Raw genomic sequence first — 55,396 nt, forward strand, 5'->3', positions numbered from 1 at the left:
CGGATTTAGCAAACGGTCAGGCCTGACACCCAAAAACCAGCCATTTGACCCCGCCGCCAGTCATGATAGAGCAGCCCCAAGTTTCGGAGCCGATAGATGAACCTCTTTACAGATATTCGCGAGCTGGTGCTCGCTTCGATCAATGCGATGCAAGCCGAGGGTGCGCTGCCTACGGACCTCAACCTCGCCCCGGTGACGGTTGAGCCACCTCGCGATGCGGCCCATGGTGACATGGCGACCAATGCCGCGATGGTGTTGGCCAAACCCGCCAAACAAAAGCCGCGCGACATTGCCGAGGCTTTGGCCGCGAAACTGGTCGAGGATGACCGGATCGCCAGCGCCGATGTGGCCGGACCGGGCTTTTTGAACCTGCGTCTTGCGACGTCGATCTGGCAGGGGGTTCCAAAGGCAATCTTGACCTCGGGCACGGATTTTGGCCGCTCATCCATGGGCCACGGTAAAAAGGTCAACGTCGAATACGTCTCGGCCAACCCGACCGGTCCGATGCATGTGGGCCACGCCCGCGGCGCGATTGTTGGCGATGCCATGGCGTCTTTGTTGGATTTTGCCGGCTACGATGTGACCCGCGAATACTACATCAACGATGGTGGAGCGCAGGTCGATGTTTTGGCGCGCTCGGTTTACCTCCGCTACCTTGAGGCCCACGGCCAAGAGGTTGAATTCGTGGACGGAACCTATCCGGGCGATTATCTCGTTCCGGTTGGTCAGGCGCTCAAAGACAAGGTTGGTGATGCCTATTTGAACCAACCCGAAGATGTCTGGCTGGCGGATGTGCGCGTCTATGCGACCGATGCGATGATGGAGTTGATCCGCGCCGATCTCAAAGCCTTGGGCGTCGAGATGGATCATTTCTTTTCTGAAAAAGCGCTTTATGGCACCGGCAAGATTGAAGCTGCCATCGATAGTTTGCGCGACAAGGATCTGATCTATCGCGGTGTATTGGAGCCGCCAAAGGGCAAAAAGCCCGAAGACTGGGAACCGCGCGAACAGACATTGTTCAAATCGACTGAACATGGCGACGATGTTGACCGTCCGATCCAGAAATCGGATGGGGCTTGGACCTATTTCGCACCTGATATCGCCTATCACTACGACAAGGTTGAGCGTGGTTTTGACCTGCTGATCGACATCTTTGGGGCCGATCACGGTGGCTATGTCAAACGGATGAAGGCGGCTGTTTCGGCGCTGTCCGGCGGCACGGTTCCGCTCGATATCAAGCTGATCCAATTGGTGAAGCTTTTCAAAAATGGTGAACCGTTCAAAATGTCGAAGCGGGCAGGGACCTTTATCACCCTGCGTGATCTGGTCGATATGGTCGGGGCCGATGTGGCGCGATTCCATATGTTGACCCGCAAATCGGATGCGGCGCTGGATTTTGATTTCGATAAAGTGGTCGAGCAAAGCAGCGAAAACCCAGTGTTTTACGTGCAGTACGCCCATTCGCGTATTTGTTCGGTGCTGCGCAACGCCGCCGAACAAGGCGTTGCAACCGATGACGCGACATTGGCCGCGGTCGATCAAACCAACCTGCATCCGGCTGAAATCGCCTTGATCGCTAAGCTGGCGGATTGGCCGCGTCAGGTCGAAATTGCTGCGCGTGTTCATGAGCCGCACCGCATCGCGACGTACCTCCAAGAACTCGCCTCGGATTTGCATGGGCACTACAACCGCGGCAACAAAGAAACCGAACTGCGCTTTTTGCAGGATGACTCCAATGTCACACTGACCAAAATTGCGCTGGCGCGGGCCGTGGCAGTTGTTATTTCCGCTGGTCTTGGTATCTTGGGCGTAACCCCGGCAACAGAAATGCGCTAAAAGACGCACTCGTCGGGTCACACAGGCCGCGTGTTTTGAACCGCAAAATACGCAAAACAACACGACAGCAGACCACCGGGGCGGCGATGTATCGCCTTGGGAAGACGAGGCAAAATGGCAGATTACACCTATGATGGGGCCGGTTATGCGGCCCCTGCTTCTGGCAAAGTTGCAAACCTAGCGACATGGATGGGCGCAGCAGCGTCAATCGCGCTGATCGTTGGGGTTGGCGTTTGGGGCTACCGCGTGATGGCACGCGATGTCAGCGGCGTGCCAATCGTGCAAGCCATGGCCGGCCCAATGCGCGTCGCCCCAGAAGACCCGGGCGGAACCCTGGCGGATCATCAAGGCCTTGCTGTCAACAATGTCGCCGGGCAGGGGGCCGCCGAAGGGCCTGCGGACCGTCTGGTTTTGGCACCTGTCGCCGCGGGTCTCGCGTCCGAAGATGTTGCGGCTGGTGCGCTGATTGCTGACCCCGATCCGGCACCCATGCCGATGGAGGCGTCTCTTGCGCGCGAAGCAGAGCTGATGGAAATCGAACCGGCGCAGGCTTTGGTTCAACCCGCCGAGGAATTGGACCCTATTCAGGCGTTGGCCAATCAATTGGCGGCTGAGGTCGCCCCGCTGAGTGCCTTGGCACCCGGCGAAACAGCGCCCGTTGTGACCGCCGTAGCGGAACCAGCACCCTCTACAATCGAACAAGAACTGGCTTCTGCCGTCAAAAAAGATATCCCGCCGGGCTTGGCGCGTTCACTACGTCCGCGTTTGCGTCCCGCCGGTTTGAAAACTACCGCTTTGACAGGAGCGGCCACAGCGACAGAAACCGATGCGGCCCCGGCGGCGGCGTCTTCTACCAACGGCACCACACGTGAGCTCGAAGCGGCGGCATTGCCCGCAGGCACGCGCCTCGTGCAGGTTGGGATTTTCAATTCACCCGATGGGGCCCGCAAGGAATGGTCGCGTCTTGATGGACGTTTTGGCGATTATTTGGCGGGCAAAGATCGCGTGATCGAAAAGGCTAAACGGGGCGGTCGCGAATTCTACCGCCTGCGCGTGCATGGCTTTGCTGATCTGTCGGATTCCCGTCGGTTCTGCGCCGCCTTTATGGCCCAAAACGTGGATTGTATTCCGGTTGTGACCAAATGAATCGTTTTGGCGCAGCCATATTTGGTTGCGAAGGTTTAGCCCTTTCGGTCGAGGAAAAGCGTTTTTTTGCAGAAGCTTCTCCTTTGGGCTTCATCCTGTTTGCGCGCAACATCGACACGTCGGATCAAGTTCGGGCCCTGACGTCTGACCTTCGGGACAGCGTCGGATGGAATGCGCCGGTTTTCATCGATCAAGAAGGCGGTCGTGTACAACGTCTTCGCGCGCCATTGGCAACCGAATGGCTTGCGCCGCTGGACGATGTTGCGAGGTTTGGCGCGCGTGCCGCACAGGCTATGCGCCTACGTTATCACATCATTGGTCGCGAACTGTGCGCCCATGGTATCAACGGCAATTGCGCTCCGATGCTCGACGTCGCTCGGGTGGGTACCCACAAGTTTTTGCGCAATCGGTGCTATGGCTCTGATCTGAAAACCGTCATTGAGATTGGGCGAGCGGTGACCCAAGGGCACCAAGACGCGGGCGTTTTCCCGGTGATGAAACACATCCCCGGTCACGGGTTGGCGCAGCTTGATAGCCATCTTGATTTGCCTCGAATTGACCTCGATCGTGCAGAATTGGACGCTGTTGATTTTGCGGCGTTCGCGCCCTTTGCCGATCTTCCCTTTGGTATGACGGCGCATTTGGTGTTCGAAAAGATCGATCCACAACCCGCCACAGTCTCAGAGAAAATGATCAATCTGATCCGCCGCGATATGGGGTTTGACGGCTTTTTGATGACCGATGATATTTCGATGGAGGCCCTGTCGGGCACCGTTGCCGAGCGCAGCGCCGCGTCGATTGCGGCGGGTTGCGACGCGGTTCTACATTGTAATGGCAAGCTCGCTGAGATGGTTGCAATTATGGATCGGGTTGGACAGATGACCGACACAGCCCAAACGCGCGCCGAGGCGGCACTTGCGACACGTCAAGACCCCGTAGATGTTGACATCGCGGCGCTGCACGCTGAGTTTGAGGCGTTGATCCCTTAACGCCACGCATCGCCGGGTTCCAGAACGCAGATGACAGAAACCGACTCGCCAGAGCTTCCGCTCACCGTTGATGACCGCCTCGCCGCCGAGGCGTTTGTCATTGATGTTGATGGCTATGAGGGGCCGTTGGACATGTTGCTGTCGATGGCGCGTACCCAAAAGGTTGACCTTCGCAAGATTTCCATTCTCGATCTGTCGCGGCAATACTTGGCTTTTGTCGAAGAGGCCAAGACCCTGAGGCTTGAACTGGCGGCGGACTATTTGGTGATGGCGGCTTGGTTGGCCTTCTTGAAATCACGCTTGCTTTTGCCACCTGATCCGACCGAAGAGGGACCGTCGGGCGAGGATTTAGCCGCGCATCTGGCTTTTCAATTGGAACGATTGCAGGCGATGCGCGATTGCGCCGCCAAGCTGATGGCGCGTGATCAAAAGGGCCGCGATTTTTTTGTACGCGGTATTCCCGAACACATGGAACGGGTGCGCAAGGTCAAATACACCGCGACACTCATCGACCTGATGCAGGGCTATGCCCGAATCCGAACCAAAGACGAATTCCGCCCCTTTGTCATGGATCGCGAGAAAGTGTTTACCATGGAAATGGCATTGGACCGGATGCGCGGCATGATCGGGTTTTCCGGACAGTGGACGGATATTATCTCATACCTTCCTGAGGGTTGGGACGACGACCCGGTTAAATGGCGCTCTGCCACCGCCGCGACTTTTGCCGCCTCGCTTGAGTTGGTGAAGGAAGGGAAGGCCGAGATTCAGCAATCGGAAACCTTTGCCCCCATTCAACTACGCCGCAGGGAGATCCCGCGTGAGTGATACCGTGCACGAGCCCAAGACGGACAGCCTTTTTGACGCCCCGCCGATGGGTGAACAAGAGCGCATGGTCGAAGCCATTCTTTTCGCCAGCGCCGATCCTGTGTCGGTCAAAGAGCTGAATGACCGGATGCCTCATGGCTGTGACGCGGCAGAGGCGCTTGTTCATCTGCGCAAACGCTATGAGGGCAGGGGCGTGCATGTGGTCAAGGTCGGAGATGCCTGGGCAATACGTACTGCTGCTGATCTTGGTTTCTTGATGCAGCGCGAAACGGTTGAGACCCGCAAACTCAGCCGCGCCGCTATCGAGACCTTGGCGATTATTTCCTATCATCAACCGGTGACCCGCGCCGAGATCGAAGAAATTCGCGGTGTTGGGGTGTCACGTGGCACAATCGATCAACTGTTGGAAATGGAATGGATTCGGTTTGGTCGTCGCCGTATGACGCCGGGGCGTCCGGTGACCTTTGTCGTGACACAAGAGTTCCTTGATCACTTTGGCCTTGAAAGTGCGCGTGACCTTCCCGGTTTGGCGGAACTGCGCGCCGCTGGCCTTTTGGAAAGCCGCCCGCTTTCCTCCGGTATGCCACAAATGGGTGACGGCGATATTGATGCCGAAGAAGAAACCGACGAAGGCCAGAGCGAGCTGTTTGAGGATTAAATCTAACGGCCAATCTTGGTGCAGGTCTTGAGAAACCTCTACAAATTCGCGCTATATATGGTATATAGAGGAAAAGAGTGGAGGGTATCCGAGCATGAATGCCAACCAAGTTTTAAATATGGTAACGCGCATGTTTGTGCGAAAAGCTGTCAAAACGGGCGTGGATGCCGGTTTCAAACAGGTTGAGAAACTGCGCAAGCCTGAGCCTATGCTAGAGGCACAGCAACCCGAGCAAAACGCCATGTCTCAGGTCGAGTCCGAAGACGGTCAAAGCCGCGAGGAAATTCGCAAAGCGCGTCGGGAACGACAGGCGATCCGCGAAAAACGTCGGGCTCGCCGGGAGCGCAAAGAGCAAAAGCAGTCTCAGGCGTAGGATTATGCCTTGAAATGTTTGGAGAGTTTTAGGCCTTGGCCCTGATAGTTCGAGGCAATGCCCGCGCCATAAAGTGTCTCTGGAACCTCTGACATCCGTTCATAGACCAAGCGTCCAACGGTTTGCCCATGTTCGAGAACGAAGGGAGCTTCGTGGCAACGTACTTCGAGTACGCCACGCGCACCGGTTCCGCCGGCCGCAGCATGCCCAAATCCGGGATCAAAGAAGCCAGCGTAGTGCACGCGGAATTCCCCGACCATTGCTAAATAGGGGGCCATTTCAGCCGCGTATCCGGGGGGGATGTGGACGGCTTCGCGGCTTACTAGAATGTAAAAGGCACCGGGATCAAGGACGAGCTGGCGACCATCGGTGCGCAATTCATCCCAAAAATCCTTGGGGTCATATTCGCCGATACGATCAAGGTCGATGACGCCTGTATGTGGTTTGGCGCGATAGCCAACAAGGTTGCCAGAGCCGGGTTCTAGATCGACGGAAAACCCCAAACCTTCGCCAATTACCGCCGGACCACCGGCAACTAGAACGTCGCTATTGTGTAAGTCGCGCAATTCCTGATCGCTTAGGATCGATTGGCCCTGGCGGAACCGAATTTGGTTAAGCCGCATGCCGGGCCGAACAAGAACGGAGAAAGAGCGTGGGCAAATCTCGGCGTATAGCGGGCCGGTGTACCCTGCCGGGATACGATCAAACTCAACGCCGCCGTCGGTGATTACCCGGGTCAAAAGGTCCAACCGGCCGGTAGAGCTTTTGGCATTAGCGATGGCTTGAATGTCGCTGGATAGTGCTAAGTGTTCCATCAATGGAACCACATAGACACAGCCCTTTTCCAGAACCGCCCCATCAGACAGGTCGATCCGGTGCATTTCAAATTCTGTAAGCCGATCAGCGACCTTGCGATTCTCACCGGTCAGGAAAGAGGCGCGGACGCGATAGGCAACGGTTCCCAACCGCAAATCAAGGCTGGCGGGTTGTACCTGTCCTTCGATGAAATCGACGTCCGCAGAGAGCGCCCCGCTCGTGATCAGAGTTTCAATCTGCTGGCTGGCCAGAACACCGGTCATATCGCGCCTCCCGTTGACTTGGCGAGTTGAATAGCAAGCTCAGGTCGAAAGCAACAGGTCTGATTAACGCATTTAGCGCTGCAATCACTGTGTTTAGCTGATCGTGGCTTTGCTTCCGGATTGGGAGATTTCAAGCAGGTTGGTCTTGGCCATTGCGTCGCCGACGCAAAACCGCAACGTCGCCTCACCCTCGTTGTCGTGATAGCGCAACTGGATGTGGTGGTTGCCGGGGGCAAGATCGACTTGCTTGGTGAGGTGACCGCTTGTCATGGCGTCATGGTTGTCTAGCAAGAGCGTTCCATTCACCAAAACACGCGCCAAGTCATGGGCCTGCAAGGTGAAATCGTAGGTTCCCCCACGTGGGCTTTGCAAAAGTCGGTCATATTGCGCCGTCATATCTTGATTGTTTGCGCTCATGTCTGGATTGTCACTTGGGTTTGGCTTGAACTGATACTCGGATGTCATACTAGGCCTCGCGCGTCGACGTTATCAAAAAGGCTGAAGACCAAAGTTATCCATAGACGCGCCGCGATCGCAGCACGATCAGCCCCAAAGCTCAGATCATCTGAGCACCCCTTGTTGCAAATCATAGGAAATGACAGGTTAACGTCAACAAATAGCGAGCTAACACACTGTTTCCAAACAGGCGAAATGGTTAATTTCGACGTCGTTTAGGAGGATTGTGCCTTGGTAAGCAGCGAGGCGAGCTCAATCTCTTCTTCTGCAAGCAATTTGCGGAAGGCATCCAGCGTCACTGGTTTGAAGATGCTGCGACCCACAGACAGAGACCGGGCTGATGCAATCATTTTTGCTGCCAAAAGCGTCACGTCGCTGCCACCAGTGATAAACCGAATGCGCAACGGGCGGTTGATATCAACAATGTCGTCAATAACCTCAATACCGTTCATTTCGGGCATGTTAATGTCGACCAGAGCAAAAGCCGCGCCATCTTCAGAGCGGAGTTTCTCAAGAAGTTTTAGGCCGTTGGTGCAAATTGTAACCGTCCACCCTTCACGAGTGGCCACAGTCGCAAGGTAATCTGCGAATTCTTCATTGTCGTCCGCAATATAGAGATGGCCCATATAGTGCATCGGCAATTTAACTTGCCGCCTTTTGCTTTCAATTCCATCGCATTAGAACCGACGATACAGTGTTTTTCACCGCAATCAAGAATGCGATGCAAAACCATTCAAAGTTGAGTGTTTTTTGTTCACTGAACGCCCTATGGACAGCCAGTTTATGAAAACAAATTACTTTTCAAAGAACCTCGGCCCGAACTAGCCGCGATTGGGGGTTTATATTGGTAGCTAAATGGTCGGGCTAGCAGGACTCGAACCTGCGACCTTCCGTCCCCCAGACGGACGCGCTACCAGGCTGCGCCATAGCCCGACTTGTCGGAGTGTCATACTGGATTTCTAAGCGGGGGCAACCCCTTGTTTGAGAAAAACCTGTGGATGACCAATGTTAGTTTGAGTGACGCTTATTCTGCAGGTCACGCAATGCATCGTAGTGTGGACGCAAGGCGGCCGCCTGTACTTGGGACAGCGATTCGACTTGAGCGATTAGCGACAAGAGGGCAGGGCGAGGGGTAGTATCGACTTTTGGCTCCGGGGCGTTTTGATCCTCGGTCGGCGTTTCTGCGTCCTCTGCCTTCAAATCGTCCAAGCTTGTCGAAACAGGCTCTTCTTTTTCAACCGGTTTAGACGGAGCAAGCTCTTCTGCAAGCGGGGCATCCCTATTCGGTTCATCGCTCTGAGCTATAGGCGCGTCATGTTCCACTTCTTCGCCTTCCGAGGCGTCGATTTGGTCAAGCTCTTGCTTTTCGTCAACCGGTGTATTGTCTTCCATCACGCTTGGGATGGCGTCATTTTCCGGCGTATCCGTCCGCGATTCGACGTCTTTTTCTGTGGTCGTGGTCAATTCGACCGAAGAATCAGCGTATTCCTCCGCACGGACAGGTTGTTCATCCGGCACAATACCCTCGCCCATCTGCGCCGGTTCAGGTTTAGCAGTCGGGGTCAAATCCTCGTCTTCTAGGTGATCCGGCGTTTTGTTGGTCTCTGGAGTATCAGGCGTTTCTGATGTGACATCCACGTCAGCATCACCGCCCTCCGAGTCGGCACCTGCATCTTTTTGCTCGGGTTCGTCGATGTCTGACACATCGTCGGCAACTGGCTCATCAGATGTCTCAGGCTCTGCAAACATATCGGCAGTTTGCGCGGGCTCGGCTGTTTCTGTAGAGGCTTCTGTGCCGGGGAAGGCCACAACGGAATCGGGTACTTCGACCTCGACATAGGGCGCATCCTCGATGATTTCGGATGAAGGCATGGCCTCATCCTCATCGACTACAATGGCGTTCAATGACGACACATGGCGCACGCCATGTTCGCGAAGCACCTTTTGCACACCCTTGATGGTCATCCCATCTTCATGCAGCAACTGTTTGATTCCACCCAGCAATTCCATATCGGCGGGGCGGTAATAGCGCCGCCCGCCAGCCCGTTTTACGGGTTTAATCTGGGTGAATTTACTTTCCCAAAAGCGCAATACATGCGCGGGCGTTTCCAACCATTCCGCAACTTCGGAAATGGTGCGAAACGCATCCCGGGACTTCGCCATAAGTCAGGCCTCAGTTCTTGTTACCAGCTGCCACGCGGTCTTTCATCAAATGAGAGGGACGGAACGTCAAAACACGGCGTGGCTGGATCGGCACTTCTTCCCCGGTCTTTGGGTTGCGACCAACGCGGGCCGCTTTGTCGCGCACCGAAAAGGTTCCGAAGGATGAGATTTTCACCTGTTCACCTTCGACAAGCGAATCCGACATGTGTTGAAGCACAGCTTCGACAAGGTCGGCGCTTTCATTGCGTGACAGACCAACTTCGCGAAAGACAGCTTCGCTAAGATCCATACGTGTCAGGGTCGTTTCGCCCATGTTCATCCCTCCCGGTTTTCACAGGAGATTAGGCGAGGCATAAAAGCCAAGTCAATATCAATAGGTTGAAAGCAGTGCTTTATCAGGCACGTAAAGCGTCACCAGCGTAAAACAACGGCCCCCCAGGCCAATCCGCCGCCAATCGCTTCGGTCACGATGAGGTCACCGGGCTTGATCTGACCGCGTTCCTTGCCAACCGAGAGCGCCAAGGGAATCGATGCCGCCGAGGTATTGCCGTGGTCTTGAACCGTTACAACAACCTTGTCCCGGCTAAGGCCAAGCTTTTTGGCGGTGCCGTTGATGATGCGAATATTGGCCTGATGGGGGACAATCCAATCGATCTCATCCGCCGTCATGCCGATCTTGTCCATTGCGGCATTGGCCGTCGAAGCCAGCTTTTCCACCGCGTGGCGGAAGACTTCTTTGCCCTGCATGCGCAAATGACCGGTGCTATGGGTGCTGACACCGCCGTCGACATACAGAATGTCTTTGTAACGCCCGTCAGAGTTCAGGTCGGTCGACAGGATGCCGCGATCGGCATTGGACCCTTGGCCGTCTTGTGCCTCAAGCACCAGCGCACCGGCCCCATCGCCAAATAGCACGCAGGTGCCGCGATCGGTCCAATCCATCAAGCGTGAAAAGGTTTCCGCGCCAATGACCAAGACCCGTTTGGCCTGACCCGAGACGATCAAGGCGTTGGCATTGGCCAAAGCATAGGCAAACCCGGCGCAAACGGCTTGGACGTCAAAAGCAAAGCCGCGTGTCATACCAAGGCTGGTCTGAATCATCGTTGCCGCCGACGGAAAGGTTAAATCAGCGGTGGATGTGGCAAGAATGATGGCGTCGATGTCATTGGCCGCCAACCCGGCGTCGTCCAACGCCGCCTGTGCGGCGCGGGTGCCAAGATCGGATGTGGTTTGACCTTCGGCGGCGAAATGGCGACGTTCAATGCCGGATCGGCTTTTGATCCATTCGTCCGTTGTGTCGAGGGTTTTCTCAAACTCCGCATTTTCTACAATGCGGTCCGGCAGGTAATGCCCAACCCCGATCACGGTGGCGCGAATTGTCATGTCTTGCTCTTGTCCTCTGCGTCGCGGTCGTCTGCCGCTGCGTCATTTTGAGCGAGCTCGGCAGCAGACGCAACCCGTGCCGCCAACCTGTCACCAAATCCGGCTTGTGCCAGCTCAAAGGCCAGTTTTACAGCCGCGGAAATCCCTGTCGCATCGGCAGAGCCATGGGATTTCACAACAGTGCCATTCAGGCCCAAAAACACCCCACCATTCACCCGGCGCGGATCGATCTTTTTCTGGAACCGCTTCAAAGCGGGCAGGGCGATCAGCCCGGCAAGACGGGATAAGGGGGAAAGCGAAAATGAATTCTTGAGGTTGTCCCCAATGAGCTTGGCGGTGCCTTCGCCGGTTTTCAGCGCAATATTGCCGGTGAACCCATCGGTGACGATCACATCACAGCGATCGCCGGGAATATCCCCGCCTTCGACATAGCCGACAAATTCGAACTGAGCGCGATCGGCATTTGCTGCGATCAGGTCAAAGGCTTCTTTGAGCTCGGGAAACCCTTTGTTTTCTTCGGTGCCGACATTCAAAAGCCCAACACGTGGGCGTTCGAGATCAAGCCCGTTGCGCGCATAGGACGTGCCCATAAGGGCGTATTGTAAAAGATCTTGTGCATCGGCGCGGATATCAGCCCCGACGTCCAACATCACGTTGAACCCAGATGGGTTGCGCGATGGCCAGAGAATCGCAATGGCCGGACGATTGATGCCGGGCAACTTGCGCAGTCGGATCATCGACAGCGCCATCAACGCACCGGTGTTGCCGCAACTTACAGCGACGGTGGCCTCTTTCTGTTTGACGGCCTCAAGGGCGGACCACATCGAGGTGCCTTTGCCATTGCGCATAACTTGGCTTGGCTTGTCGGTCATTTTCACGACGCCTTCGGCATCACGAATGACACAGCGACCATCAAGATCACGCTTTTTCTTGACCAGTTTTTGGAGCTCTTGCTCAGGCCCATGCAGGATGAAATCCAGCGTTGGGTTCTTTTGCGCAGATTGCGCAATGCCGGCGACAACTGCCGCCGGCCCACGGTCACCGCCCATGGCGTCAACCGAAATAACGATCCGGTCCGAGCCAGCCCCGTTTTGCAAAACGCTATGATCCTTCAGAGAGGTCATACAGGGTGGCCTGACAGGTTGTTTATGCTGCGTCTTCGTCCAGTTCGACTTCGTCGGCCTGGGCAATCACTTCGCGCTCAGCGTAGTGGCCGCAAGATGGGCAAACGTGGTGTGGGCGCTTAAGCTCACCACAGTTGTCGCATTCGTTAGGGTTTGCAGCAACCAGCGCATCATGCGCACGGCGGTTGTTGCGACGCGATTTGGATACTTTGTTCTGCTGGACAGCCATGTCTCAACCTTCTTTACCGTAAGAGGGGAGGCTGTGGCCTGCCCTGATTATCCCGATGTGTTCGGCCTCATAGCGCTAAGCGTAGGGCAGACACAAGCGTTGTGTTCTCATGAAGGCGCGAAAATACGCAGAACGCCTAAAAGAGCAAGCTGATTCTCAGCTTTCGCCGTCATCTTTCTGTAATTTATCCCGCAGGGAGGCCAAACCAGCAAAGGGGCGCATGTCTTCGTCGCGTATTGGGGCGACTCCTCGGCCAGAAAATTGCGCGTCTGTGACCTCGGCACCCTCTTTGCGAGGGTAGGCTGGCATCGCCAGCGACAAGGCCTCGGTCAGAATCGCGTCGAAATCGATGGTTTCACCCAGTTCCTCTATGTCGTCTTCGTCGGTCATCTCGGTTTCGGTACCGGCGTCAGGTATCTCCATTTTATCTAGCGGAACAAAACGGCGCGTCACCTCTGTGTCGATTCGCGTTGTCACAGGCTCCAGCGTCACAATGCAGGATTGGACAACCGTGGCCCCAAGGTCGGCCTTAAGTTGCCAAGCATTGCGACCATGTGGCGTAATTTCGCCAACAAAGCGGACTTTACGTAGGGACACGGCATTCAATTCCTCGGCCAAAGCGCTGCGGGCGTCGGCATTTGGCTCCAACAAAAACGGGGTGGCTCCGGTTTGACGAAGGTCAGAAACGGGGATTTGTGGGGCTGTCGGGTGCTTTGGCGGCATCTGGTCGGGTTTTCCTGTGCTTGAATGACGGGCATTCCTTATGTAAGCGGAATAGGAGGCGTAGCAGGCCAAAGCAAGGGGGCGGAATGCACGGGACGAAGAGAACAGCGAAACTCGCGATCGCAGGGTTGGTGCTTTTGGCGCTGGCGTCATGCACCTCGCGGTATCGGTCCCATGGCTATATGCCACCCGAAGAAGACCTGCAGCAAATCGTGCCGGGTATCGACACGCGTGCGTCAGTTGAGGATGTCATTGGTGTGCCAACCGCATCGGGCGTGTTGCGCGATAGCGGCTATTACTACATCGAATCCGAAGTGCGCCACTTTGCTTGGAAACGGCCTGAGGTGGTCACTCGCGAAGTTCTTGCCATCACATTTGATGAGGCCGGGGTGGTTGATAACCTCGTGACCTATGGACTCGAAGACGGGAAAGTTGTCCCGCTTAATCGTCGTGTGACGCAATCTGGTGACGGTGATATCGGCTTTATCCGCAAGCTATTCGGCAATATCGGTGGTCTAAGCACCGACCAGTTGTTTGGTGGCTGATTGAGCACAAGCCAATTTGAACGGTGGAGGAGTGCTATTGTGCAGTCATCCCGCCGTGATTGGTTTGCGAGCGATTGAAAGCTAAAAAGAGGCTGAACGGCAGATGATCAATTTGATCAAAGGGCGGTATTCAGCGCGCCAAGCAACAACGGATACGGACATCGATCGTGTTCAGCGGTTGCGCGGGCTGGCCTTTGACCGGTCTGGTGGTATCGATTCAGATCGCTTTGATGCGCTATGTGACCACGTTTTGATCGAAGATCGCACAACCAACGCTTTGGTCTGTTGCTTTCGGTTTTTGCAGTTTCCGGATGGCCGAGAAATTGGTCAGAGCTATTCTTCTCAGTTTTATGAGCTGGCCCAGTTGCATGAGTTTGAGGGCCGTATTGTTGAGATGGGGCGGTTTTGTGTCCATCCCGATTTTTCCGGCGACCCAGATATATTGCGCGTCGCTTGGGGGGCCATGACCGTCTATGTCGATGCCAACAAGGTTGAGCTTTTGTTCGGCTGTGTGTCTTTTGCCGGAACAAACCCTGTGGTGTATCAAGACGCGTTTGCTGCACTGCAAGAACGGCATTTGGCCCCTAGGAAATGGGCTCCTATGGTCAAGGCCACAAATGTTATCCCCTTTGAAAAAGACGTAACAATCAAGCGAGATGCCAAGCAAGCCAATCTCCAAATGCCTCCGATGTTGCGGACCTATTTGTTGATGGGGGGATGGGTGAGCGATCATGCTGTGGTGGACCACGAGATGAACACGCTTCATGTGTTTACCGGGGTGGAAATAGCGACAATCCCGGACGCCCGAAAAAGGCTCTTGCGGGCGGTTGCCGGGTCGCGCTGAAAACGCGTACACGCGTTTTGCAAATTCCATGCATGGAATTTGGGCGCGCTAAGCCTTGACCTTGGGCGCGCCATTGCCTAGCGCTCTGGCATGGCTGTATCTCCACTTCTCCAACTTTCCGGTGTTTCCCTGACCTTTGGCGGCGAACCGGTTTTCGATGATCTTTCCCTCAATGTACAACCGGGGGATCGTGTGGCGCTTGTCGGGCGCAACGGGTCAGGAAAATCTACTCTTTTAAAGGTGATGGCGGGGCTTGTTGAACCAGATCGCGGTGACCGCGTCGTGCCGTTGGGCACCTCGGTCGGCTATATGGAGCAAGATCCGGATCTCTCAGGTTTCACCACATTGGGCGAATTTGCCTCTGCCAACCTGGACCCATCTGAGATGTACAAAGTTGAGCGCGCGGGCGAAGGGTTGAAATTTGACCCAGACCGTTTGGTTGAAACCGCGTCGGGTGGGGAACGTCGCCGGGCGGCCTTGGCCCGCTTGATGGCCGAAGAGCCCGATTTGATGCTCTTGGACGAGCCGACCAACCACTTGGACATCGAGGCGATTGGCTGGCTTGAGGATGAGTTGAAATCCACCCGTCGTGCCTTTGTTCTGATCTCGCATGATCGCCGTTTCTTGACCGAACTGACCCGCGCGACGCTTTGGATTGATCGCGGACAAGTCCGCCGTCAGGAAAAGGGGTTTGCTGCCTTTGAAATCTGGCGCGATAAGGCCTGGGATGACGAGGACATGCAGCGGCACAAGCTGGATCGAAAGATCAAGGCCGAGGCGCGGTGGGCGGTCGAAGGCATCTCTGCCCGACGCAAGCGAAATCAGGGCCGCGTGCGGGCCTTACAAGACCTGCGTAAGGAACGCTCGGGTCAGATTAGGCGGCAGGGGCAGGCGGCTATGGCGCTCTCTGCGGGCCCCAAATCTGGTAAAAAAGTCTTAGATGCCAAAGGTATAACGCATGCGTTTGGCGACAAGCAGATCGTGCGCAACCTTGATTTGACCATTCAACGCGGCGACCGCATCGCTTTTGTCGGTCCAAATGGCGTCGGTAAAACCACTTTGATCAATATTCTGATGGGAGAGCTGTCGCCTGATGGCGGGACCGTCAAACTTGGCACAAACCTGATCCCAGCGGTCTTTGATCAGGCGCGCGCGCAATTGGATGGCGACGTTTCGCTTTGGGATAGTCTAGCTGGCGACAAGGAAATCGGTGTGTCCGGCAAGGCCGATCAAGTCATGGTCCGCGGCGAACCGCGCCATGTGGTTGGTTATCTCAAGGACTTTTTGTTTGATGAACGTCAAGTCCGCGCGCCGGTTCGATCCTTGTCCGGGGGCGAAAAGGCGCGGTTGCTTTTGGCCAAACTGATGGCCCGTGAAAGCAACATTCTAGTGCTCGATGAACCGACCAATGACCTTGATGTTGAGACGTTGGATTTGTTGCAAGAACTGCTGGATGACTATGACGGTACAGTGCTTCTGATTAGCCACGACCGAGACTTTCTGGATCGAGTCGCAACAACCACCGTGGCGATGGAGGGGCGCGGGCAGGCGGTTGTTTATGCAGGCGGGTGGAGTGACTACCAGCGTCAAAAACACCCCACTCCTGAGGCCGCAAGCAAGACGGGTGACAAGCCAAAGGCCAAGAAAGACATCACTAAGCCCTCGGAACCTGTTGATAAACCACAAGGGCTGTCCTTTACCGACAAGCATCGATTGGAGGCGTTGCCTGCTGAAATGGAGCGGTTGGAAGCCGAGATCGCCAAGCTTGAAGAGTTCATGGCCGACCCGGATCTGTTCCACAAAGAGCCGCTGAAATTCAAAAAGGCCACCGAGGCTTTGGTTGAACGCCAAACTGCCTTGGCGTCGGCCGAAGAGGAATGGCTCGAGCTTGAAGAAAAGGCCGAAGCGGGGCAATAGTTCCGTTTCGACTTTAATATTGCCCAATAAGCGACTGGCAAAGAATACATAATTTCTTTGAGGATCGGCGAAAGCACAGGCAGGGGATTTTGGAGCGGGTAACGGGAGTGGCACCCGGCCCATTTTGACGCCTGTTTTCCAATAAAATCAACGACTTTACAGGCTTTGCAAAAATCAAACTTTGCAAGATGTATGCCAAAGTGTATGCCAAAATGTATGCCAAAATGTATGCCAATTTTGAGCAATATGGAGCGAGAAATGTTTAACCGAACCTACCAAGTGGACATCGTGAGCCACCAAGACGCAGCGGCGGAAATCAAGCAGTTCGTCACGCTGGCAAGGCTGGCCTTCGAAACGGAGACCCGGCATGTGAACGTAATCGACGCAACCGATCTGGCCGCAGTCGCCGCCCTGCCATTTGATGTCACCGAAATTCCCTGCGTCGTCGTCCACAAGCCCGGATCGCCAGACCTGCCCGCCGTGCGGATCGGCACTTGCCCGGAGAAAATGTTGTCAAAGTGGGTGGATCGTCTGGCGCAGATCGGAATTTTTAACCCTCAAACGACTTTTTAAAAACGAAAACTTGACTTAATACGGGCCTTTGATAAGTTGCAAACATCGAAAGACTTGTGATTTCAATACTCCCTCAGACCTAAAACCCGTCAGGCTTAACCGCCCGGCGGGTTTTTTTATGGAGCCTCGAATGGCCGAAAAATACGCCGAAGTTTCACCTAACCGAGTTCTTGCCGTGCTTGAGCTTGCAGGCGACATGACGCCGTTTATTGCCGTAGGGACCGGCAACAACAGCCACACAAAAAACGACTTCGCCAAGGGGTCGTATGAGCGCCGTCTTGACGAGATTGTGCGCCTCTCAATCCGCCCCGTTGCAATCGGCGGTGTAATCACAAGCGTTAAGCCAATTCGCGGCATCAACATCACCGGCACTTACGCCGAGGCTGCAGGCATCAAGAACGAAAAATTCGACCAGAATAAACGCCTTGAGCTTCCTCAGTCTGGAGTGATCGACGCATCGTTTGAGATTGTCCACAAGCGCCGTTTGGACATGACCGACGCCGAAGCATACCAGCTGCAAGCCTATCCTGAGCTTATCTACGGCGGCGCTCAGAGCATCATTGACGAGACAGAAGATCAAGGCGGGTCAGGGTTCTACGCGGTCCGAATGACCGACGTAAACAGCGGCTCCTACGCCGTCGAATTGCTCGTTGATGATTTCGACTAAACCCACCGCCGCCAACTTTCACCGCTGGGACCACACCGCATGAGACAAATCCTTTTCGAAACCGACGACCGACCAAGCGAGGGAACGTCACGCGCGCGCGCTGTTCTCACGGAAGCTGGCCATAAGACGGATTGGCTGAACATCGGCCATCGCCGCTTTATGCTGTTCCTCTCTGCCTGCGACACATCGGAGCGCAAGCCTGACCCCGCAAACAACAAGCGTGAGGTCGTAAAAGTCAAAAAGGTGCATGACAGCGGCTTTCAGTCTGTTTGCCATCTGGAATGGCGCGACCACGACGATACCGACGAAGAAGCGACCCGCATTTCTCGTCTGGACCCCGGCGTTGACTTGGCGACTTTCGGTGAAGAAGTGCCCGGTGGCGGCTTTATCCGCGTTGTTATGGAGACCCATAACCCCGGCGAGGAAATCTACGCTGAAATCCGCACAGAAGCGGAGGACAACAAGCGATGACTTTGAGCCGCAAGCAAAACATTCTGCCCGGTCCTATCGACTATTTCGATCAGGACGCCGCAGCAGGCGGTACAGCCGCCACACCACCATTCGATCCCCCGATCACCGTCAACCGTGACGGCCAGTGGGGGTGGGATACCGCAACCGGCGATCTGATCGAGCGCGTTGCGGTTACTCTGTCTGATGGGACGGAGACAATCACAGACTACATTAACGGAGTTCCTCTAATGACCCTCTCTTCCAACTTCTCTCCTGACACTTCTGTTGACGTTGAACGTTCGACTGCATACGCGACCAACACCACCGTAGGTGATGCGCAGTATGGCCGCGTTGTTGAGCTTGACCGCCACATGCCTTTCAAAGCTGGCGTTCTGCAGGAAAACGACATCAAGTTCTGGGACATGACTGTCACCCCACCTGTTGACCAGACCGCCATCGTCACCGTTGCGCCGTTCACTCTGGCCGAAGCCCCGATCCGCCTGCAACTGGCCGGTGAAGCTCTGGCAATCACTGGCGCAGCTGGTGTTGCTCTGGCCGCGATCCCTGCGACCGCAACCTACGCAGAGATTTACATTGAAGATGCAAACCTGCGCTGGACCAAAGACGGCTCCGCTCCTGCCGACAACAACGGCGAACAGGAAAGCACCGGCGGCACCATCCGCTTGCTGGACCGCGCCGAAATTGAGGGCTTCTTGGCTCTGACCATCGACGCAAACGGCGATCTGGACGCGGCCCTCACAGCCAACGTCACCGTCAACTATTGGAACGTTGCCCCCGACGAGGACTAAAGCCCTCGCTCTTTGAGCAATCAAAAACAAGCCGTCCCTAATTTGGGGCGGCTTTCCTTTTATGTGAGGCCACCATGTCCAAACGAACCTCTGTTGCCGCAATACACGCTGCGCTACTCGGGCCAATTGCGCCCCCGCCGCCAGCGACATTGACGGCTTCCCCGGTGTCCGCGTCCTTCACCTCTCCGACGAACCCGCAAATCGCATTTTCCAAGGCTGTGAACGCTGCGACACTTCCGGGGTTCATCCAGACGACCGGTGATTTCTCGGCCAACTTCATTCCATGCACAATTGCCGCGACGGGCGACCCGCTTGTCTTTGATGTGGTGATCAACCACGGCGATTTGTTCGCATCCCCATCCCTGCTTGAGCTGGGTCTGTTTGGTGTCACAGCCACAGACGGCACCCCGATTTCAGGCGCACTAAACATTGTCTGGAACCGCACATGAGTAAGCAGAAGAAGCGCAAGAGCCATTCAGCAGCTTTCCACCATAGCCAAGTTTTGGGGCCGCTGGGAGCGCCTGCGCCAATCCCCGCAATGGCGTTCGTCAGTTCGAGCATCCCCGATCTTGCGACTATTGCGGGAACCGACCGTCCATCGTTTGCCTTTGATAAAGCTCCAAACGTTGCAACGTTCCCAACGCCAACAGACCTTGTTTCCGGGTCTGCAGTTCCGGGTAGCTGGTCGGTTGCGGGTTCAGTCGCAACATACAACCCATCAACAGACTACGCGCCAGGCGCGGCGCTGTCCTTCCAGTTCCCTACAACCGTTTTGGCGCAGGACGGCGGCAGCTTGAGCGCCTTCGTCAACCGCAACTATTCGGTTGCTGGCGGCGGTGGTGGCGGTGGCGGCGGCTTCATCGACAGCGATGGCGACGGCGTAGAAGATCACTTGGACGCCGACCCGTTCGACCCAAGCATTCAATAAGAAACAGGGGGCCGTGGCGCGATGCTGCGGCCCTCAACCGATCAAGACCCCTCAGAAAGCCCAGCCATGAAAAAGAAGCGTTTTACCTCGGCGGCGTCCGCACATTCTAGCGTTCTAGGACCGATCAGTGCTGGTCCTTTCATCGAAAGTTTTTCGCCCGCAATGGGCTCCACCCTTACCGGCTTCGAGCAGATCGTAATCACCCTTAACGAGCCAGTGGGCAGCTTAGGGTTCAGCGTCTATGTGGATGGTTCACCTGTTGGTGTCGGCACCTCGTACACTCACCAAGGCGGCGGTATCCAAATCATTACCCTCACGCCGTTTACCGCTTGGACCCCCGGTTCGACCATTGAGTTCAACCTACTTTCAACCACGGTAAGTTTGGCGGGCGTCTTTAAGAACGCCACCGAAACGCTGAATTTCGTCGGGGGTTGAGGCAATGGGAACAAGTAGCGATAGCTTCTCAAAACCGGCGGGTGACATCATTGCCCAACTCGACGCGCATTTCGGCTCCGACAAATGGCGCACCGCTCGCGCAGATCGTGTTGGCGAGTTCATCCATCGCACCACATCTGGCCGCGACAAGGCCGCGGACCTGAGCAACGGTATCGCATGGGTCGAGGGCGGCGAAACCATTGCAGGCGGGGCCACAGCCAATCCGATTTGGGCGGCAATGTATCCCGAATTTGTCTCGGGCGCTGACATCGTGTTTCCGGCCAACGTTGACGGCATGTTCCTGCGCAACACTGGCGGCAATGCAACCACCCAAGGTGCCTATCAAGCCGACGAGTTCAAGTCCCACACCCACAACTTCCGAGGGTGGCGATGGGGCGGTTCTGGCGGCAGCAACCGCGTGATGGACGCCTTTACCGGATCAGACCCCACAAAGGCGTCGGTCGCAACCGGTGGCGCGGAAACGCGACCCAAGAACCGGGCCTATCAGCTCATGACAATTCTCGACGCATACGCGGAGTAAGGCATGTCCTCAAATGACTTCAATAAGGGCGATCTAACACTCGCCCAACAAATCGTGGCGGAACATCGCAACGTTGATCCGTTTGCGATCCGCATCAACAACACGGGCGGCTTCGGGGTTAACGCGGACGTTCCGTTGACCACGATTGAACCGGCGCTTGCTGGCCGTCGCGGCATGATCAAAAGCATGTGGGAAACCGGCGGCGGAAACGTTCGGTTCTCAATCGACGGCGTGTCTCCGGTCAACGCAACCGGGTGCCTAATCAACGGCGATGATCAGGCCGTAGAGCTACACGGCGTCAATTTTGATGATGTCGTCTTTCAGTTCAACAACACAGGCGGCGACCTGCAAATTGCGGTTGAGGCTTACAGAAACCAATGACCGAGCCTCACACCTCTCAAAGCATAATCTCCTTTTCGACGTTGAGCGGCGCTGTCATGGCGACCGCTGGCGCGTTCACTTTGCATGAGTGGTTGGCGATTGTCGGCGCGATCTGCGCCTTTGGTGGCCTTGCGTCCAACATCGTGCGCAACCGTAACACAGCCCGAGAAAACCGGCGCAGCAACGACCTGAAAGAGCGTGAGCTTAGCTTAAAGGAGCGAGAGGTCGCGGCCAAATGGGCCGACATCAACATGCGTAAAAAGAGCAATTCGCAGGGTGGCAACAAGAATGCCTAAGCACCCCGACGAAATTTCCGAATTGTTCTGTCAGAACTATGTTCAGGTATTGGACGCGAAGAAGGCCTATGAGGCGACTTACTCGCAATTCGACACCGGCATGTTGACCGACAAAAAGGCGGTTTCGCGGCGCGCTGGCAACATGATGCGCCGACGCGGTGTAAAAGGGCGTATCTCTGAGCTTTTGGCGCAGCGCTCTATGGCGACCGAAGACCGGGTTCGCACCGAGGTAGAGCAAATCGCGTTCTCGAACATCACCGACGTTGTGGAATTTGGCACCAAAGAGATTGCGGTGCAGGACAAAGAGGGCAATCCGGTCACGGACGCCAATGGCGATTTGGTCATGGACAGCGTTCCATTTGTTCACGTCAAAGATAGCTCCGAAATCCCGGCATACGCCGCGCGGGCAATCAAGGCGGTCAAGCAGACAGCCAACGGCATCACGGTTGAAATGCACGATAAGCTATCGGCCCTGACCACACTGGCCCAAACCCATGCGGGCCTGCAGCGCGTAGGCGAGAAAGACAAGGCCGGGGCTCAAACCCCGACACTGGTCTTGTTCAACGCCGACGACCCCAATTCTCAAGCGGCCCTGCAAGACCTGCAGAAGCGTGAGGAATACGAAGACGCCCTTGAGGCCGACCAAGACGAGGAAGATCAAACGTCGTGAGCGCTCCTGTAATCAGCCTCGGGCTGCATACAAAGCAAATTCAGGCCTTCACATCCAAAGCGACGGAAATCCTCTATGGCGGTGCGGCTGGCGGCGGGAAAAGCCACCTTATGCGCATCGCCTCGATCAACTGGTGCCTCGAAATCCCCGGCCTTCAAGTCTACCTGTTTCGGCGTATCTTTGACGATCTGGTGAAAAACCACGTCGAAGGGCCAAGCGGCTATCGCTCCCTCCTGCAGCCTTGGGTGGAAAGCGGCGATTGCGAGATTATCGAAAGCGAAATCCGCTTCAAGAATGGCTCGAAGATCCACCTGTGCCACGTTCAGCAGGAGAAGCACCGCTTCAAGTATCAGGGTGCGGAAATCCATGTTTTGCTCATTGACGAGCTGACCCTGTTTACCGACAAAATCTATCGTTTCCTGCGCAACCGGGTTCGTATGACCGGCATCAAATTGCCTGCTCATTACGAAGGAATGTTCCCGCGCATCCTGTGCGGCTCCAACCCCGGCAACATCGGGCACCTGTTCGTCAAGCGGACGTTCATCGACAACATCGAACCAATGACCATCCGACGCACAAGCGACGATGAAGGCGGTATGCTGCGCCAGTACATCCCGGCGCGTCTGGACGATAACCCAAGCCTGAAAGAAAGCGATCCGACATATGAGGCCCGCCTGTCTGGCCTTGGTTCCGAAAGCCTCGTTAAAGCCATGAAAGACGGCGATTGGGATGTTATCGACGGCGCGTTCTTCGACAACTGGTCAGCGGAAAAGCACGTCATTGAACCCTTCCGGGTGCCCGCTGAATGGACGCGGATAAGGTCGATGGATTGGGGCTTCGCAAAACCATTCTCGATCGGCTGGTGGGCAATCGCAGATGGCAGATACGGCCCGTTCCCGCGCGGTTCTCTGATCCGGTACAAAGAGTGGTACGGGTGCAAAAAGGATGATCACGGCATGATTGTGCCTGACACCGGCCTGCGCATGAACGTGGACGAAGTGCGCGATGGTATGTTGCAGCGCTCAATGGGCGAAGAGTTTGCCTATACGGTTTGCGACCCGGCCATGTGGGGAACGCAGTCAGGGCCGAGCCCCGCTGAAACGCTCTACAACGAGACCGGCGACGGTATCAAAATGCTCAAGAAGGCCAACAACGCCCGTGTTGGAACGCAAAACGCATCCGGCGGCTGGGACCAATTGCGCGCCCGCCTAACCGGGCAGATGTGCAACGACGGCGAAAAGCGGCCCCTGATTTACTTCACCCACAATTGCCGGGACAGCATCAGAACCATTCCGGCCATGATCCACGATGAAACCCGGATCGAAGACATCAACACCGATCAGGAAGACCACGCAGCGGACGACGTTCGTTACGCCTGCATGAGCCGCCCCATCATCATCAAGCGCCCGCAGGACAAGCCCACAGCGCCGCAGGGTGGCCACGTCGAGAGCGGGAAAGTCACCACAAGCCCGCTTGGCACACCTTCCGGGTGGGCCGCACCGCAAGAGGACACAGACCGATGAACGAATACGATACCGGCCCCGGCCAGATCGAAACAGCGGACAAAGATTTCGGCAAGTCTTCTATGGACCAATGGCGCTATTGGACCGCTGAAATCGAGACATCGGCCAAGGCCCACGCGAAGTGGAAAGCCGACGCAAAGAAGCTCGTTGACAAGTATCGCGGCAAAAAGTCCAACGCGAATAAGAACAAGATGAACACGCTCTGGTCAAACGTGGCGACATTGCAGCCGGCGCTTTTCCAGAAAATGCCGAAGCCTATCGTTGAGCGCCGTTTCAAGCAGAAAGACGCTCTTGCCCGTGTGATCGCAATCGTTCTGCAAAATGGCCTCGAATATATGACGGACGTTCACGACGCTGAAACGCACGTTAAGGCGAGCCGTGACGATTACCTGATTGTCGGCCGGGGCGTTTTGAAAGTGATCTATCGCCCGGAGATTGACGAAGGCCACATGGCGTCAACGGAAGAACGCATGGCCGCAGCGATGCAGGGCGTCCAGCTTCCACCGGATCGGCCACCCAGCATTGAAAACCAAGATGTTTTCTTGGAGCATGTGTCATGGGATGATTTCTTGTGCAGCCCCGAGGGCATTTGGCGCAAGAAACGCTGGGTCGCGTACCGTTCCCGCATGGACCGTGACGAGCTTGTCGAGCGGTTCGGCAAAAAGGGCGCGATGGTCAAACTCAATAAGGGCCGTGTCGCCAAGATTGACGACGATGCGCGCGAAGACGACGCGGAACACCAGATGTTCAAGCGCGCCGATGTCTGGGAAATCTGGGACAAGAAAAAGCGCAAGGTTTACTGGCTCAGCGATGGATACGCGCACGGCCTGCTTGACGAGCAAGACGATCCGTATGGCCTACGCAATTTCTTTCCAACGCCCAAGCCGCTGCAGGTGATCGAAACAAGCACCAATGACGAGCCGGTGCCTGAATACATGCTGTACGAAGATCAGGCCGCAGAGATTAACCGCCTGACAGACCGGATCTACAAGCTGTCTGACAAAATCCGGGCTGTTGGTGCCTACGCCGGTTCACAACACGAAACCCTTTCCAAGATGCTGACCAAAGAGGACGGCACACTTGTTCCCATCGAAAACTGGATGGCGACAATGGAAGGGAAGGGCGTTCGGAACATGGTCGAGTGGGCTCCGATCCGTGAAATGGTCGATACCCTCAACCAGCTGCAAAAATCGCGTGAGGTTGCCAAGCAGGATTTGTACGAGGTTTCAGGCCTGTCCGACATCCTGCGCGGCGCATCAGACGCGGGAGAGACAGCCACGGCCCAACGGATCAAGGGGCAGTTTGCGACCCTACGCCTTGACGAGCGCAAGCGCCTGTTGGCCCGCATGATTTCCGAGGCCATTTCCATCATGGGCGAATTGATGGCCGAACACTTCGAGCCACACATCCTGTCAGCCATTTCTGGCGTCGATCTGCCGATTGATGCGCAAGACAAGATGATGAAGATCATGAAGGTTGCCCAGACCCAAGGCCCAGATGCGGCCCGGAAAATGCAAGACGATCCGACATGGGAAGACGTGATGAACGTCCTGCAATCGGATTTCCGCCGATCCTATACCGTGCGCGTTGAGACTGAGGATACGATCGAGGTTGACCGCCAGGCAGACAAGCAACAGCGGATCGAGTTCTTGACCGCCTTCGTTCAGCTTTTGCAAGCCATGTCGTCAGTCGTCGCTGGCGGGGCAATGGACTACTCCGTCGCCAAAGAAATCATCATGTTCTCTGTCCGTGGCTTCTCGCAAGCGCGCGAGCTTGAGGCGGTTCTTGAGGACATGCAGCCACCACCGCAGAAGGACGAAGGCCCGAGCGACGGCGAAATCAAGGTCATGTTGCAGAAAATGCAGGCGCAACTAGAGCTTATGAAGCAGGCGAAGGACCACCAGTTCCAAGCCGCAGAGGGCCAGCAGCAGCGCCAAGCGCAGATTGCGCAAGCCCACATCCAAACCGCAAGCCAATCGGTCGAGAACGACAAAGACCGCGAATTGGAAGCCGCACACTCAATCGCTGACATGAACATGCAGCGTGAGGACCGGGCGGCACAGCAACAACAGCAACAACAGCAACGGCAGGAGAGCGCCAATGTCTAAGAGTAACGGGAACCTTTACCATCTGATTGTCACCGGGAGTATCAATCAGGCCGCCGAAGAAATTCGGAGCAACCTCAGTGTGAAGCTGACCGGTCACAACCGGGGCTTTGGGCCAGACGGCAAGCAATACCTCATTGTGCATGAAGACACGTTGCCAACCGCCGTTTTGGGCATGGAGCTTTCGAGCTACGAATACATCCTGTCCAACAACGCTGGCGCGCATGACGTTGATCTGAATAGCCGCTTGGTAGGGACGGTCTGATGGCGATCATGGATCAGGATAAGTTCAACCGCATCTTTGGCGCACACAAGCCAACCCGCGTTCGGAACAAGCCGCGCCGTATGCGCGCTGCGCCCCTTCGCAATCCCAACCTATCGGCCCCGGCGGTCGTTCAGGATGGTATGGACGCGATGCAGTCAATGGCCGACGGCCTGCACTATGACAGCAAATCGGCCTACTACCGGAGCCTGAAAGATCAAGGCCTTACGATTGCCGAAGAGAAGCCCGAGGCACCAATCATCACCGATACCCCGGCGATCACCGGGCATGATGTGAAAGAGGCCGTTGCGCAGAGCGTGGCGGAATTAGGGGGCGGCGCGATCTAAGCGCCACCCGGAGAGCGAAACGAAAGTCAGCCGTCCTTTAGGGGGCGGTTTTTTTATGGAGAGCGAGACCATGAATACCAAAGTTACAGACCAGACCGAAAACACCGAAGTAGAGGGCGAAGAGGCGGAAGAATTGACCTTTGCCGAAGAGGCCGCGGCACTTATGGAAGAAGCCGCGCAGGAGCTTTCAGGCGAGAAGCCAGAGGAAGACCCAGCCCCGGCGGCAGAGGCGGAGCCCGCAGAGGCACAAGCCGCAGCCGAGGGTGAAGCCCCCGCAGAAGGCGAAGCCCCCGCAGAAGGCGAGCCTGCAGCTAAGGAAGCGCCTGCAGAGGGGGAAGCCCCCGCCGAAGGTGAAGCGCCCGCAGCGGATCAAGAGGCCAACCAGAGCGGTGAAGGTTTCAAAGTCCCGTCGCTGAACCAAGAGGAACGCGCCCAGCTTGACGCGATGAACCCGGATACCCGCGCATTCGTGGAAGGCTTCATGCAGCGCCGTGAGGCCGACATGGACCGCCATTTCCAAAAGCGCTTGGGCGAAGTCACGCACCTGAAAACCGCATATGAGCCGGTCGCCAAGATGTTTGAGCCGTACAAGGACCAGCTCAAGGCGGCTGGCATGTCCGAGTTTGGCTACATCAGCGAATTGGCCAAGATGGATAGATTTGCAAGTCAAGACCCTTTGGGCTATATGGAACATGCGGTTAAGTCTTTGAAGATCGACAAGAAGCAACTTGCTGAACGTCTTGGACTAACCGCTAAGGAAGACGATCCGTTTTCCGACCCCTTCGCAAATGAAGAACCGGCACCGCAGCAACCGCAGGCCCAACAGCCCCAGCAGATGCAGCAAGCCCCGGTTCAAAACGATCCTGACGTGGTTAAGGTTCAGCAATTCGCCAGTGAAATGGTGGATGGCGTGATCCTGCATCCGCACTTTCAAGCTGTAAGCCGCGACATGGCGACTTTGGCTGAATTTAACCCAGATGATGATCTGGGTACGCTCTATGAAAAGGCTTGCCTTATTCAAGGCCTTCAAAACCCGGTGCGACCGTCGCCTCCTGCAAATGAGCAGGCCGACCAATTCGCACAGGCAAAGCAGAAGGTCGCTCGTGCGCAGGCGGCAGCATCCGTTGCCTCATCTACGCCCGCAGCAGCAACGCCGCCAAATTTTGACGATATGTCCACCGCTCAAATGGTGCAACATTTCGCTGAGTTCGGCGGTTAAAACCAACCATTATATAGGAGGTGCCACAGATGGTTGCCCCAAACATTAACTACGGTGAAGCCACCGTAATGACCCTCAACAAGCTGCGTCCGAAGATCCACGACAACGTGACAAGCCACGCCGCATTGCTTCGCCGCCTGAAAAAGAAAGGCAATATGTCGAAGGAAGACGGTGGACGCGAAATCCAGCATGATCTGGAATACGCTGAAAACCAGACCGTCAAGCGCTACAGCGGTTATGAAATCTTGGACATCAGCCCGTCCGACGTTTTCACCGCTGTTACCTTCCCTTGGCGTCAGATGGCCGTTGCGGTCACGATGTCCGGTTTGGAAGACCTGATTAACTCCGGCAACTCCGCCCGGTACAATCAGTGGGGCAAGCGGATCGACAACGCCGTGAAATCCATCACTAACGCCATTGCTTCCGACGTGTATTCGGATGGTACGGCAGATGGCGGCAAGCAGATCGGTGGCCTGCAATTGCTGGTGCCTGACAACCCGCTGAACACTGTTGGCGGCATTGACGCTAACGTGTGGGATTTCTGGCGGAATACCGTCTACTCCTTCGCGGCAAACGGTGTGACGCCAGGTTCTAACCGCATCCAAGCGGCCATGAACGCAACCTATCTGAACACCACTCGTGGTTCCGATACCGTTGACCTGATCGTCGCGGACAACACGTACTACACCTACTATTGGGAAAGCCTGCAGGCCATTCAGCGGATCACGTCTTCGGACGGTTCGGCTCAGGCCGGTTACGCTTCGCTCAAGTTCATGGGTGCCGACGTGATCTTTGATGGTGGCCTCTGGGGTTATGCCCCTCCCGGCATGTACTTCCTGAATACGGATTACCTGTATTTCTGCACCCACAAAGACCGTGACTTTGTGCCTTTGGATAAGCGTGGCTCGATCAACCAAGACGCCACCACCCAGCTTATCACTTGGGCCGGTAACATGGGTATCACCAACCGCATCCTGCAAGGCCGGATCGTAGACTAATCGAAAATCAGGCTGTCCATCACTGGATGGCCTGACCCACTCTTTTTTTGCGGAGAAAGCACAATGACTGCTAACCCCATTACCGAGAAGTACCACCCTTCCGATCCCATCGCTGGCCTGCCGGGTATGAACCGGGTCCACGACGAAAACGAAGATGGTCCACACACGAATTACCTCGCCATGCTTGGTCGTCGTGTCAATTTCAACTCTGCCCGTGGTGAACACTCCGGCATCGCCATGCTGGTGATCGTTCCCGACGATACCGAAGTGGGCGATTGGCTTGTGATGGAAGGTGACAACTTCACCGCCGCCAAGGCCGATGGCACACAGCTTGGCCGCGTCGGTGTCAGCATGGCTTCGGTCAATCCTGACTACAACGACATTACCAAACCGCTCTTTGGCTGGATCATGATCGAAGGCCGCATGGCCGCGAAAATGGAAGCCGGTGTTGTAGAGGGCGACATGCTGACCCTCGACCCCGGTTTCACCCCCGGCCAAGTCGGAACTGGTGGCGCTCAGGCGCTTCCTGCCAAGGCAATGTCGGATGTCGGGCCCCTGATCGAAAACGTGTCGGTTCCTGACAACATCCCCGAGTATCCCGAGGGTTACGGCGAAATCTACCTCGTCACCTAAGACCTGCCACCCGGCACACATTGAGAAGCAAGCCCGTCCCTTTGGGGGCGGGTTTTTTTATGGAGAGCGAAAAACATGAATATGCAACGAACAGACTTCTTTGGCGGTGACAGCGGCGGCACGTCCTTTATGGGCGGTGACGCGGGCGTCCCTACGCAGGCTATCGGCACCATCCCCCGGTTTTACATGGATACAGTGATCGACGGCGTTGCAAGCCGCGAAAAGGGCCATGTCTGCTACACTGAGGTCGAAATGGTTTTGATCCTGTTCGCAGGCACCAACAACCAGACTGTGCGCCGCAAGGTTCTGGATCATGACCGCAGGGTCTACCGTGACGCCTACGCCGCATTCCGCAACGGCATTGAGGGCGATGGTCCGATTGATGGAACCCCGTTGGTCGAATGGCCCCAGATCAACCGTGCGGTTGCTGAAACCTTGCGGATGCGCAACATCCGAACCGTCGAAGAACTGGCTAACCTGTCAGACCATCAAGTCATGGACCTTGGTATGGGCGGTCGTCAGCTTGTTTCGAGCGCTGTCAACTATCTCAAAATTCGGTCCGGTACTGCAGATGCGGTGTCTATGGCTGCAGAGCTTGCAGAGTTGAAAGCCCAAGTCGAGCGTCAGCAAATTGCCAACCGGAACCTTGAGCAGCAACTAAGCGCATCTGAGCGCGCGGTTGAATTGGCGGCAGCGGTTGCCGGTCGCAACGTGACGCCTGATCAAATTCAGCAATCGTTCACACCTGGCCCCGAAGACGAGCCAACCGATCCGGCCCTTGATGCGATGCTACTTGAAGCCAATGGCCTGAACCCCGGAAACGCCCGCGCGATGGCTGATGTTCAAGCGCGCCAGCCCGAGCCGGAGAAGGACGACGCGTCCAGCCGCAAGCCTCGCACCCGCAAAATGAAAGACTTGCCTCGCAACGACAAGCCTATTGAGGCCAAGTAAGCCATGCCTTTCAGCCGCCCTATCATCGAAATCATCAACGAGGCGTCGGTTACGGCGTCACTCCCTGAGCTTGACGCAGTTTATGGCTCAGCGACCAAAGCCGCGCCCGTTGGTGAAATCGGCCGGCGGCTGAAAAGCGTTGTCAACGACGCCTGCTACCATTTGAACCGAGAGGTTATTTGGGCAGGCGCTTGGCGCACCGCAGAGTTCACAGTCCCGGCTGGCACTCAGGGTGTCCCATACCCGAACGACATGGACCGGATCAGATCGTCCACGTTCTATAACAAGGCTTCCCCCTTCAATTCATCGCATGGCAACGAGACCGCCCAAAACTGGCGCGCTCAAAAGGCTTTGCCGGTCAACACAATGGAGAACCGCTGGCGCTTGGGCGCTGATCGTATCCTCATGAACCCGGTTCCAGACGAAGAGGCCGTGTTCACCTTTGAATACGTGAGCGGATGGCCGATTGTTGACCCCGAAGACCATTTCAAGCCGTCCATCACGCAGGACACAGACCGCGTTATCTTTGATGAAAACGTGTTCAAGCTGGAATTGAAGTGGCGCATTCTTCGTGAGTTTGGCGAGGCGTTCAACGTCGAACAGCGCGAAGCCGTCAACGCCCTCGATCGCCGCAAAGCGCAGGAGCAAGCTGGTGGACCGATCACCTACGGCACAGGCGGAAATGACGGCTCCGTTGCCGGGTTCTTCGCAAGCAATAGCGTGGTGCTTGGCTAATGGCACAACCGACGATCACCGGCATGTCTTCATCCGCGATCCGTAGACGGTCACGGACCTATGACGTTGAGGCCGCAGCGGCCAAGATGCAGGAAGTCATTGCCTTCATCACTTCGTCTTACGTCTTGGCAACCGATGTGGGGGATTTGAAGCCCACGTTGGCGAAAACTGCCCCTGATGGCTGGCTCATGCTGGACGGCTCCACCTTTGATGCGGCGCAATATCCCGATCTTTTCGCCGCAATCGGAACCAACCAGCTACCGAATTTCCGCGACCGCTACCCAATCGGGGCAGGCGGAACGGTTGCACCGGGCCTTCTGGATACCGGGGGCGCAACCAATATCACCCTGACCGCTGCACAGATGCCAGCACACACGCACGGCGTCACAGACGGTGGCCACACGCACGTTGTCAATGATCCGGGCCACGCACACGCTGTCACCGATCCGGGCCATTCACACACGGGCCTCGTTGCGGGTCCAGCCGTGGCCGGTGGCGCGGCGGTAGGGGCGGTTCCGGGCGCAACATCAGTCGATCCGTCCGGTGTCACGGTTGATGCCGCCCAATCGGGAATAACAATCGGCGCTGCGCAATCCGGCATGACCATTGACCAAGCTGGGGGAGGGGCCCCGGTTCCCATCACACCGCCGTATGTCGGCGTAAACTGGATGATTAAGACATGAGCGGCGCGCGTTCCACACAGAAAGACATCCCCATTGTTGTCCCTATCGGCGGGATGGATACGACCACTTGGGACCACTCATTGAGCGCTGGCACGGCCTCACTGATTGACAACATGATGATCGACAAGCGCCGCCTTTATACGCGCCCCGGATACGAGCGATTGACCACATCTGAGGGGTCGATTGCCGCAACGCTCATGCCGTTTGAGTTCAACAATCAGAGCGTCTTGCTTTCGAATAGCAACGGCAAGGTGCGCAACGCCTTGACCGGGGATTTGCTGTTTTCGCACCCCGGCGGCGGTGCCAAGATGTCCTACTCGCATATTTCAAACCATCTGGTTTTCTGTTGCACGGTGGGCAGCTGGTACTTTGACGGCACCAATGTCACCCCGTCCAATTGGGTTGGTGGACCCGCAGAGTTTGGCGGCGTGGTGGCTCACAATGAGCGCCTTTACTATTGGGAAAATGACAGTCTTGATTTCTACTATGCCGCCACGGGCGCAATCGCTGGTGATCTGACGCTATTCCCCTTGTCTCGCCTTGGGAACATGCGCGGCTCCATCGCAGAAATGGCGAGTTGGACTGTGGATGCTTCGCACGGTGCGAATGACGTGCTGGTGATCATCACGACCGCCGGTGACGTTGCCGTTTACGAAGGGATCGACCCCGGCGATAGCTTAGACTGGCGCTTGACGGGCCGGTACAAAATCGCCCGACCGATCACGTCCAAGAAATCCACCTGCAAGCTGGGTGCGGACCTGCTGGTCCAGACGCAAGCCGGTGTCCTGAGCATGACGAGCGTTTTTCGCGGATCTGAATTGGCGATGCAGGAGACATTTTCAAGCAAGGTCGATGCCGAATATCTGGTGGATCACTACGAGAATTGGGGCATTTGGCAGACCTATTTGGACCCAAAGGGCAAGTTCCTGTTGCTGAACAGCGAAGACCTGCAAGGCAATATCCTGCAGTTCGTCAAGTGCTTGGGCAGCGGCGCATGGGTCCGGTGGTCTACCATCCCGGCGGTGGATTGGTGCGCCTTGGGTGACGACACGTTTTTCATCAGCAAGGGCGGTCACATCTACCGCTATGGCGTCGGCAATACGGACGCGGGAATTGACATCGTTGGCCACATCGACATGGGCGGATCGGATACCAAAACGGCCTATTCTGTGTCGCTGGCTGGCGGGACATTCTCTGCAGATGGCGACTTTGATTTGGAGATTTCCGCGCGTGGTGATCAGCAACTCGAAGGGCTTTCTTTGCTCACGTCCCACGACGACGGGAACGACTATCGGCAAGTGGTGATGCCCGTGACTTCGCGCGGTGACACGATGCAGCTGACCTACCGGATTTATGGGCGCGGAACCCGCGTTGACTTCCGAACAGCCGAGGCGCGCGGGCGTGTTTCGAGGCGCAGAGTATGATTGTCGGACGGTTGCTTTACGGGGCAGATGATCATGTTGCGCAGTTCGTTGGCGGCCAAATTGGCGGTGACGTTATCTATAGTTCACATAGGGCTATTGGTGTGCTATCCAACAATCGAAGCAAACTAATCGCGGGCGTCGTCTACTACGCTTTTGACGGCTCAAACATCTTGGTCGATATAGCGGCCACATCCCCGCATTGGTGCCGCAAAGACATTCTTAAATCGCTATTCGATTACCCCTTTGAGCAATTGGGGTGCCGAAGGCTCACAAGCAAAATTAGCGCCGAAAACACCCGGTCCCTCAAGCTATGCGAGGGATTGGGTTTTTGTCGTGAAGGATTGCTGCGTGAGGGCGGGACCGATGGTCAAGACGCTCATGTTCTTGGCCTACTGAAATCTGAACGGAGATTTTGAAATGGGCTCAGGTAAAGGCGGAAGCGCCCCAAGCGCACCCAATCCATACGACACGGCGCAGGCGCAGGCGAACATCAACCGCCTCAACACCTATACGCCTTATGGAAACTCTGTTTACGGACACGTCGGCTCTAATGGTGAGTTCGTCGCCGGTCAGGGTGGCCGAGATAGTCAATCCGCTGTCTCCCTAATTGAAAGCCCGTTCCAACAGCAGCTTCGAGAGGGTCAGGAAGAAGGGGCGCTTGGCCTGCAGTCTGCCTTGCTGGGTGGCGGAATTAACCTGCCAGACCGCGCAACGCCGCAAGGTACAGATGCCATTGCTCAAGAGTTCTATGACAACAATGTCGGCCTCATTTCGCGTGACTTCGAGCGCGACCAGATGCGGACAGAGGGGCGCTTGCAGAACCGAGGTATCCCCATTGGTGCCGAAGCATTTGACGATGGTATGCGACCGGTTCGAGAGGCCCAGACAAACGCACTGACAGGCCTCGCAGCTCAGGCCCAGCAATACGCGGGCAACGAGCAGAGCCGCCGGTATGGCCTCGATCGAACATCGCGCAATGACGCACTTGGCGAATACATGACCGCAATCAGCGGCGAACAGTTTTCACCATCGCCCCTGATCAACCTGCCGAACACCCAAGGCATTGATCTAGCTGGGATGATTAACAACAACTATCAGGCCGAAATGCAGCAATACTCAATGGATCAGCAGAACCGAATGCAGAACATTGGCATGATCGGCGGGCTTCTCGGGGGGTTCCTGTAATGTCCATTACGAGCGCAATTCAATCCCTCATGGGCGGTAAGATGTCGTCCAATTCTGGCGGCGCTGGTGGCGCAGGAGTTGGGACGCCCTTCATCAATCACGGAACCGGCAACGGCCTTCGGAGCGCACTCAGCAACTTCGGAACCAAAATGGGTGATGCCGACGCAAAGACCGGGATGCCAGGCTCCACAGCGGCCCCGAGTGAAAGCCTGCGACCGAAATCGCGTTCAGAAGGTCTTGCGTCTTCGATCCGTCAAAGCGACGGCCAGAAAAAGCCACTCATGAACGACAACGTGCGTATGAAGCTGGCGCGGACATTGGCGTTTATTGCCGAGGCAAACGGCATGGGCGGGAATACCCCGGCTCACCAAGCAGCCGCCGCGATTTCTGGCCGCATGGAAGAGGAAGAAGCGCTACGGGCCGCGAACGCCCAGCGTCAAGGTTTGATCGGCGCTCTGAATAGCTCTGGAATGTCCATCCCCGGAGCGGAGTTCTTAGACCCCGACGACCTGCAAAGCATGGTGATGTACGGCGCGAAAGAGCGCGCAAAGACAATCCAGATGGCGGCGCGCGCGTCGGCCAAGGCTCGTCGCACCGGGGGCGGTGGGCGCAAATCCAGCGGTCGTGGCCGACCCGCGTCGAGCGGTGGCGGTGGTGGAACGACGGATGCGGATGGTCGTTATTTCCCACCCGCCAACACGTCGGGAAACAAGAACATTATCGCCTACATGCGCGGCACTGGTGCCACGTACAAAGAGGCCTTTGAAGCGCTGAACGGCGGTGGAAGTGGCAAATCAAGCGCCGCAGCAAACCCCTATGCCCCAGCCCCGGCGGGGTCGCCTGCACAACCGGCGGCACCGGCAGCGGGCAGCATAGACGACCGCCTCAAGCAAATTGGCGCCATGATCCAGAGCAGCGGGTAAACCATGTCTGACATTGAAAAATTCAAGAAAATCCGTGGCCTTCTCCCTGAGCTGGACCACCTGTCCGATGGTGAGTTTGCCGAAAAGGTTCGGACAACCGCCTTGCCAGATATGGATAAGGTTGATTTTTACCACAAGGTCGGCCTGCAGGACCGGAACCCGTCTGGGTTTGAGGACCGTCCCGCCCTTGGAGCTTTGGCCGGTGGCCTTGGCGGATCTACACAACCAAAACCGGCTCCATTGAGCCCAACCGAACAGCCTGTAGCCCTCCCGAACGTCGCAACGCAGGCTCCGGCCATGCCTCGCGCTCCGGGCGTTACCCCAGCTGTCAGCCCCCCGGCTGGAATGGACGCACTGCCTTCGATTGGCGGGCCAGATGTTTCTGCGCCTCGCTCTCCAATGCAGGAGCCTATGGCCCCGATTGGCGGCCCCGCGATCAGTCCAGCCGGGGGCAAGCCAGCCCTTTCCGATGCAATCATTCAAGCGTCAAAGCCGGAAGGGCCGCGCCAGAAACCGGACATGAGTTTTGGCATGGGCGGGTTTAACCCGGATCAAGCCGCGCTGGCACGTCGTCAGGCCATTGAGCTTGGCGGTGCCGAAATCGCCGGCCGAAATGATCCAGTCGCGCCGGAACCCGTTGACCCGAACAACCCCGAGGGAACCGCAGTCGGTCGAGCCGTTGAGCGTGGTGTAATCCGCGTAAAGCAATCGGTTCCCGCATATAAGGCGTCCCGCGCAGCATCAGCGATCCGTGAAGCCCGAGAAGGCTATGCGTCGCAGGGTGGTTATCAGGCCCGCGCCGATAGCTACGAAGAGGAAGCCGCTGCACTTGAGGCGGAGCTTAGCGTCGTTGCCGAGGCCGACCCCGAAGCCGCCGAACAGCTTCAAGAAGAGATTGATTTCCTGCGTTCCAAGGCGAAGATGGAGCGCATTGGGGCCGACACACCAACGATCAAGGGCAACCAAAAGCGCCTCGACGCCGTGGCCACCAAGAAGGCCGTCACTGGCAGTGAAGCCTTGGTGCGCCTGCAGGAGTTGAGCAAAGAGGCCCAAGCCCTGCCGATGTCTGCCGGTGCCGAGAACGTGAAAAAGCGCCTCGCTGCAGCCGAAGACACATGGTCCGATACCTTCAACGTCCTGATGGAAAGCCCGCTTGAAACCGGCGCATTCTTGGCCGAGGTCGGGCTTGAAAGTTCGCCACAACTGGCCGCGTCTGCAGCCGCCGGTATCATTACCAAAAACCCCGGTGTTGCCTCTGCAATCTTGGGTGGCGGTGCCATGACTTCCGAATACGGGTCGTCTATTGCCGAGTACCTGCAGGAGAAGCGCATCAAGATCAATTCGGTTGAAGATGCGGCCGCAGTCCTGAAAGACCCCGATCTTATGCGTGATGCCGAGGCCCGAGGCCTCAAGCGCGGCGTTGTGATTGCCGCCGCAGAAGCGCTTGGCATGAAGGCAACAGCGGTCGCGCAAGGGGCCATGTCGCCCGTCAAAGGCGCAATCGCCGGGGCTGGTATCCAAGCCACCGCTGGTGGTGGTGGTGAAGCCGCAGCCCGCGCCGCAGCGGGTCAGGAGTTTAGCGCTCAAGAGGTGATCATTGAGGCATTGGCCGAGGTGTTTACGGCCCCTGCAGAGATTGCGACCGCTGCGTACAGCAAAAAGAAGCCCGACGCCCAGCAAACCCCGCCCATGCCCCCACAGGCTGGCGTTCCGCCGCTTGACGAGGCCGCGCCCAATGTGAAGACACCGACACCAGACCTGCCAAACAAGGTCCGCCCGGAGCCATTGCAGCCCGAGACACCGCCAAGCTCCGGCACCGCAGATGCGATCCGCAAGGCAACTGAGCCAGCACCCGCGCCGGAACCGACACCAGAGCCTACGCCCGTTTCGAAAAAGCCCGCGGCAGACACCGAAGAAAGCAACCCCGAGGCGTTTGAGGAAGAGGCCGAAGAAAAGCTGAATTACGTTTCAGGCTCAGACGGCAATCTCTACAAGGTTGATCGGGACGAAACCGGCAAGGCCGTGTTCAGCGCTGTTGGACCTGACGATGGCGGCGCTGCCACTGCGTCATCTGTGCCGGATGATGCGGAAAGCCGCATTGCTGAAATTGAGGCAAACGCCCCGAAGAAAGACCTTCAAAAAAAGCCATTCACTTACCTGTTCAAGCGGATGAATTTTGGTGTCAAAGGCGAGAATGCGAAGGGCATTCACCCTGACGGGCCCATCGGCCAAATCCTCAAGGCTGGCGGCATGACATCGCGCAACAGCCCCGGCGTTTTCAGCCGCAAGGGTTCGCCGTCAGCTGACAATATCCCTGTCAGTGAAATTCGTGAGCATTACCCGGAAGCGCCCGACGACGGGAACGGGTATGTAGAACCGCAATGGCTTGCAGACAAGTTGCTGGCAGAGCATGGCGGAACCCCTCAGTTTAGCGCTGATCAATACGACCTTGTGCAGCACCATAAGGCCTATGACGATGCGCTGGCAGAAGTTCGCACAGGAAGAGTTACACCCGAGGCCGATACCTATGTGGAGCCAACCGGCATTCCGCACCCGGAAAAGGACATGCGCCAGCCCATTGAGCGTCTGAACGATATTCGAACAGCGGTCATTTCTGAGGCCCATGAAGACGGGATTGATCTTGACCCCGCATCACTGGCCCGTGTTACTGACAAACTTGATCGGGATGGTGGCGAAGTCATTGATGCGATTTGGTCTGATCTATCGAACCCTGATTTCGCGCCGGAACAAAAAGGAGCCTTAGTTGATGAAAACCCAATCCCCTTCCCAGAGCCGGGGAATGACCAAGCGCCAGCGGGCAGAGCGGACCCTGCAAGCAGCCAAGGACGGCTGGATCAAGGCGCAACAAGTGATGCGCGACCCGAAGGCGACACGCGAACAGAAGATCGAGGCCAAGAAGCACTCGGACCGGTGCAACAAAACGCGCCAGTCAGTGATGGCAAACCTGCAAGCGAACAAACCGACGCAGGCGAACAAACCCTAATACCTGGCGTTGAGCCTGTCACCGACAAGGCCAAGGCCGAAGTGCAGATGTCCAAGCCGAAGCGCGGCGGTAACGCGCCCGTTGACGATGGCCTGTTTGACACTGGCGCGCGCGATCAAACGGATATGTTTTCCGACGCGGGCGCATCCCCCAAGCCGAAAGCTGGAAAGAAGCGAACCGCAGCCGATAATTTCCGAGAAAACTACGCCCGAAAAATGAAGGGTGGCGGCAACGATTTGCGCGGCAATCCAAACCTGTCCGGTGTCGCTGATTACGCTGATTGGCTTGGAAACCTGCCGGATGCAGATTGGGCGGCGATTGAGGGGCATTTTGGAAATGAACACAACCCATTCCTGAACGCCGCGTCCATTGATGAAGTGGGGGCGCAAAATTTCCTGCAGGGGAAGATAGACGACGCAGGGAAAAAGACGGTTAAGAAAAAACCCGTTTCAGATCAGGCGGGTAACGCCCAAAATCAAGAGCCGGTCAAGAAACCGGATGATGAAATCGACCTTGACGACATCGGGTTCTCAGCCGACGAACTGGCAGAGCTTGACGCCATTGGCGCGGCCTTCAAAAAGAAGTTGGACGGTACGCAGCTTAACGCAGGCCTTGACCCTGAGTTGATTGGATTGGCCTACAAAGCCGCCTCGATTTACATCAAGCGTGGGGTCCGAGATTTCTCCAAATTCGCCAAGGCTTTTGTCAAGCAAACCGGCCTGCAGATGGACACGGTTGCGCGCTACCTTCGCGATGCTTACAATTCCGTGCGCGACGACATGGAAGACGATGGCGCGGATGTGTCCGACATGGACGATAGCCGCGCGGTTCGTACCAAAACTAAGGAGCTTCAAGATGAATTTCGGGACAGCGGAAACGATCTGGAACAAGGTCAAGAACCCACGGACGGAGTGGGGCAAGCAGATGTTCCCAATGACGGACGAAGCACTGAACGAAGCGCTGGACCAAGTGAGGGACCGGATCAAGGCCGATCCGGTGGTGATCGAACTGTATCTGATGCTGGCACCGCTCCTGCACGAGCGCCCCGCACTGCAGGAGACAGTGGACGAACACCCGGAACTGATGCAGGCGTTACCCGAAGTCCTGAATACGAAGGAAGCCCTCAATCTGGCGTCGAAGGAACACCCGATGCTGAGCCGGGAGCGATTGTTGACGCTCACGAAGCTGCTACACCGCGACCTCGGGGCGAGCCTGACGCCAACGCTCAACAACTAGCCAACCAGACCGATACAAAGCCAAAGTTTGGCGACCCTGACAGCATTGATGCGATGCTGCCTGCGCTGCACCCTGAACAGCGCGACGACGTTCTAAAGATCGAAGAACGGTTCTTTGCCCCGAAGGATGGCCGCAAGGCTGGCTATGGGTACATGAACACCAACGGCACCGGCACCGGGAAAACCTATGTTGCCGCTGGATTGGCCAAGCGTTTCTATGCGGCTGGCAAACAGAACATCTTGATCATGACGAAGCGCCCGACGTTCAAGACCTTCAAAGAGGCGCTTGACGCTTTGGGGGTTCCATACAACGAGCCGAAGGACACCGACACCTCGTATGAGGGCGTCAATCTGGTCACGATCAACGGCGCGCTTGGCAAGAACAAAGCCCTTGCAGATATTGAGTGGGATTTGATCATCCCCGACGAGACAAACTATATCTCCGAGAACATGAAGGGCGATATTCTGGCCCGTGGCGATGACTTCCGGGGGCTGGCATTGCACCCGGATCACCTCGTCAACCGCGCCAACATGCACTTGCACGAACAGATCACAGAGCTTGAGAAGGTGCGCCTTGAAATCTTGGTCGCCGTCGAAGCCGGGAAAAACAATGAAGCCGATCAGCTTGAGAACCGGGCCCGGAGCTTAGAAGAGAGGATCAGCAAAGAGCGTCAGCGCTTGGTATCGGAATACAAGAAGAAACCTCGCCCACACGTCGCCATGTTCTCTGCCACGCCGTTCACGACGCCCAAGAGCCTTGAGTACGGAGAGGGCTTCCTGTTCGACTTCGAAAAGATCGACGCCACATCGTACAACCAGCCAAACGGGCGCGAGAAATTCATGATCCAGAATTTCGGATACCGGATGCGCTACAACAAGCTGACCGAGCCTGAAAACATGGTCGATATGGCGATGATGGCCCGCCGGTTTAACGAGCGCCTGCGCCGTGAGGGCGTCATGGATGGTCGTGTCTTGGAAGTGGATCACGATTACCAGCGCATGTGGCTGGACGTTGATGGCGGTGTTGGAACCCAGATCGACGCGGCATTCAAACTGATGCACGAAGACAAGCATTTCCGCCCGCTCTATACGGCGTTCAACAAGTCTTTCTCGCATCACAAGCGCATTCAGTTGCTTGAGGCAATCAAGGCGCAGGGTGCGATTGAAAACATCCGGGCAGACCTTGCTCTTGGTCGTAAGGTCGTGGTGTTCCATGACCGGCAATATGGCGGCGGGTTCAATCCGTTTGATACGCTTGAGGCCGCAGATAAGAACCAAAGCGCAGAAGGTCTTGAGGCTCTTTGGAGTGAGTTTCAGGCTGCAAACCCGTGGGTCAGCGAGTTGGATTTCACCGGCATGAAACCCGCCCGCGATGCTCTGATTGAGGCATTCCCAAACGCGGCGATTGTCGGGTCAGGCGTAAGCGCGGGCAAGTCGCTGCGAAACCAGACCACGTTCAACATGGATGATAGCGGCGTCGATGTGGTTATCACTCAGTCCGAAAGCGGCAAAGACGGCTGGTCCGGTCACGACACCACCGGCAAGCACCAACGCGCCATTCATAACCTTGGCATTCCGAACCGCCCGACAACTTTGATCCAGACTGAGGGCCGCATCTATCGCGTGGGTCAGGCCTCGGATGCGATCTTCCGGTATTACAACACCGGGACGCAGATGGAGAAGCGCCTGTTTGCCGATGTCATTTCTGGCCGCGCCGACATGGCGGAAAGCCTCGCAATGGGCGATCAAGCCCGTGGCTTGCGCAAATCCATCATCAGCGGGTTTCAATCCAGCGCCACGCACAAGCCAAAGAAGGGCGAAGGCAAAGGCGGCAAAGAGGCCGATCATGACGCGCAGGTTATGGACCCGTTTCAGGAAGCCAAGGCGCTGTTCTTTGCCCAACAGAAGGGGCGGCAGAACCACCGTGGAGCCGACTATTTCGCCACGCCTGAGCCATTGGGCCTGCGCATGGTCGAATGGTTGGATTTGAACGCAGGCGAGCGCGCCTTGGAGCCGTCAGCGGGTCATGGTGCCATTGCTCGGTTCTTCCCCGACACCGTGCATCAAACCGCGATTGAGCCGTCCTACAACCTGCAGGCCGATCTGTCATTGAACGCGCCGAACATCGACCGACGCATTGATGAAAACTTCGAGACATTGCCCGTCGTGAACAAGTTTCACGGTATTGCCATGAACCCGCCGTTTGGCCGTGGCGGCAAGCTGGCAATGGAGCATTTGAAGAAAGCCGCCGGCCACTTGTACGACGGCGGTCGAATTGTTGCGATCATCCCGCGCGGACCATCGGCAGACAAATACCTCGCAATGGCAACGCAGAGCATGGAAGGTATGGGCGTTTATATGACCGCCTCGATCGACCTACCCGCAGTGACGTTCAAACGCGCAGGAACCAGCGTTCAAACCAAGGTCGTCGTGTTCGACAAGCAAATGACCGAAGACGGCAAGCGCTATGTCGAAAACCTCTTGTCATACGAGACCATCGGCGGCGACACACTAGAGCAATTCGTTGACAATCTGGAAGGCATGTTGCCCGCGACCGGACCACGCCACCTACCGCCCGTTGACGAAGCCGCAGAGCTTGAAATTCCAACAGCCGAAAAGGTCGATGTGGTTTCGGTGGTGGATGATAAGCCTATCGTCCGTCCTAAGCGCTTCACCAAAGACAAAGAGGAACACCTGCGCCGTGTCGAATTGGCGGCAGAGCTTGGTGGCTCCTATGTCACGCGCAAGAAAGACAAAGAGGGCTGGGGCTTTGTGTTCCCTGATCGGGAGAAGGCCAATGCCTTTGCAAGCGATCTGAACGGCAAGGCCCGCAAGGCCGGTACAGTCAGCGACGGTTTCAAGGCCGAGAAGCCACGCACCATGTACGAGCTGCGCAACCGTCTTGATGCCTTGGGTCTTGAGGATGTGGATCTAACCGAAATGGACGGAAGCCCACGCGATGATCTGGGCCGGTTCCGGTCGCGAGAGGGCAACATGGAAATCCTGTTGCGCGCCACCTTTGGCGGAACGGATACCCTCAACCACGAGGCAATTCACGCGCTCCGGGCCATGAACCTTTTCACCAAAGAAGAATGGGCCGCACTTGAAGCCAAAGCGCCAGGGTGGATTGAGCGCTACGGCATTGATGAACGCTATGCCGGTGAAAGCAAAGAGGTTCAGACGGAAGAGGCCATTGCCGAAGCCTTTGCCGAATGGGCGCGCACCAAGGGGAGTGGAGCCGGTAAGATTGCCCGTAGCTTCGAAAAGGTGCGTCGTTTCTTCTCCGCCATGCTGGACGCGCTTCGACGCTCCGGCTCAGTGGAAGCCGCCGATGTCTTCAATGGCGTTGACAGCGGCGTTGTGGGGCGCAGAGCGCGCACAGGACATGCCCGCGCCGTTGATCTGGCCCGTAAGACCACGGGTGCCTATGCCGACGCTGACCCCGGCCTATTCCGCGCAATCAAGGATAGCGCTTCTGAGCGCGGTTCGTGGTGGCAAACAACCCGCGTTCTCTTTCAGGATGCGTTTGCGCCTTGGAAGAATGTTGACCGGGCGCTTGGCTTGAAAGGCGAGCGATCCACCTACGACCGCATGTCTCTGGTGGAAAGTAAGGCTGGCGTTGCCCTCGACAAGATGGAGCGCGACTATCAGGAGCCGATTGCAAAGCTCATGGGCCAGCACGAGTTGAGCCAAACCGCTGTTGGAGCTTACCTGATCGACCGCCACGCCGACGAGCGCGACGAGCGCATTGCGCGGACACTCGGGCGTACCGAAGGCTCTGGCCTGACGCAAACCGACCGCGCAGCAATCCGTTCTGAGTTGGCAAAGAACAACGCCGACCAGATGCGGGCACTGAAAGAAATCGGTGAGCTGGTGGACAAGTGGCATGAGGATATGATCGAGGTTCGCGTAAGGGCTGGCCTGTTGTCCAAGCAAGAGGCCGCGTCTTGGCGCGAGTATGACCATTACGTCCCGCTGAAAGGCTTTGAAGAGGTCGAGGGAATGACCGTCACCGAGCAGCTGCAAGGCGAGCGATCACGGGCAGGGAAGGGCAACAGCGTTTCCGGCCGGGAGACACGCGCCGCGAAAGGCCGTGCCGAAGTGGGTGCAGCCAAATTCGATGAAGTGGTTTCAAACATCGTTGCCGGGGCAGGGGAGGCACTTGTGCGCGCCCACAAAAACGAAGTGGGTCAAACCTTCCTGAATACCGTTCGCCAGAACAAAAGCCCGCTTTGGTCAGAGGTGAAACGCAAGTCTCGCCCCATGCTCAATGTGGAAACCGGCGTCGTTCAGTGGATGCGCGAGTACGATTTCAAAGACCGCAATGACCCGGCGGTGATCAGCATGAAAGAGGGCGGGAAAGAGGTACTTATTCGCCTGCATGATGCTGGCTTGGCCCGCGCCTATAGCAAGATCGGCTTCGCTCAGATTTCGTGGTTCGCACGGTCGATTGCTCGACCCATTACTCAATTCCGATCCGCATCACTGACCCGGTGGAGCCCGAAGTTTCTGGCAACAAACACAGTTCGAGACATCACAACCGGCTTGATTATCTCACAGAAATTCAACGCCAAGAATGATGCCCGATACCGCGGAGTTCGGTCCAAGATCGCCAAGTATTATGCGCCTGCGCTCTATTTCTCGGGGCGCAATGCGATTATGCCGGATGCCGACAAGCACCAATGGGATAAGTGGGTGCGTGAGTTTAAGCGCGAAGGTGGCGCAACAGCGTTCGCCAAATACACCGACGTTCGCACCACAAAGTCAGACTTGGCCAAACGCGCAAAGCACCATAGCCGCAGCAAAGCCAGCAAAGCCGCGATCTTCACGGCAAAATCTTACTTTGAGGCTATGCGCGTGGCCAACGAGGCGACGGAGAACGCCATGCGTCTTGCCACATACCGTGCGCTACGTGAGAGCGGGATTGATGCTGTTGAGGCCGCAAACGCCGCGAAGGACATCACCGTCAACTTCAACCGCCGTGGCGAGTGGACATCCGAGATTTCCAGCTATGCCATGTTCTTCAACCCGGCGGTTCAGGGTGCCGCGTTCATTGCTCAGAACGCCAAGCATCTTGTGAAGCCGATGATTGCCCTGACCGCGCTTGGCGTCGGCATGGAAGTGATCAACCAGATGATGCAGGGAGAGGAAGAGGAATGGGATCGGATGCCGCTCTACATGAAGCAGCGGAATTTGATCATCCCCAACATCTTTTCGGAAGACGAGACAGCGCATTTCAAGATGCCCCTGCCTTACAACTTCTCGACCTTCGTCACCGCTGGCCGTGTGGCCACAGCGCTTGGCATGGGAACGATGGACCCCGCACAGGCGTTCAAAGACTTGTCGTCTGAGACAATGACTTCTTGGTCGCCAACCGGCGGTGTGTCGTGGGGCACGTTTGTTCCTGACGCCTTCGAGCCTGTTGCCGAGGTCGTGGCAAACGAGAACAATTTCTTTGGGTCCAAGGTCCACTATGGCCGGATCGACAACGGAGCGCCCCTGTCAGAACAGATGTCACCAAGTCAGAGCTGGTTGTCGCAGGACATCGCACGGTCGCTCAATAAGCTATCGGGCGGAAGCCTGACCAAATCAGGAAGCATCGACCTGCACCCCAAGGCCGTTGATCACCTGATCTTTGGTTACACTGGCGGTATGGGGCGCATGGTGGCCGGGATTGCCAATGAGGCGTCGGCTTATGGTGCCGGTCATGACGCGGATAGTAGCGCGCATGAGTTTTCATCCATCTTCTACGGTTCGTATGACGACCGGGCCGCTATTTCCCGCTCCTACGAAAACTCAAACAACGTCACGACCAAGGCGAAAGATGCCTGGCTCCGGGCGGCAGAGTTTGGCGCGCGGGCTGCAGAGGCTTATGGCCAGCCTATTGATGATCCAAAGAAGTTTGCTAAGGCGCACATGCCGTCACTGGTGAAAGACCCTGAGTTCAAAGCCTTTATTGAAGAGAACAAGCGCGACTTGGCTCTGGTGTTTAAGGGAGAGGGCAATTGGGAGAAAATTCTTGTCGCCGCGATGAAGGCTGGCGTTAGGCGTGAGCATGGCGGGAAAGAGTATTGGGTAAACATTTACAACAGCGAGTTTGAAAAGACCGAAATCCGCAAGTACCTGAAAGTCATGTCAGATATATCCGCTGCGCGCCGCCTCGCTCGAAAGACCGATGGCAAAGAGTATTGGGATCAGTGGAAGAAATTGGACGCAGCGCAGGCCCACGCCGCCCGCACGTTCAACAAAATGTTCTACTAAAATTTGACAAAAAACAGGCCTCTTTGTAGGTTTCAGACAATCACAAATGCGGCCTCTTCTGGGGGTCGCATTTTTTTTGGGAATGCCTCATGCCATTGCACGGTAATCTAACCGATGAACCCGATTGGGTTTTCAACGGTCACTACTCCTTTGACGAAGACAGAGTTTCACTTGTCCAATCCGTCACTGAGCTTGTCCACTTCACAGCGACCGACAAGACGCACCTGATCCTTGCAACCAAGGACGTGCGCCAATGGTATGCTGATGTCACCCTGACAGAGCCGGGGCTTGCACCCGTGGCAACCCCTGCGAATGCGCCTGATGTGATCTTGGCCGCAGATGGTCGCATCTGGAAGGCAATACACGATGCGGACGAACCCGAAGAGGTCGTGACGCGGATCGTTGTTGGCACCGTTGCCGACATCATCGCCTCGCATGATCCGGCAATCCGGCACATCCAGCTACTCAACGACGATGCGGACGATTGGTATTTCTTGGACACGTCAAATCCCGCCGCCGACCCTTACCCCCCCGAAGCCCCAAACGTCGTGATCGACGCTGACGGCAACCGTTGGAGCCGGGTCCATCCCGAACAGCCAAGCTCCGACCTATTCATGCAAAATGCGGAGATTTCCTGATGTGGATGCGCACCCGATATATCAACATTGTCTTTGACAGCATCAACCGGCGTGTTGCCGGATTGCTGGGCATTGGCGACACCGACCGTGATTTTGGCACGTTCCCGTTGGACATTCTGTCCGACAACGCCGACGCCAAAGCCCTGTTCACTGAGGCCGAGGCCGCGATTGACGACAACAAGAAGAAGGTCGATTGGATCGGAGCCGCTGCGCACACCGCGCCAGCCGTTTCGGCAACCTTCTATGTGTCTGGCAACGACCTTGGCACCCCCGGCACAGCCGAAAGCGGGACATACGGCCCAATCGCCGCGCCCGATCTTTACAAGCTGATGCTGAAAGACACCCCGAACGCTACCGGATTGAACATTGCCGACGCGGGAAACCACTTCCCAACCGACAATGTTGAAGCCGCTCTACAACACCTCGCCGTTCTAGCCGCTGACTGGATCGGGAAAGCGGAGATTACCTAAATGGCCCTCGACCTCAACACCGACTATGTAAACATCAACCGTGGCGGCACCCCCGGCACCGCTGGGTCAGGCACCGAAGGACCGGCAAAGCTCAAGGCTATCCTTCTGGCGTCGGTCGCGGTCACGCCTTCTGCAGACCCGGCAACGCTTGCGGCCTATGAGGGCACCGTCGCTTGGTTTGGTGGCAATCCGTACCTTTGGACCGGCACCGCCTACAAGCGGGTCGCCACCTTTGCGGCGGTGAATACCGGCCTGATCAACGACGCTGGCAACTTCTTCACCACCGACAACGTTGAAGAGGCGCTGCAGCAGCTTGGCGGTGATGTCCGTGACTATGATCTATTGCTTGGTCGCCCCGCAAACTCGACGCACCTTGGCACGTTCACCGGGAACACCATCCCCAACAACGTATCGGTCAAGGCCGCCCTGCAAGCCCTCGAAACCGCCCTTGAAGCCCTCGCAGGCGATTGGATCGGTCAGGCTGAATTGACCTGATCCGGTCACGATTGGAGACCCAACTATGACTTTGAACCCCCAAACGACGTTCTTCGATGGCAACGATCAGGGCACACCGGGAACCGCAGCAAGCGGAACCTACGGCCCAATTCGCATGTCCGCGATCCTGAACGCGATCAACAACACCTCAGTCTTGCAGAGCATCACTGCAACGGCTCCACCCGGCGGCGCGGCTGCAGGGAATGCCTACTACGTTGCGGCCCCCGGAACGGGCGCTTGGGCCGGTCAGGACGGCCAGATCGCTTACCTGACCGATACCGGCTGGGCGTTCTTCGCTCCTGTTGTCGGCAAGGCTTATGGTGATGCTGGAACCGGCGGTATCTACACCTACGATGGTACAACGATGGCTGCACTTGGCGGTGGCGGTGGCGGTGGACAAACTGACACGTTCACAAGCGCAAACGGCACTATCCTCAACGCTGGAAACAACGTCGGTCTGAACCTTGATGTGGACGCACAGGCGGTCGTGAACGGTATCACCCTCGCAACCGCTGCAGAAGTCGCCGCCTTGGATGGTGACGAGCAGGCAGTTGTTCGTATTGATGATGGCACCCTACGCCGGGTGAACCTTGACGATCTGCCCGGTGGTGGCGCGTCAGGTTTCCAGCTTTCGGATTTGGCGGTTGGTGAGTTTAACATCTTACACGACGCCACACTCTTTGTACCAGCGGGCCAATCTTGGCTGTGCTTTACCTTCGAAGGCGAAACCGCAAGCCCATATGCTGACGCCAGAATTGTTGTTGGCCCGGATGGGTACAACCCGGACGGAAACGACACGTACAAATGGCGGTTCGGCTTCCGCATCGCATAACGGCGGCCAAACCTGACATCGCAGATTTTTGAATACCCGCGCGGATCGCCCCACCGCGCGGGTTTTTTATTGGGGCACAATTGGAGAGAAACATGAAACATATCTTTTCGGCTCTGGCCGTTATCATCGCTACTGCACTGTGCATCGCATCGCCTGCCGCAGCATTCCCTGACCTTGTGCGTGGCACTGTCTTTTCTGGCGAGTACGCCAATCAGATGATCGTCAAGAACGTCCGTACCGGCGAAGTCATGACCCGCGCAGAGCTTGAAGCGCAGGGCGTAGACATCTTTGACGCCAAGGCTGTTCACGCTGTCTTCGACGCGAAGTATTCCGCCGGCGACTTTACCGGCGACGGTCGCACCATCGTTGTTGACAAGGGGCCAGACGGCATTGCTGGCACCGACGACGACCGCACCGACCAAACCGGCTCCGGCAAGAGCTGGTAAGTGCTAAACGCCCCTGGCCTCGTGCCGGGGGCACCTTCTTTTCCATCAAATTTCAGGTGCAATCATGAAGAAACTCGCAATCGTTGTCGGGCACAACAGCGTATCTCAAGGCGCAATCCGCATCGACACCCAAGAAACGGAATTTGTGTGGAACTCACGCCTTGCCAAGCTGTTGAAAGCTAACGGTGAAGCATTTGGCTTGGACATCAAGATTTTCCACCGGATTGCTGGTGGCGGGTATGCCCGTGAAATCGCCCGCGTGTACGACGAAGTAGATCGGTTTAAACCGGAAGCCTCGATCGAGCTTCACTTCAACGGATCAGACAATCCCAGCGCAAGTGGATCTGAGGTTCTATCCAGCGGCACCGCACTGTCCCTACGTCTTGCGGCGGCTGTTCAGCGCGAGATAGTCGCTTCGCTTGGCCTTCGTGACCGTGGCGTCAAGACCATCGGTGGAAAGAGCCGTGGCGGCAAGTCTCTGTATTCTGGCAAGGCTCCTGCGATCCTCATTGAGCCGTTCTTTGGTAGCTCTGTCCGCGGCACCGCTGCAACCGACACTGACGCCGAGATAAAGGGTCTGGCGCTTGCGGTCCTGTCTGGCGCGTCTGAGGCAATCGGCGCGTATCCCCGGAAGGACATCACCGAAAGCCGCACACTGCAGGCAACGGCGCGTCAAAAGACGGCCATTGGTGGAGCCGTGACGGCCATTGGTGGCGTCGGGTTCATGCAGGTGATCAACAGCATCCTAAGCTCGCCAAGCGCGTCTGCAGAGCTTGTCGTGGCCTTGCAACCGCTGACATCGGTATTCCCCGAGCTATCCGGCATTTTGTCGGCCGTGTCGGCTGCACTGATGATCTACAGCAATATGCAGGCGAAGAACGTTGACGCCGCCCGCATTGAAGATTTCGGCAAAGAGCGCCGTTAATCGAATAGATCATCCTCACGGGTGATCCGCATTTCAAACGCGGGGGTGTCTGGGTGAACCAACTCCCGCGTTATCACAATGAGCGGTTCAAACTCTGACATCCGCACAACGCTTGCCAGCGTTCTTGCCTTTGTGACTTCACCGCCAACAGTCCGCTTAGTCACAAACTCGTATCCAAGGTATCCGTCGCGGATGATACCGAGAAATCCCCCGACATCCGAAAACTGATCCCGTGCGTATTCGGATGCGTCTTGCATCGGATTGATCCCGGTCCGATCACCTTTCCCAAATCCCATAATGTCGTCTGGGTCGATGGAATACAGGTACTTTTCTGCGTGTAGGCCGACCACCGACACTGATCCGGGCAGTTGCTTTAGCTGGCGGATCAAGGGGTGCTGGGCCGCGCTGGACCCAATCAACATTAGGTCTTTCAGCTTGGCCTGTTGCCTGATCGACGGCAGAACCTTGCCCCGTTCCCATCTGCTGACTGTCATGGTGTCAACTCCGATGGTCGCGGCCAAGTCTACTTGAGTGATCCGCATAATCTTGCGGTACTCTTTGATCTTAGCGCTCCAATCTTCGCCATCGAATTTGGTCATTTTCAAGATGCCTAGTGGTTGTCTATTTCACTAGGCATTTGCCCTCTCTAAAAGCATTTATCAACCAAAAGGTAAAAAAAACTACAAAGGAAACTGAAATGTTCGGAAACTCACACACCTCTTATTTGTTGAATGTTTTCAAGGCCAATGGGGTGGCCGGGCTTTCAGCCGCATTGACCGTAATGGTTCTTGGAGACCTTGGCGGGCGAATAATTGCCCGATTGTCCAATGATCACCTTTGCCTACTTTGCCCTTGCTCAAAGTGCCTCGATCGGGTCAAGGCCCGCCGCCTCAAGAACTGCGATAACCTCGTCGTCTTGAATGGTACGACCGACCTTTAGAATGGCCTCAACACGTCTGGCGATGTGGCTTTTGACATTCCCGGTTTTCCCGCGAAACAGAAAGCCCTCGTCAATGCCAAGTTCGAAAATCATTCTCCAAATGTAATCGAAGCGGTACAACCCGCCAGGTTTTTCGAACCTACTTGTGAAGCCTTTTACACCTATTTTCGCGTCTACTGCCTTGACCGACCAACCGGCAGCTTGGCGGTAGGCGCGGAACCGAAAGCGCAGCATATCTTCTTCATTTTCAATATCTTTGTAGCTCGTAAGGACTGGAATTGGTTTTGGCATTTTTGACCCCCTGTGCAACTATAAGAATTTAAACGACTAAAGGTATATAATCATTTTTTTGTTTAAACAAACCCCATTTTTAGAAACAATTGGTTTGGGATCGAGACATGGGATAAACTCAGTATCGGTTTACTATCATTGATATGGGGTGTTCATGACCGTAAAGGAGTTTTTCAGAAGTCTTGCCAAAGACTTGGATGGTCTGTCTGCAAAGTGCGGTGTTCCGAAGTACAGCCTGCAAAAATTTGCCCGAGAAAATCACATCCCGTCGAGCTACATCGTGATCTTCACGATTGAGGCCGACATCGCGCGGATCGAAATGCCCTTGCAATTGTTCAGCGCGCTATACGCGCCACGCGAAAAGCGTCTGGCCAAGCTCAAGAAAAGCCGAAAACTCGGGTCTTCACTCTTCCTGCGAATGCTGGGTCTATAACGATGGTCAGACGATACAAAGACACAAAGAGCAACCGCCGTAAGCGCAGGCGCTATCAGGCCAAGGCAATCTCTGCCCGTGGCAAATTCTTCACCAACGACGGCAAGGCGCTCGAAGATGGTCACACGGCGTACCGTCTGGACAAGGCGAAGGAGCTTGAGAGGAAAGGCCTGATTGGGTCGATCCAGATCATGCCGGAATTTCCCTATTATCATGGCCGAGAAGTTTTGTGGGTTTACCGCCCGCAATTCTCCTATTGGGAGCTTCACCCGGCAACCGGCGCGCGTATGCAAAAGGTCGTGGTTGAGGTATTGCCCGGTCACTATGAAAGCCGCCCGTGGGTTGACCCCATGGTTGCGGCGTTCATGGCCACGCATCCAGACGTGAGGGTGGATTTTCGCCTGAAAGACGACAACACCACCACCCAGATCAACTATGTCCAGCGGCGCAGGGCGGGACTAACAACCTTCCGGTCAAAGATTGATGCCTCGCTCCGCTTTCAGAAATCGGCCCAATCGCTACCCGGCTCCGGGGCCATCTGAACGTCCACTTCGAAGTCATCTATCCCGTTCCTGCGCGCCCGGTTCATGGCCTTATTCGCCAATTCGAAGGCCGCATAGTGACCGGCAAAATTCAGGTCGTTGTCGCCAAAGATCATGAGCTTGCGCACATTGGGCGGCGTGATGAATTTTTTCATGACGGACGTGTTGATGGTGGACCACACCGGAACCTGAAAGAGCGCAGCGGCCCTCTGCGCCGTTTCTATGCCCTCTGCGACACCGAGAACGTCACCGTGGTCTGACAGGCGGATTGCGCAGCCGTCAGGCAGATTGCCGGGTAAGAGCGCGCGCTGTGTCTCTGTTTCCGCCTTGCCCGGTTTGCGCGGGTTCAGGAAGGTGCGGTGCATGGTCACGACATTGCCGTCAGGATCGGACACGACGCCGAGCATAGTCGGATAGAAATTGCCATCCAGACCGCGAAGGCTCGGATGTGTGCGCAATCCCATTTCCGGCAACGTCAGGCCGCGAGAGGCCAGATAGGCCGCCGAATAGTCCCGTTCCCGTGACGGCCATGATGCGCGCCACATATCCCGCTTTTCTTGTCTCCGGCGTTCTTCTTCGGGATCTACAATTTGGCGCTCCGGTGACGGGTCGTGGCCGATGATCCGATCCACCTCTTTGGCCGCGTCCTTGAACGTCCATCCGTGGTATTCCTGCAGGAGCTTGAAGGCGTCACCGGGGCCGCATTGATTGCAGTAGAACGTGCCCGATCCGTTCTTGTTGTCGAACCGGAACCGCTCTTTACCGCCGCACATGGGGCAGGGGCCGTGCTTATTCTTGAGATAGTCGGCGTTGATGCCAAGCTGGGGCAGGATACCGTGCCAATGCCCGCGGGCTTTCTCCGCTGTTGGGTTGATCATTGACCCGCCCTCTTTTGACCCTTGGCGTACCGTATGTTCTGCGACTTGACCCAATTGCGGGTGGCCTTGGAAACCGGGGCCTCGACCGATTGCAGCTTGCGGGGCCATACGCCCATTTTGGCGCGGTATTTCTGCCCAACCCATCCGGGGCTGTAGCCTCGCTCACGCTGGATAGTCAGAAGCTCCGAATAGAAGGCCTGCTTGTCAGCCGTAGATACCTTTCGGCTCTTGCTGATTTCCTTCAATTCGCCCTCTTCGTGCTTGTGCTTGGACGGACCGGCGTTGTGTTCCTTCTTTTCGATTTTGAAGCCGCATGACGGGCAGATTGGATCGCCTTTGATCTTGAATGACGTGGTGCAACGCGGGCAGACCACGGGCTTGCGTTCTTCGCGCGCCTTCTCGTGCGCTTCGTCGTATGCCCGTTCGTCGTCGTCCTTTGGCCCGCTTTTCTTCATTTTGTCGTGGTGGATGTCGGTCACGAAACCGAGGTTTTCCGTGGTGGAACTGTGATCGAGGATGATCGCGTATTCTTTGCCGTCCGCTGTGCGCAGCGCCCGCCCGATGATCTGGACATAGAGCGCTTCGGACAAAAGCGGGCGCGCAAGGATCAGTGTTCGCACGTCCCAATCAACGCCCTTTGTGAGCGTCCCGACGTTGCAAACCACCTTGTATTCGCCACTGTGGAACTTCCGTGCGACTTCCTTCCGCTCGTCGCGGCTGGTGTCCATGTCGATGTATCCGCACGGGATACCTTCTTTGACAAAGGCGTCACGCATGGTCTGCGCATGGGCGCGGTCACAGGCAAACAGGAGCGTCTTGTCTGGTGTGCCTTTCTCTTTCCACTCTTTGACCACGTTACCGACAATGCGGTCCTCAGACATAAGCTCTGACGTGCTGGCGTCGGTGTATTCACCATTGCGCACCTTGAGCTTGGATAGATCGGGGCTGTCCGGGGCAAAGACTTTGAAGTCTGACAGGAACCCCTCGTCAATCATTTCCTGAACGGTTGCGACGATGATCAATTCGTCCCAATGGTCGGCCAATCCACGGGTCCAAGGTGTCGCTGACAGGCCGATAAAGATCGTGTCGGGCTCGTCTTCCATCCACTCATAGATGGAGCCGTGCTGTTCGTGTGCTTCGTCTACGATCACCAGTTTCACGTCTGGTCGTGAGCCGTGATATGTCTCGCCCTCTGCCTGGCGCATCTGGTCATTGATCTGTTGTGACCGTTCATCGAACTGGCGCAGAATTTCGTCGCGCTCCATGTCCATGTCGAAGAGGGTTTCTTTGTCGGCCTCTTCCAGATTGGTCAGGGCCGTGTCACGCGCCGCCTCAGCCTTCTTGAGCCTGTTCTTGAGGGTGGCTAAGCGCCGCTGCTTTGCCTTCTTGGGTGAGCGCGCAGAGAGGGTCTGTGCTGACGCCACCTGAACCGGTTGGCTCATGTCCAAATCCGGGTGATCGCCTTGGATCACGCCAATTTGCGTTACCTCTTCTTCGGCAAACGCCTCGACCGTCTGGTCGATCAGACTGATTGCCGGAACCGTGAAGCACGTTCTGTTGCCGCGCTCCATTGCGCTGATGATGATCGCCGCTGATGTGAGGGTTTTGCCGCCGCCTGTTGGCAATTGCAGCATGATCCGCCTGCTTCCCCGCGCGATGGCCTCGCGCAGCTTTGATATGCCCTTAGACTGCTGGGGTCTAAGGGTCCGTCCACTTGGCATTTGCATGGGGTTAGCTCCGCTTCTTGGGAGTAACCTTTTTGAAATTCGACCGCTGGGCCTGCGTAATCAACAGGCCGTTCAGCGGTACGATCATTTCCCGATCTATCAGACGGTCAACGATTTCTGCCCCGTTCGGAACACCCCGACCAAGCATTTCAACGAGCATATCAGGGCGATGCGCTGGAACCGTTGGCGCACCATCTTGAAAAATGAGGTGTGAAATTAGGATGTAAGCGCCAATGTCTTCGAGCGGCATAGACCGAAATTCACGAAGCTCTTTGTGGTGATTTCTACGGTGGGTCCGACCATTTTGGGTTGTCGGGTTCATGAGCGCTTGATAGGTAGGCATCCGTGTATCCTATTCCATGTGGGGTTTCACACGGCCGGTCTCCCATCTTCACACTAGGAGGCCGGCCACTTTTCAATTCATGTCAGATCAGCCGCGCTCACCTTGTCGTCAGGGAACCGCTTCAAAGCGTCGAATTTCCCTGACGCGAAGTTGATCACGTCGTCCATTGTGTAGAGCAGGTAAACCGGGCTTCCGAGTTTGAGCGCGTGTTTGCGCTGGCTATCGTTCAGCCCTTTGCGGCCATAGGCCGTGTCTGGATTTTTAACATCAAAAAAGTGCCATCCGCCGCCGTTAATACGGGCCAGTCCGTCCATCAGCTTTCCACCATATTGATAGGTGTCCAGCACTGGAACCATCTTTGACAACGCACCAACTAAGGCGTCGTGGTTGTTGTCTTTTTTTGAGTATTTACGGCTCGGCATGGTATTTTCTTGGTTAATTGTTGAAATGTTTTTAAATTAAAATGAGAAGTTTTTAAACCTAAAAGTGATTTAAAAATGAAGAAAAACCAAAGAAAATGGCCCGCGCACATGGAAGAGGCGCGGGCCAGCTGGGCCGTAGGTGGAATGTGTGAAGAACCTTTCGGCCAGCTATTCTTAAATCAGGTTTTGGCTCTGATACCCGCCGCCGTTCCCGCTGACTGAGCCGTGCGTGATCCAGCGGTCAAAATCTGGGTGCAGGTCGTCAGATATGGCTTTGTAATACCGATCTTGGAACTCGTATCCGGTCGCCTCAAGCGCCTTCAACTCGTCACATAGCGCGTCAAATTGATCAGCAATTTCAATGGCGTGGGGCTTGCTGCGCGGCTTGATGAAGGCATGTAATCCGTATTTCCACAAGGCCAGACGGACGATCTGTGGCGCATGGTCAAGGTATGGCTTCGCCTCATAGGCAATGGATGGATCACC

60 protein-coding genes and 1 tRNA gene (2 of these 61 only partly in view) are annotated in these 55,396 nt (G+C 56.4%); 44 read left to right on the forward strand and 17 right to left on the reverse strand.

Annotated features, from left to right (window positions below; genetic code table 11):
- The 7 genes from Q1A43_RS06585 to Q1A43_RS06615 all read left to right on the forward strand — a co-directional run.
- Positions 1–26: the 3' portion of a sodium:proton antiporter gene (locus Q1A43_RS06585; RefSeq protein ID WP_299933602.1), read on the forward strand. 1,798 nt of this gene lie to the left of the window's left edge; the window shows 26 of its 1,824 coding nt (coding positions 1,799–1,824); its start codon lies beyond the left edge, outside the window; its stop codon occupies positions 24–26.
- A gap of 70 nt (positions 27–96) precedes the next feature.
- Entirely contained in the window at positions 97–1,836 is a 1,740-nt protein-coding gene (gene argS / locus Q1A43_RS06590) for an arginine--tRNA ligase (RefSeq protein WP_299921555.1), read from the forward strand.
- A gap of 114 nt (positions 1,837–1,950) precedes the next feature.
- Positions 1,951–2,982 carry an SPOR domain-containing protein gene (locus Q1A43_RS06595; protein WP_299933604.1) on the forward strand — a complete coding sequence of 344 codons (1,032 nt, stop codon included), beginning with the start codon at positions 1,951–1,953 and terminating at the stop codon, positions 2,980–2,982.
- A complete protein-coding gene (locus tag Q1A43_RS06600) occupies positions 2,979–3,971 on the forward strand; it encodes a glycoside hydrolase family 3 N-terminal domain-containing protein (RefSeq protein WP_299933606.1) in 993 nt (330 codons plus the stop codon). Before Q1A43_RS06595 ends, Q1A43_RS06600 begins: the two co-directional genes overlap by 4 nt.
- A 30-nt stretch (positions 3,972–4,001) precedes the next feature.
- Positions 4,002–4,796 (forward strand): ScpA family protein, encoded by a 795-nt coding sequence (locus Q1A43_RS06605; protein ID WP_299921560.1) that lies wholly within the window; start codon positions 4,002–4,004, stop codon positions 4,794–4,796.
- Between the two features lie 46 nt (positions 4,797–4,842).
- Complete coding sequence (gene scpB / locus Q1A43_RS06610) at positions 4,843–5,454, forward strand: SMC-Scp complex subunit ScpB (protein ID WP_299921700.1); 612 nt, start codon at positions 4,843–4,845, stop codon at positions 5,452–5,454.
- Between the two features lie 130 nt (positions 5,455–5,584).
- Positions 5,585–5,827 (forward strand): hypothetical protein, encoded by a 243-nt coding sequence (locus Q1A43_RS06615; RefSeq protein WP_299933608.1) that lies wholly within the window; start codon positions 5,585–5,587, stop codon positions 5,825–5,827.
- A gap of 2 nt (positions 5,828–5,829) precedes the next feature.
- Here the strand turns inward: Q1A43_RS06615 and Q1A43_RS06620 are convergent, their stop codons facing one another.
- The 10 genes from Q1A43_RS06620 to Q1A43_RS06665 form a co-directional block, all read right to left on the reverse strand.
- Positions 5,830–6,906, reverse strand: a complete 1,077-nt coding sequence (locus Q1A43_RS06620) for a 2'-deoxycytidine 5'-triphosphate deaminase (protein ID WP_299933610.1) — start codon at positions 6,904–6,906, stop codon at positions 5,830–5,832.
- Positions 6,907–6,999: 93 nt separating this feature from the next.
- A complete protein-coding gene (locus Q1A43_RS06625; protein ID WP_299921564.1) occupies positions 7,000–7,371 on the reverse strand; it encodes a PA14 domain-containing protein in 372 nt (123 codons plus the stop codon).
- Between the two features lie 206 nt (positions 7,372–7,577).
- Positions 7,578–7,988, reverse strand: coding sequence for a response regulator (locus Q1A43_RS06630; protein ID WP_299921566.1), 411 nt, complete (start codon positions 7,986–7,988; stop codon positions 7,578–7,580).
- Between the two features lie 230 nt (positions 7,989–8,218).
- Positions 8,219–8,295: transfer RNA gene (locus Q1A43_RS06635), tRNA-Pro, on the reverse strand.
- A gap of 75 nt (positions 8,296–8,370) precedes the next feature.
- Positions 8,371–9,525, reverse strand: a complete 1,155-nt coding sequence (locus tag Q1A43_RS06640) for a MerR family transcriptional regulator (RefSeq protein ID WP_299933612.1) — start codon at positions 9,523–9,525, stop codon at positions 8,371–8,373.
- Between the two features lie 10 nt (positions 9,526–9,535).
- Positions 9,536–9,838 (reverse strand): integration host factor subunit alpha, encoded by a 303-nt coding sequence (ihfA, locus tag Q1A43_RS06645; protein ID WP_299921570.1) that lies wholly within the window; start codon positions 9,836–9,838, stop codon positions 9,536–9,538.
- Positions 9,839–9,936: 98 nt separating this feature from the next.
- A complete protein-coding gene (locus tag Q1A43_RS06650; RefSeq protein ID WP_299921572.1) occupies positions 9,937–10,908 on the reverse strand; it encodes a beta-ketoacyl-ACP synthase III in 972 nt (323 codons plus the stop codon).
- Complete coding sequence (gene plsX, locus Q1A43_RS06655) at positions 10,905–12,032, reverse strand: phosphate acyltransferase PlsX (protein ID WP_299921574.1); 1,128 nt, start codon at positions 12,030–12,032, stop codon at positions 10,905–10,907. Before plsX ends, Q1A43_RS06650 begins: the two co-directional genes overlap by 4 nt.
- 22 nt (positions 12,033–12,054) lie before the next feature.
- Entirely contained in the window at positions 12,055–12,261 is a 207-nt protein-coding gene (gene rpmF / locus Q1A43_RS06660) for a 50S ribosomal protein L32 (protein WP_097804076.1), read from the reverse strand.
- A gap of 156 nt (positions 12,262–12,417) precedes the next feature.
- The gene (locus tag Q1A43_RS06665) at positions 12,418–12,984 is read right to left on the reverse strand and encodes a DUF177 domain-containing protein (RefSeq protein WP_299921581.1); all 567 of its coding nucleotides are present in this window, start codon (positions 12,982–12,984) and stop codon (positions 12,418–12,420) included.
- Between the two features lie 86 nt (positions 12,985–13,070).
- Between Q1A43_RS06665 and bamE the strand changes: the two genes are divergently transcribed.
- The 35 genes from bamE to Q1A43_RS06840 all read left to right on the forward strand — a co-directional run bounded on the left by bamE (position 13,071) and on the right by Q1A43_RS06840 (position 49,334).
- Positions 13,071–13,529 carry an outer membrane protein assembly factor BamE gene (gene bamE, locus Q1A43_RS06670; protein WP_299921583.1) on the forward strand — a complete coding sequence of 153 codons (459 nt, stop codon included), beginning with the start codon at positions 13,071–13,073 and terminating at the stop codon, positions 13,527–13,529.
- Positions 13,530–13,632: 103 nt separating this feature from the next.
- Entirely contained in the window at positions 13,633–14,373 is a 741-nt protein-coding gene (locus Q1A43_RS06675) for a GNAT family N-acetyltransferase (RefSeq protein ID WP_299933614.1), read from the forward strand.
- Positions 14,374–14,463: 90 nt separating this feature from the next.
- On the forward strand, positions 14,464–16,290 hold the full coding sequence (locus tag Q1A43_RS06680; RefSeq protein WP_299933615.1) for an ATP-binding cassette domain-containing protein: 1,827 nt from the start codon (positions 14,464–14,466) through the stop codon (positions 16,288–16,290).
- A 258-nt stretch (positions 16,291–16,548) separates the two neighbouring features.
- Positions 16,549–16,863: a hypothetical protein gene (locus Q1A43_RS06685; protein ID WP_299933617.1), complete on the forward strand. Its 315-nt coding sequence runs from the start codon at positions 16,549–16,551 to the stop codon at positions 16,861–16,863.
- A gap of 130 nt (positions 16,864–16,993) precedes the next feature.
- Positions 16,994–17,530, forward strand: a complete 537-nt coding sequence (locus tag Q1A43_RS06690; protein WP_299933619.1) for a hypothetical protein — start codon at positions 16,994–16,996, stop codon at positions 17,528–17,530.
- 39 nt (positions 17,531–17,569) lie between these two features.
- Positions 17,570–18,001 (forward strand): hypothetical protein, encoded by a 432-nt coding sequence (locus Q1A43_RS06695; RefSeq protein ID WP_299933621.1) that lies wholly within the window; start codon positions 17,570–17,572, stop codon positions 17,999–18,001.
- Positions 17,998–18,789: a hypothetical protein gene (locus Q1A43_RS06700; protein ID WP_299933623.1), complete on the forward strand. Its 792-nt coding sequence runs from the start codon at positions 17,998–18,000 to the stop codon at positions 18,787–18,789. Before Q1A43_RS06695 ends, Q1A43_RS06700 begins: the two co-directional genes overlap by 4 nt.
- A gap of 74 nt (positions 18,790–18,863) precedes the next feature.
- Complete coding sequence (locus Q1A43_RS06705; RefSeq protein ID WP_299933625.1) at positions 18,864–19,238, forward strand: hypothetical protein; 375 nt, start codon at positions 18,864–18,866, stop codon at positions 19,236–19,238.
- Positions 19,235–19,717 (forward strand): Ig-like domain-containing protein, encoded by a 483-nt coding sequence (locus Q1A43_RS06710; protein WP_299933627.1) that lies wholly within the window; start codon positions 19,235–19,237, stop codon positions 19,715–19,717. The genes Q1A43_RS06705 and Q1A43_RS06710 overlap by 4 nt, the downstream gene beginning before the upstream one ends.
- A 66-nt stretch (positions 19,718–19,783) precedes the next feature.
- Positions 19,784–20,152, forward strand: a complete 369-nt coding sequence (locus tag Q1A43_RS06715; RefSeq protein ID WP_299933629.1) for a hypothetical protein — start codon at positions 19,784–19,786, stop codon at positions 20,150–20,152.
- 4 nt (positions 20,153–20,156) lie between these two features.
- A complete protein-coding gene (locus tag Q1A43_RS06720; protein ID WP_299933631.1) occupies positions 20,157–20,693 on the forward strand; it encodes a hypothetical protein in 537 nt (178 codons plus the stop codon).
- A gap of 3 nt (positions 20,694–20,696) precedes the next feature.
- Positions 20,697–21,074, forward strand: coding sequence for a hypothetical protein (locus Q1A43_RS06725; RefSeq protein WP_299933633.1), 378 nt, complete (start codon positions 20,697–20,699; stop codon positions 21,072–21,074).
- Positions 21,071–21,370, forward strand: a complete 300-nt coding sequence (locus Q1A43_RS06730; protein WP_299933635.1) for a hypothetical protein — start codon at positions 21,071–21,073, stop codon at positions 21,368–21,370. Before Q1A43_RS06725 ends, Q1A43_RS06730 begins: the two co-directional genes overlap by 4 nt.
- Positions 21,363–22,040 (forward strand): terminase small subunit, encoded by a 678-nt coding sequence (locus tag Q1A43_RS06735; RefSeq protein WP_299933637.1) that lies wholly within the window; start codon positions 21,363–21,365, stop codon positions 22,038–22,040. Before Q1A43_RS06730 ends, Q1A43_RS06735 begins: the two co-directional genes overlap by 8 nt.
- Complete coding sequence (locus tag Q1A43_RS06740; protein WP_299933639.1) at positions 22,037–23,563, forward strand: terminase family protein; 1,527 nt, start codon at positions 22,037–22,039, stop codon at positions 23,561–23,563. Before Q1A43_RS06735 ends, Q1A43_RS06740 begins: the two co-directional genes overlap by 4 nt.
- Positions 23,560–25,671 carry a hypothetical protein gene (locus Q1A43_RS06745; protein WP_299933641.1) on the forward strand — a complete coding sequence of 704 codons (2,112 nt, stop codon included), beginning with the start codon at positions 23,560–23,562 and terminating at the stop codon, positions 25,669–25,671. The genes Q1A43_RS06740 and Q1A43_RS06745 overlap by 4 nt, the downstream gene beginning before the upstream one ends.
- Positions 25,664–25,933, forward strand: a complete 270-nt coding sequence (locus Q1A43_RS06750; RefSeq protein ID WP_299933643.1) for a hypothetical protein — start codon at positions 25,664–25,666, stop codon at positions 25,931–25,933. Before Q1A43_RS06745 ends, Q1A43_RS06750 begins: the two co-directional genes overlap by 8 nt.
- On the forward strand, positions 25,933–26,277 hold the full coding sequence (locus Q1A43_RS06755) for a hypothetical protein (protein ID WP_299933645.1): 345 nt from the start codon (positions 25,933–25,935) through the stop codon (positions 26,275–26,277). Before Q1A43_RS06750 ends, Q1A43_RS06755 begins: the two co-directional genes overlap by 1 nt.
- 70 nt (positions 26,278–26,347) lie before the next feature.
- Positions 26,348–27,496, forward strand: a complete 1,149-nt coding sequence (locus tag Q1A43_RS06760; RefSeq protein WP_299933647.1) for a hypothetical protein — start codon at positions 26,348–26,350, stop codon at positions 27,494–27,496.
- A 29-nt stretch (positions 27,497–27,525) separates the two neighbouring features.
- Positions 27,526–28,494, forward strand: coding sequence for a phage major capsid protein (locus Q1A43_RS06765; RefSeq protein ID WP_299933649.1), 969 nt, complete (start codon positions 27,526–27,528; stop codon positions 28,492–28,494).
- Positions 28,495–28,557: 63 nt separating this feature from the next.
- Entirely contained in the window at positions 28,558–29,127 is a 570-nt protein-coding gene (locus Q1A43_RS06770) for a hypothetical protein (RefSeq protein ID WP_299933651.1), read from the forward strand.
- Between the two features lie 75 nt (positions 29,128–29,202).
- A complete protein-coding gene (locus Q1A43_RS06775; RefSeq protein WP_299933653.1) occupies positions 29,203–30,078 on the forward strand; it encodes a hypothetical protein in 876 nt (291 codons plus the stop codon).
- Between the two features lie 3 nt (positions 30,079–30,081).
- Entirely contained in the window at positions 30,082–30,813 is a 732-nt protein-coding gene (locus Q1A43_RS06780) for a hypothetical protein (protein WP_299933655.1), read from the forward strand.
- A complete protein-coding gene (locus Q1A43_RS06785) occupies positions 30,813–31,496 on the forward strand; it encodes a tail fiber protein (RefSeq protein ID WP_299933657.1) in 684 nt (227 codons plus the stop codon). The genes Q1A43_RS06780 and Q1A43_RS06785 overlap by 1 nt, the downstream gene beginning before the upstream one ends.
- Positions 31,493–32,920 carry a hypothetical protein gene (locus tag Q1A43_RS06790; RefSeq protein ID WP_299933659.1) on the forward strand — a complete coding sequence of 476 codons (1,428 nt, stop codon included), beginning with the start codon at positions 31,493–31,495 and terminating at the stop codon, positions 32,918–32,920. Before Q1A43_RS06785 ends, Q1A43_RS06790 begins: the two co-directional genes overlap by 4 nt.
- Entirely contained in the window at positions 32,917–33,336 is a 420-nt protein-coding gene (locus Q1A43_RS06795) for a GNAT family protein (protein ID WP_299933661.1), read from the forward strand. Before Q1A43_RS06790 ends, Q1A43_RS06795 begins: the two co-directional genes overlap by 4 nt.
- A 1-nt stretch (position 33,337) precedes the next feature.
- On the forward strand, positions 33,338–34,105 hold the full coding sequence (locus tag Q1A43_RS06800) for a hypothetical protein (protein WP_299933663.1): 768 nt from the start codon (positions 33,338–33,340) through the stop codon (positions 34,103–34,105).
- Positions 34,105–35,028, forward strand: coding sequence for a hypothetical protein (locus Q1A43_RS06805; protein ID WP_299933665.1), 924 nt, complete (start codon positions 34,105–34,107; stop codon positions 35,026–35,028). The genes Q1A43_RS06800 and Q1A43_RS06805 overlap by 1 nt, the downstream gene beginning before the upstream one ends.
- 3 nt (positions 35,029–35,031) lie before the next feature.
- Positions 35,032–45,528, forward strand: coding sequence for an LPD38 domain-containing protein (locus Q1A43_RS06810; protein ID WP_299933667.1), 10,497 nt, complete (start codon positions 35,032–35,034; stop codon positions 45,526–45,528).
- A gap of 89 nt (positions 45,529–45,617) precedes the next feature.
- The gene (locus Q1A43_RS06815; protein WP_299933669.1) at positions 45,618–46,166 is read left to right on the forward strand and encodes a hypothetical protein; all 549 of its coding nucleotides are present in this window, start codon (positions 45,618–45,620) and stop codon (positions 46,164–46,166) included.
- A complete protein-coding gene (locus Q1A43_RS06820) occupies positions 46,166–46,636 on the forward strand; it encodes a hypothetical protein (protein WP_299933671.1) in 471 nt (156 codons plus the stop codon). The genes Q1A43_RS06815 and Q1A43_RS06820 overlap by 1 nt, the downstream gene beginning before the upstream one ends.
- The gene (locus Q1A43_RS06825) at positions 46,637–47,131 is read left to right on the forward strand and encodes a hypothetical protein (protein WP_299933673.1); all 495 of its coding nucleotides are present in this window, start codon (positions 46,637–46,639) and stop codon (positions 47,129–47,131) included.
- Between the two features lie 25 nt (positions 47,132–47,156).
- Positions 47,157–47,963 (forward strand): DUF2793 domain-containing protein, encoded by an 807-nt coding sequence (locus Q1A43_RS06830; protein WP_299933675.1) that lies wholly within the window; start codon positions 47,157–47,159, stop codon positions 47,961–47,963.
- Between the two features lie 92 nt (positions 47,964–48,055).
- Positions 48,056–48,409 (forward strand): hypothetical protein, encoded by a 354-nt coding sequence (locus tag Q1A43_RS06835; protein ID WP_299933677.1) that lies wholly within the window; start codon positions 48,056–48,058, stop codon positions 48,407–48,409.
- A gap of 64 nt (positions 48,410–48,473) precedes the next feature.
- A complete protein-coding gene (locus Q1A43_RS06840) occupies positions 48,474–49,334 on the forward strand; it encodes an N-acetylmuramoyl-L-alanine amidase (RefSeq protein ID WP_299933679.1) in 861 nt (286 codons plus the stop codon).
- Here Q1A43_RS06840 and Q1A43_RS06845 read toward each other — a convergent pair.
- Together Q1A43_RS06845 and Q1A43_RS06850 are read right to left on the reverse strand one after the other, a co-directional pair.
- Positions 49,331–49,933, reverse strand: coding sequence for a helix-turn-helix transcriptional regulator (locus Q1A43_RS06845; RefSeq protein WP_299933681.1), 603 nt, complete (start codon positions 49,931–49,933; stop codon positions 49,331–49,333). The genes Q1A43_RS06840 and Q1A43_RS06845 overlap by 4 nt on opposite strands.
- Before the next feature lie 257 nt (positions 49,934–50,190).
- On the reverse strand, positions 50,191–50,565 hold the full coding sequence (locus tag Q1A43_RS06850; protein WP_299933683.1) for a hypothetical protein: 375 nt from the start codon (positions 50,563–50,565) through the stop codon (positions 50,191–50,193).
- A 154-nt stretch (positions 50,566–50,719) separates the two neighbouring features.
- Between Q1A43_RS06850 and Q1A43_RS06855 the strand changes: the two genes are divergently transcribed.
- Positions 50,720–50,998, forward strand: coding sequence for a hypothetical protein (locus tag Q1A43_RS06855; RefSeq protein WP_299933684.1), 279 nt, complete (start codon positions 50,720–50,722; stop codon positions 50,996–50,998).
- A 2-nt stretch (positions 50,999–51,000) separates the two neighbouring features.
- Positions 51,001–51,540, forward strand: coding sequence for a hypothetical protein (locus tag Q1A43_RS06860; RefSeq protein ID WP_299933686.1), 540 nt, complete (start codon positions 51,001–51,003; stop codon positions 51,538–51,540).
- On the opposite strand, the gene Q1A43_RS06865 is transcribed toward Q1A43_RS06860, so the two are convergent.
- The 5 genes from Q1A43_RS06865 to Q1A43_RS06885 form a co-directional block, all read right to left on the reverse strand.
- Positions 51,498–52,418, reverse strand: a complete 921-nt coding sequence (locus Q1A43_RS06865; protein ID WP_299933688.1) for a primase-helicase zinc-binding domain-containing protein — start codon at positions 52,416–52,418, stop codon at positions 51,498–51,500. The two genes, Q1A43_RS06860 and Q1A43_RS06865, sit on opposite strands and share 43 nt — an antisense overlap.
- Positions 52,415–54,145 (reverse strand): DEAD/DEAH box helicase family protein, encoded by a 1,731-nt coding sequence (locus Q1A43_RS06870; RefSeq protein WP_366944246.1) that lies wholly within the window; start codon positions 54,143–54,145, stop codon positions 52,415–52,417. The genes Q1A43_RS06865 and Q1A43_RS06870 overlap by 4 nt, the downstream gene beginning before the upstream one ends.
- A gap of 4 nt (positions 54,146–54,149) precedes the next feature.
- Entirely contained in the window at positions 54,150–54,488 is a 339-nt protein-coding gene (locus Q1A43_RS06875) for a hypothetical protein (RefSeq protein ID WP_299933690.1), read from the reverse strand.
- A gap of 77 nt (positions 54,489–54,565) precedes the next feature.
- Entirely contained in the window at positions 54,566–54,910 is a 345-nt protein-coding gene (locus Q1A43_RS06880) for a hypothetical protein (RefSeq protein WP_299933692.1), read from the reverse strand.
- A gap of 174 nt (positions 54,911–55,084) precedes the next feature.
- Positions 55,085–55,396: the end of a Rha family transcriptional regulator gene (locus Q1A43_RS06885; RefSeq protein WP_299933694.1), read on the reverse strand. 657 nt of this gene lie beyond the right edge of the window; 312 of the gene's 969 nt are visible here — the last part of the coding sequence; its start codon lies off the right edge, out of view — the gene reads right to left on this strand; it ends in the stop codon at positions 55,085–55,087.

It is taken from the genome of uncultured Pelagimonas sp. (assembly GCF_947498515.1).
In the GTDB taxonomy this organism is placed as follows: Bacteria; Pseudomonadota; Alphaproteobacteria; order Rhodobacterales; family Rhodobacteraceae; genus Pelagimonas.

Excerpts from the sequence above, each read along its gene's own strand:
- argS (WP_299921555.1), top strand. The coding sequence starts at position 97 with ATGAACCTCTTTACAGATATTCGCGAGCTGGTGCTCGCTTCGATCAAT.
- Q1A43_RS06595 (WP_299933604.1), top strand. The coding sequence starts at position 1,951 with ATGGCAGATTACACCTATGATGGGGCCGGTTATGCGGCCCCTGCTTCT.
- Q1A43_RS06600 (WP_299933606.1), top strand. The coding sequence starts at position 2,979 with ATGAATCGTTTTGGCGCAGCCATATTTGGTTGCGAAGGTTTAGCCCTT.
- Q1A43_RS06605 (WP_299921560.1), top strand. The coding sequence starts at position 4,002 with ATGACAGAAACCGACTCGCCAGAGCTTCCGCTCACCGTTGATGACCGC.
- scpB (WP_299921700.1), top strand. The coding sequence starts at position 4,843 with ATGGGTGAACAAGAGCGCATGGTCGAAGCCATTCTTTTCGCCAGCGCC.
- Q1A43_RS06615 (WP_299933608.1), top strand. The coding sequence starts at position 5,585 with ATGTTTGTGCGAAAAGCTGTCAAAACGGGCGTGGATGCCGGTTTCAAA.
- Q1A43_RS06620 (WP_299933610.1), bottom strand. The coding sequence starts at position 6,906 with ATGACCGGTGTTCTGGCCAGCCAGCAGATTGAAACTCTGATCACGAGC.
- Q1A43_RS06625 (WP_299921564.1), bottom strand. The coding sequence starts at position 7,371 with ATGACATCCGAGTATCAGTTCAAGCCAAACCCAAGTGACAATCCAGAC.
- Q1A43_RS06630 (WP_299921566.1), bottom strand. The coding sequence starts at position 7,988 with ATGGGCCATCTCTATATTGCGGACGACAATGAAGAATTCGCAGATTAC.
- Q1A43_RS06640 (WP_299933612.1), bottom strand. The coding sequence starts at position 9,525 with ATGGCGAAGTCCCGGGATGCGTTTCGCACCATTTCCGAAGTTGCGGAA.
- ihfA (WP_299921570.1), bottom strand. The coding sequence starts at position 9,838 with ATGGGCGAAACGACCCTGACACGTATGGATCTTAGCGAAGCTGTCTTT.
- Q1A43_RS06650 (WP_299921572.1), bottom strand. The coding sequence starts at position 10,908 with ATGACAATTCGCGCCACCGTGATCGGGGTTGGGCATTACCTGCCGGAC.
- plsX (WP_299921574.1), bottom strand. The coding sequence starts at position 12,032 with ATGACCTCTCTGAAGGATCATAGCGTTTTGCAAAACGGGGCTGGCTCG.
- rpmF (WP_097804076.1), bottom strand. The coding sequence starts at position 12,261 with ATGGCTGTCCAGCAGAACAAAGTATCCAAATCGCGTCGCAACAACCGC.
- Q1A43_RS06665 (WP_299921581.1), bottom strand. The coding sequence starts at position 12,984 with ATGCCGCCAAAGCACCCGACAGCCCCACAAATCCCCGTTTCTGACCTT.
- bamE (WP_299921583.1), top strand. The coding sequence starts at position 13,071 with ATGCACGGGACGAAGAGAACAGCGAAACTCGCGATCGCAGGGTTGGTG.
- Q1A43_RS06675 (WP_299933614.1), top strand. The coding sequence starts at position 13,633 with ATGATCAATTTGATCAAAGGGCGGTATTCAGCGCGCCAAGCAACAACG.
- Q1A43_RS06680 (WP_299933615.1), top strand. The coding sequence starts at position 14,464 with ATGGCTGTATCTCCACTTCTCCAACTTTCCGGTGTTTCCCTGACCTTT.
- Q1A43_RS06685 (WP_299933617.1), top strand. The coding sequence starts at position 16,549 with ATGTTTAACCGAACCTACCAAGTGGACATCGTGAGCCACCAAGACGCA.
- Q1A43_RS06690 (WP_299933619.1), top strand. The coding sequence starts at position 16,994 with ATGGCCGAAAAATACGCCGAAGTTTCACCTAACCGAGTTCTTGCCGTG.
- Q1A43_RS06695 (WP_299933621.1), top strand. The coding sequence starts at position 17,570 with ATGAGACAAATCCTTTTCGAAACCGACGACCGACCAAGCGAGGGAACG.
- Q1A43_RS06700 (WP_299933623.1), top strand. The coding sequence starts at position 17,998 with ATGACTTTGAGCCGCAAGCAAAACATTCTGCCCGGTCCTATCGACTAT.
- Q1A43_RS06705 (WP_299933625.1), top strand. The coding sequence starts at position 18,864 with ATGTCCAAACGAACCTCTGTTGCCGCAATACACGCTGCGCTACTCGGG.
- Q1A43_RS06710 (WP_299933627.1), top strand. The coding sequence starts at position 19,235 with ATGAGTAAGCAGAAGAAGCGCAAGAGCCATTCAGCAGCTTTCCACCAT.
- Q1A43_RS06715 (WP_299933629.1), top strand. The coding sequence starts at position 19,784 with ATGAAAAAGAAGCGTTTTACCTCGGCGGCGTCCGCACATTCTAGCGTT.
- Q1A43_RS06720 (WP_299933631.1), top strand. The coding sequence starts at position 20,157 with ATGGGAACAAGTAGCGATAGCTTCTCAAAACCGGCGGGTGACATCATT.
- Q1A43_RS06725 (WP_299933633.1), top strand. The coding sequence starts at position 20,697 with ATGTCCTCAAATGACTTCAATAAGGGCGATCTAACACTCGCCCAACAA.
- Q1A43_RS06730 (WP_299933635.1), top strand. The coding sequence starts at position 21,071 with ATGACCGAGCCTCACACCTCTCAAAGCATAATCTCCTTTTCGACGTTG.
- Q1A43_RS06735 (WP_299933637.1), top strand. The coding sequence starts at position 21,363 with ATGCCTAAGCACCCCGACGAAATTTCCGAATTGTTCTGTCAGAACTAT.
- Q1A43_RS06745 (WP_299933641.1), top strand. The coding sequence starts at position 23,560 with ATGAACGAATACGATACCGGCCCCGGCCAGATCGAAACAGCGGACAAA.
- Q1A43_RS06750 (WP_299933643.1), top strand. The coding sequence starts at position 25,664 with ATGTCTAAGAGTAACGGGAACCTTTACCATCTGATTGTCACCGGGAGT.
- Q1A43_RS06755 (WP_299933645.1), top strand. The coding sequence starts at position 25,933 with ATGGCGATCATGGATCAGGATAAGTTCAACCGCATCTTTGGCGCACAC.
- Q1A43_RS06760 (WP_299933647.1), top strand. The coding sequence starts at position 26,348 with ATGAATACCAAAGTTACAGACCAGACCGAAAACACCGAAGTAGAGGGC.
- Q1A43_RS06765 (WP_299933649.1), top strand. The coding sequence starts at position 27,526 with ATGGTTGCCCCAAACATTAACTACGGTGAAGCCACCGTAATGACCCTC.
- Q1A43_RS06770 (WP_299933651.1), top strand. The coding sequence starts at position 28,558 with ATGACTGCTAACCCCATTACCGAGAAGTACCACCCTTCCGATCCCATC.
- Q1A43_RS06775 (WP_299933653.1), top strand. The coding sequence starts at position 29,203 with ATGAATATGCAACGAACAGACTTCTTTGGCGGTGACAGCGGCGGCACG.
- Q1A43_RS06780 (WP_299933655.1), top strand. The coding sequence starts at position 30,082 with ATGCCTTTCAGCCGCCCTATCATCGAAATCATCAACGAGGCGTCGGTT.
- Q1A43_RS06785 (WP_299933657.1), top strand. The coding sequence starts at position 30,813 with ATGGCACAACCGACGATCACCGGCATGTCTTCATCCGCGATCCGTAGA.
- Q1A43_RS06790 (WP_299933659.1), top strand. The coding sequence starts at position 31,493 with ATGAGCGGCGCGCGTTCCACACAGAAAGACATCCCCATTGTTGTCCCT.
- Q1A43_RS06795 (WP_299933661.1), top strand. The coding sequence starts at position 32,917 with ATGATTGTCGGACGGTTGCTTTACGGGGCAGATGATCATGTTGCGCAG.
- Q1A43_RS06800 (WP_299933663.1), top strand. The coding sequence starts at position 33,338 with ATGGGCTCAGGTAAAGGCGGAAGCGCCCCAAGCGCACCCAATCCATAC.
- Q1A43_RS06805 (WP_299933665.1), top strand. The coding sequence starts at position 34,105 with ATGTCCATTACGAGCGCAATTCAATCCCTCATGGGCGGTAAGATGTCG.
- Q1A43_RS06810 (WP_299933667.1), top strand. The coding sequence starts at position 35,032 with ATGTCTGACATTGAAAAATTCAAGAAAATCCGTGGCCTTCTCCCTGAG.
- Q1A43_RS06815 (WP_299933669.1), top strand. The coding sequence starts at position 45,618 with ATGCCATTGCACGGTAATCTAACCGATGAACCCGATTGGGTTTTCAAC.
- Q1A43_RS06820 (WP_299933671.1), top strand. The coding sequence starts at position 46,166 with ATGTGGATGCGCACCCGATATATCAACATTGTCTTTGACAGCATCAAC.
- Q1A43_RS06825 (WP_299933673.1), top strand. The coding sequence starts at position 46,637 with ATGGCCCTCGACCTCAACACCGACTATGTAAACATCAACCGTGGCGGC.
- Q1A43_RS06830 (WP_299933675.1), top strand. The coding sequence starts at position 47,157 with ATGACTTTGAACCCCCAAACGACGTTCTTCGATGGCAACGATCAGGGC.
- Q1A43_RS06835 (WP_299933677.1), top strand. The coding sequence starts at position 48,056 with ATGAAACATATCTTTTCGGCTCTGGCCGTTATCATCGCTACTGCACTG.
- Q1A43_RS06840 (WP_299933679.1), top strand. The coding sequence starts at position 48,474 with ATGAAGAAACTCGCAATCGTTGTCGGGCACAACAGCGTATCTCAAGGC.
- Q1A43_RS06845 (WP_299933681.1), bottom strand. The coding sequence starts at position 49,933 with ATGACCAAATTCGATGGCGAAGATTGGAGCGCTAAGATCAAAGAGTAC.
- Q1A43_RS06850 (WP_299933683.1), bottom strand. The coding sequence starts at position 50,565 with ATGCCAAAACCAATTCCAGTCCTTACGAGCTACAAAGATATTGAAAAT.
- Q1A43_RS06855 (WP_299933684.1), top strand. The coding sequence starts at position 50,720 with ATGACCGTAAAGGAGTTTTTCAGAAGTCTTGCCAAAGACTTGGATGGT.
- Q1A43_RS06860 (WP_299933686.1), top strand. The coding sequence starts at position 51,001 with ATGGTCAGACGATACAAAGACACAAAGAGCAACCGCCGTAAGCGCAGG.
- Q1A43_RS06865 (WP_299933688.1), bottom strand. The coding sequence starts at position 52,418 with ATGATCAACCCAACAGCGGAGAAAGCCCGCGGGCATTGGCACGGTATC.
- Q1A43_RS06870 (WP_366944246.1), bottom strand. The coding sequence starts at position 54,145 with ATGCAAATGCCAAGTGGACGGACCCTTAGACCCCAGCAGTCTAAGGGC.
- Q1A43_RS06875 (WP_299933690.1), bottom strand. The coding sequence starts at position 54,488 with ATGCCTACCTATCAAGCGCTCATGAACCCGACAACCCAAAATGGTCGG.
- Q1A43_RS06880 (WP_299933692.1), bottom strand. The coding sequence starts at position 54,910 with ATGCCGAGCCGTAAATACTCAAAAAAAGACAACAACCACGACGCCTTA.